Source organism: Candidatus Chloroploca mongolica (assembly GCF_004762035.2).
Classification (GTDB): domain Bacteria; phylum Chloroflexota; class Chloroflexia; order Chloroflexales; family Chloroflexaceae; genus Chloroploca; species Chloroploca mongolica.
Genome location: NZ_SIJK02000019.1, coordinates 10,612 through 68,282 on the forward strand (window position 1 = coordinate 10,612; position 57,671 = coordinate 68,282).

At 58.6% G+C, this 57,671-nt stretch carries 48 protein-coding genes (1 of these 48 running past the window's edge); 23 read left to right on the plus strand and 25 right to left on the minus strand.

Features of this window, described 5'->3' with window-relative positions:
• Positions 1-170 precede the first annotated feature (170 nt).
• Positions 171-2,063, plus strand: a complete 1,893-nt coding sequence (locus EYB53_RS11835) for a diguanylate cyclase (protein ID WP_205712640.1) — start codon at positions 171-173, stop codon at positions 2,061-2,063.
• 53 nt (positions 2,064-2,116) lie between these two features.
• On the opposite strand, the gene EYB53_RS11840 is transcribed toward EYB53_RS11835, so the two are convergent.
• The 3 genes from EYB53_RS11840 to EYB53_RS11850 form a co-directional block, all read right to left on the minus strand.
• A complete protein-coding gene (locus EYB53_RS11840) occupies positions 2,117-3,325 on the minus strand; it encodes a DNA cytosine methyltransferase (protein WP_205712641.1) in 1,209 nt (402 codons plus the stop codon).
• A 106-nt stretch (positions 3,326-3,431) separates the two neighbouring features.
• Positions 3,432-5,300, minus strand: coding sequence for a 2-succinyl-5-enolpyruvyl-6-hydroxy-3-cyclohexene-1-carboxylic-acid synthase (gene menD / locus EYB53_RS11845; protein WP_135478393.1), 1,869 nt, complete (start codon positions 5,298-5,300; stop codon positions 3,432-3,434).
• Positions 5,297-6,673: an isochorismate synthase gene (locus tag EYB53_RS11850; protein WP_254151038.1), complete on the minus strand. Its 1,377-nt coding sequence runs from the start codon at positions 6,671-6,673 to the stop codon at positions 5,297-5,299. Before EYB53_RS11850 ends, menD begins: the two co-directional genes overlap by 4 nt.
• A 179-nt stretch (positions 6,674-6,852) precedes the next feature.
• Between EYB53_RS11850 and EYB53_RS11855 the strand changes: the two genes are divergently transcribed.
• The gene (locus EYB53_RS11855; protein WP_167857364.1) at positions 6,853-7,050 is read left to right on the plus strand and encodes a hypothetical protein; all 198 of its coding nucleotides are present in this window, start codon (positions 6,853-6,855) and stop codon (positions 7,048-7,050) included.
• Here the strand turns inward: EYB53_RS11855 and EYB53_RS11860 are convergent.
• On the minus strand, positions 7,047-8,603 hold the full coding sequence (locus tag EYB53_RS11860) for a helix-turn-helix domain-containing protein (RefSeq protein ID WP_135478395.1): 1,557 nt from the start codon (positions 8,601-8,603) through the stop codon (positions 7,047-7,049). The genes EYB53_RS11855 and EYB53_RS11860 overlap by 4 nt on opposite strands.
• A 164-nt stretch (positions 8,604-8,767) precedes the next feature.
• Here EYB53_RS11860 and EYB53_RS11865 point away from each other — a divergent pair, with 164 nt between their 5' ends.
• From EYB53_RS11865 to EYB53_RS11875, 3 genes are read left to right on the plus strand one after another with little or no spacing between them, the layout of a single operon-like run.
• Positions 8,768-9,556, plus strand: coding sequence for a metal ABC transporter ATP-binding protein (locus EYB53_RS11865; RefSeq protein WP_135478396.1), 789 nt, complete (start codon positions 8,768-8,770; stop codon positions 9,554-9,556).
• Entirely contained in the window at positions 9,556-10,425 is an 870-nt protein-coding gene (locus EYB53_RS11870) for a metal ABC transporter permease (protein WP_135478397.1), read from the plus strand. Before EYB53_RS11865 ends, EYB53_RS11870 begins: the two co-directional genes overlap by 1 nt.
• A gap of 19 nt (positions 10,426-10,444) precedes the next feature.
• Positions 10,445-11,548: a metal ABC transporter permease gene (locus EYB53_RS11875; RefSeq protein ID WP_135478398.1), complete on the plus strand. Its 1,104-nt coding sequence runs from the start codon at positions 10,445-10,447 to the stop codon at positions 11,546-11,548.
• 200 nt (positions 11,549-11,748) lie between these two features.
• Here EYB53_RS11875 and EYB53_RS11880 read toward each other — a convergent pair whose 3' ends face one another.
• Positions 11,749-12,642, minus strand: coding sequence for a DUF8740 domain-containing protein (locus EYB53_RS11880; RefSeq protein WP_135478399.1), 894 nt, complete (start codon positions 12,640-12,642; stop codon positions 11,749-11,751).
• A 26-nt stretch (positions 12,643-12,668) separates the two neighbouring features.
• Positions 12,669-13,484 (minus strand): hypothetical protein, encoded by an 816-nt coding sequence (locus tag EYB53_RS11885; protein ID WP_135478400.1) that lies wholly within the window; start codon positions 13,482-13,484, stop codon positions 12,669-12,671.
• A 159-nt stretch (positions 13,485-13,643) separates the two neighbouring features.
• Between EYB53_RS11885 and EYB53_RS11890 the strand changes: the two genes are divergently transcribed.
• From EYB53_RS11890 to EYB53_RS11935, 10 genes are all read left to right on the plus strand, one after another.
• The gene (locus EYB53_RS11890; RefSeq protein WP_135478401.1) at positions 13,644-14,354 is read left to right on the plus strand and encodes a DnaD domain-containing protein; all 711 of its coding nucleotides are present in this window, start codon (positions 13,644-13,646) and stop codon (positions 14,352-14,354) included.
• The gene (locus tag EYB53_RS11895) at positions 14,338-15,135 is read left to right on the plus strand and encodes an ATP-binding protein (RefSeq protein ID WP_205712642.1); all 798 of its coding nucleotides are present in this window, start codon (positions 14,338-14,340) and stop codon (positions 15,133-15,135) included. Before EYB53_RS11890 ends, EYB53_RS11895 begins: the two co-directional genes overlap by 17 nt.
• A gap of 67 nt (positions 15,136-15,202) precedes the next feature.
• A complete protein-coding gene (argF, locus tag EYB53_RS11900) occupies positions 15,203-16,141 on the plus strand; it encodes an ornithine carbamoyltransferase (RefSeq protein WP_135478403.1) in 939 nt (312 codons plus the stop codon).
• 52 nt (positions 16,142-16,193) lie between these two features.
• Positions 16,194-19,487: a tetratricopeptide repeat protein gene (locus EYB53_RS11905; protein WP_135478404.1), complete on the plus strand. Its 3,294-nt coding sequence runs from the start codon at positions 16,194-16,196 to the stop codon at positions 19,485-19,487.
• Positions 19,488-19,622: 135 nt separating this feature from the next.
• Positions 19,623-20,441 (plus strand): diadenylate cyclase CdaA, encoded by an 819-nt coding sequence (cdaA, locus tag EYB53_RS11910; protein ID WP_135478405.1) that lies wholly within the window; start codon positions 19,623-19,625, stop codon positions 20,439-20,441.
• Between the two features lie 28 nt (positions 20,442-20,469).
• Positions 20,470-21,885: a CdaR family protein gene (locus EYB53_RS11915; protein ID WP_135478406.1), complete on the plus strand. Its 1,416-nt coding sequence runs from the start codon at positions 20,470-20,472 to the stop codon at positions 21,883-21,885.
• A gap of 194 nt (positions 21,886-22,079) precedes the next feature.
• The gene (locus tag EYB53_RS11920) at positions 22,080-23,474 is read left to right on the plus strand and encodes an FAD-dependent oxidoreductase (protein ID WP_135478407.1); all 1,395 of its coding nucleotides are present in this window, start codon (positions 22,080-22,082) and stop codon (positions 23,472-23,474) included.
• A 6-nt stretch (positions 23,475-23,480) separates the two neighbouring features.
• Positions 23,481-24,701 (plus strand): glycosyltransferase family 4 protein, encoded by a 1,221-nt coding sequence (locus EYB53_RS11925; protein ID WP_135478408.1) that lies wholly within the window; start codon positions 23,481-23,483, stop codon positions 24,699-24,701.
• Positions 24,701-25,681, plus strand: a complete 981-nt coding sequence (locus EYB53_RS11930; protein WP_135478465.1) for a hypothetical protein — start codon at positions 24,701-24,703, stop codon at positions 25,679-25,681. Before EYB53_RS11925 ends, EYB53_RS11930 begins: the two co-directional genes overlap by 1 nt.
• A gap of 148 nt (positions 25,682-25,829) precedes the next feature.
• Positions 25,830-26,315 (plus strand): DUF4332 domain-containing protein, encoded by a 486-nt coding sequence (locus EYB53_RS11935; protein ID WP_167857365.1) that lies wholly within the window; start codon positions 25,830-25,832, stop codon positions 26,313-26,315.
• A gap of 97 nt (positions 26,316-26,412) precedes the next feature.
• Here EYB53_RS11935 and hypE read toward each other — a convergent pair whose 3' ends face one another.
• The 15 genes from hypE to EYB53_RS12010 form a co-directional block, all read right to left on the minus strand.
• Positions 26,413-27,459 (minus strand): hydrogenase expression/formation protein HypE, encoded by a 1,047-nt coding sequence (gene hypE / locus EYB53_RS11940; protein WP_371879105.1) that lies wholly within the window; start codon positions 27,457-27,459, stop codon positions 26,413-26,415.
• Positions 27,460-27,464: 5 nt separating this feature from the next.
• A complete protein-coding gene (gene hypD / locus EYB53_RS11945; protein ID WP_135478410.1) occupies positions 27,465-28,553 on the minus strand; it encodes a hydrogenase formation protein HypD in 1,089 nt (362 codons plus the stop codon).
• A 3-nt stretch (positions 28,554-28,556) separates the two neighbouring features.
• Positions 28,557-28,814: a HypC/HybG/HupF family hydrogenase formation chaperone gene (locus EYB53_RS11950; protein ID WP_129673045.1), complete on the minus strand. Its 258-nt coding sequence runs from the start codon at positions 28,812-28,814 to the stop codon at positions 28,557-28,559.
• A 4-nt stretch (positions 28,815-28,818) separates the two neighbouring features.
• Positions 28,819-31,251, minus strand: a complete 2,433-nt coding sequence (hypF, locus tag EYB53_RS11955) for a carbamoyltransferase HypF (protein WP_254151039.1) — start codon at positions 31,249-31,251, stop codon at positions 28,819-28,821.
• A gap of 19 nt (positions 31,252-31,270) precedes the next feature.
• Positions 31,271-31,912: a hydrogenase nickel incorporation protein HypB gene (hypB, locus tag EYB53_RS11960; protein WP_135478412.1), complete on the minus strand. Its 642-nt coding sequence runs from the start codon at positions 31,910-31,912 to the stop codon at positions 31,271-31,273.
• Between the two features lie 73 nt (positions 31,913-31,985).
• A complete protein-coding gene (locus EYB53_RS11965) occupies positions 31,986-32,327 on the minus strand; it encodes a hydrogenase maturation nickel metallochaperone HypA/HybF (protein ID WP_135478413.1) in 342 nt (113 codons plus the stop codon).
• On the minus strand, positions 32,320-32,805 hold the full coding sequence (locus EYB53_RS11970; protein WP_135478414.1) for a HyaD/HybD family hydrogenase maturation endopeptidase: 486 nt from the start codon (positions 32,803-32,805) through the stop codon (positions 32,320-32,322). The genes EYB53_RS11965 and EYB53_RS11970 overlap by 8 nt, the downstream gene beginning before the upstream one ends.
• Positions 32,806-33,048: 243 nt before the next feature.
• Positions 33,049-35,550: a sensor domain-containing protein gene (locus tag EYB53_RS11975; RefSeq protein ID WP_167857366.1), complete on the minus strand. Its 2,502-nt coding sequence runs from the start codon at positions 35,548-35,550 to the stop codon at positions 33,049-33,051.
• A 146-nt stretch (positions 35,551-35,696) separates the two neighbouring features.
• The gene (gene kaiC / locus EYB53_RS11980) at positions 35,697-37,232 is read right to left on the minus strand and encodes a circadian clock protein KaiC (RefSeq protein WP_167857367.1); all 1,536 of its coding nucleotides are present in this window, start codon (positions 37,230-37,232) and stop codon (positions 35,697-35,699) included.
• A gap of 39 nt (positions 37,233-37,271) precedes the next feature.
• Entirely contained in the window at positions 37,272-37,532 is a 261-nt protein-coding gene (locus tag EYB53_RS11985) for a circadian clock KaiB family protein (RefSeq protein ID WP_503827064.1), read from the minus strand.
• Between the two features lie 86 nt (positions 37,533-37,618).
• Complete coding sequence (locus EYB53_RS11990) at positions 37,619-38,824, minus strand: PAS domain-containing protein (RefSeq protein ID WP_167857368.1); 1,206 nt, start codon at positions 38,822-38,824, stop codon at positions 37,619-37,621.
• A 110-nt stretch (positions 38,825-38,934) separates the two neighbouring features.
• Positions 38,935-40,086: an ABC transporter substrate-binding protein gene (locus EYB53_RS11995; RefSeq protein ID WP_135478418.1), complete on the minus strand. Its 1,152-nt coding sequence runs from the start codon at positions 40,084-40,086 to the stop codon at positions 38,935-38,937.
• Between the two features lie 177 nt (positions 40,087-40,263).
• Positions 40,264-41,139 (minus strand): ABC transporter permease, encoded by an 876-nt coding sequence (locus tag EYB53_RS12000; RefSeq protein ID WP_135478419.1) that lies wholly within the window; start codon positions 41,137-41,139, stop codon positions 40,264-40,266.
• Positions 41,136-42,011, minus strand: a complete 876-nt coding sequence (locus EYB53_RS12005) for an ABC transporter permease (protein ID WP_135478420.1) — start codon at positions 42,009-42,011, stop codon at positions 41,136-41,138. Before EYB53_RS12005 ends, EYB53_RS12000 begins: the two co-directional genes overlap by 4 nt.
• Positions 42,012-42,071: 60 nt before the next feature.
• Entirely contained in the window at positions 42,072-43,175 is a 1,104-nt protein-coding gene (locus EYB53_RS12010) for an ABC transporter ATP-binding protein (protein ID WP_135478421.1), read from the minus strand.
• 296 nt (positions 43,176-43,471) lie between these two features.
• Here EYB53_RS12010 and deoC point away from each other — a divergent pair, with 296 nt between their 5' ends.
• The 4 genes from deoC (at position 43,472) to EYB53_RS12030 (ending at position 47,854) form a co-directional block, all read left to right on the plus strand.
• Positions 43,472-44,221, plus strand: a complete 750-nt coding sequence (deoC, locus tag EYB53_RS12015; protein ID WP_135478422.1) for a deoxyribose-phosphate aldolase — start codon at positions 43,472-43,474, stop codon at positions 44,219-44,221.
• A gap of 70 nt (positions 44,222-44,291) precedes the next feature.
• The gene (gene sucD, locus EYB53_RS12020) at positions 44,292-45,182 is read left to right on the plus strand and encodes a succinate--CoA ligase subunit alpha (RefSeq protein ID WP_135478423.1); all 891 of its coding nucleotides are present in this window, start codon (positions 44,292-44,294) and stop codon (positions 45,180-45,182) included.
• 82 nt (positions 45,183-45,264) lie between these two features.
• Positions 45,265-46,899, plus strand: coding sequence for a GAF domain-containing sensor histidine kinase (locus EYB53_RS12025; RefSeq protein ID WP_135478424.1), 1,635 nt, complete (start codon positions 45,265-45,267; stop codon positions 46,897-46,899).
• A 235-nt stretch (positions 46,900-47,134) separates the two neighbouring features.
• Positions 47,135-47,854, plus strand: coding sequence for a Crp/Fnr family transcriptional regulator (locus EYB53_RS12030; RefSeq protein ID WP_135478425.1), 720 nt, complete (start codon positions 47,135-47,137; stop codon positions 47,852-47,854).
• Here the strand turns inward: EYB53_RS12030 and mfd are convergent.
• Positions 47,841-51,476, minus strand: a complete 3,636-nt coding sequence (mfd, locus tag EYB53_RS12035) for a transcription-repair coupling factor (RefSeq protein ID WP_135478426.1) — start codon at positions 51,474-51,476, stop codon at positions 47,841-47,843. The genes EYB53_RS12030 and mfd overlap by 14 nt on opposite strands.
• A 166-nt stretch (positions 51,477-51,642) precedes the next feature.
• On the opposite strand from mfd, the gene EYB53_RS12040 reads away from it, so the two are divergent.
• The 3 genes from EYB53_RS12040 to EYB53_RS12050 all read left to right on the plus strand — a co-directional run bounded on the left by EYB53_RS12040 (position 51,643) and on the right by EYB53_RS12050 (position 55,233).
• The gene (locus EYB53_RS12040) at positions 51,643-54,408 is read left to right on the plus strand and encodes a S8 family serine peptidase (RefSeq protein WP_135478427.1); all 2,766 of its coding nucleotides are present in this window, start codon (positions 51,643-51,645) and stop codon (positions 54,406-54,408) included.
• A 323-nt stretch (positions 54,409-54,731) separates the two neighbouring features.
• Positions 54,732-55,046, plus strand: a complete 315-nt coding sequence (locus EYB53_RS26965) for a hypothetical protein (protein WP_167857362.1) — start codon at positions 54,732-54,734, stop codon at positions 55,044-55,046.
• Positions 55,024-55,233 carry a hypothetical protein gene (locus tag EYB53_RS12050; RefSeq protein WP_205712648.1) on the plus strand — a complete coding sequence of 70 codons (210 nt, stop codon included), beginning with the start codon at positions 55,024-55,026 and terminating at the stop codon, positions 55,231-55,233. Before EYB53_RS26965 ends, EYB53_RS12050 begins: the two co-directional genes overlap by 23 nt.
• Positions 55,234-55,307: 74 nt before the next feature.
• Here EYB53_RS12050 and EYB53_RS12055 read toward each other — a convergent pair whose 3' ends face one another.
• The 3 genes from EYB53_RS12055 to EYB53_RS12065 all read right to left on the minus strand — a co-directional run bounded on the left by EYB53_RS12055 (position 55,308) and on the right by EYB53_RS12065 (position 57,455).
• The gene (locus EYB53_RS12055) at positions 55,308-56,051 is read right to left on the minus strand and encodes an expansin EXLX1 family cellulose-binding protein (protein WP_371879106.1); all 744 of its coding nucleotides are present in this window, start codon (positions 56,049-56,051) and stop codon (positions 55,308-55,310) included.
• A 16-nt stretch (positions 56,052-56,067) separates the two neighbouring features.
• Positions 56,068-56,811 carry a DNA/RNA nuclease SfsA gene (sfsA, locus tag EYB53_RS12060; protein ID WP_135478430.1) on the minus strand — a complete coding sequence of 248 codons (744 nt, stop codon included), beginning with the start codon at positions 56,809-56,811 and terminating at the stop codon, positions 56,068-56,070.
• Between the two features lie 161 nt (positions 56,812-56,972).
• Positions 56,973-57,455, minus strand: coding sequence for a hypothetical protein (locus EYB53_RS12065; protein ID WP_135478431.1), 483 nt, complete (start codon positions 57,453-57,455; stop codon positions 56,973-56,975).
• A 205-nt stretch (positions 57,456-57,660) separates the two neighbouring features.
• Here EYB53_RS12065 and EYB53_RS12070 point away from each other — a divergent pair, with 205 nt between their 5' ends.
• Positions 57,661-57,671 carry the start of a GAF domain-containing protein gene (locus EYB53_RS12070; RefSeq protein WP_135478432.1) on the plus strand. Its footprint extends 3,628 nt past the window's final position, so 11 of the gene's 3,639 nt are visible here — the first part of the coding sequence; it begins with the start codon at positions 57,661-57,663; its stop codon lies beyond the right edge, outside the window.

Below are 57,671 nucleotides of genomic sequence, written 5' to 3' on the forward strand. Positions count from 1 at the left end.
GTTGGCGGGTGCCCCGTTGTTGGCGGGTGCCCCGTTGTTGGCGGGTGCCCCGTTGTTGGCGGGTGCCCCGTTGAAAGTATTGCGTCGCTACGGCCATCGCCTACCAACGAATACCTGCTGGCGCGAGCGTTTATACCATTGGGGTAGCTTACCTCTATGAAGCCAAATCTATGAAAACTTTGCACCATTCACATCGTCGCGCATCACAGCAGCGTCCCTGGCTTATGTTCGTTGCGATGGGGCTTGTGAGCGTGATGGCCGTGGGGGTGCTGCTCTTCTGGCAACCTGGCGTCAACTCCACACGCGGTGAGCCAACCATTGCACCAGAGGTCGCAACGGTCAAGGTGGAACTTTCGCCAACCGAGCGCACCTATCTTGAATCACTGGGGCCAATCACTGTAGCCCCTGATCCAGACTGGATTCCGTACGAGTTTATTGATGAACAGGGCAAATTTGTTGGCATTGCGGCTGATATGTTTGACCTGCTGGCCGAGCGACTCGACATCGAGTTTGCCTATGTGATCGCCCGCGACTGGGATCAGGCGATTGAACTCTCGCAAGCCGGCGAGGTCTATCTCCTCCCTTTTCTCAACCAGACGCCCGCCCGCGAAGAATGGCTCATCTTTACCGAGCCACTGCTGGTTGACCCCAATGTCTTTATCACCCGCGAAGAACACTCCTTTATTTTTGATGCAACCCAGCTCAGCGATACCACGATTGTCTTGCCCAGCGGCACCTCGGTGGAAGAACGGGTACGGCGCGACTTTCCAAATCTGACGGTGGTCACCGTGCCGAGTGAGAACGAGGTCTTCCAGGCCGTCTCGAATCGTGAAGCCGATCTGACGCTCCGCTCATTGACGATTGCGGCCTATACGATCCGTAAAGAGGGGCTCTTCAATCTCAAGATCGCAGGGCAGGCACCTGACAGTTATGTCAACCGACTGCGCATCGGGGTACTGAAAGATGAGCGCATGCTGCGTGATATTCTGGACAAGGGCATTGCAACGATCACGCCCCGCGAACGCGAAGCAATCATCAATCGGCATGTCAACATCACGATTGTGCAACCCTTCGATTATAGCCTCTTGTTGCGCATAGCGGGTGTTCTGGCGGTACTGGCGGGAATCTGGTTTTACTGGAGCATGCGGCTCAGAACGATCAACGCCTCGCTCCGCGAGAGCGAGCGAAGCAAATCGCTCTTGATTGCCAACTTGCCGGGGGTGGCCTATCGCTGTCGCTTTGATCACGACTGGACAATGGAATTTGTCTCGGAGGGATGTTTCAAGCTGACGGGCTACCCGAGCGAAGCCCTGGTCAATAACCGGCTGGTTTCTTTCAATGATCTGATCAACCCCGAAGACCGTGAGCGGGTCTGGACGCGATGGGAAGAAGCAAGCCACCAGTGCGCGTCGGTGCAACTCGAGTATCGCCTCATCACTGCCGACCAGCGTGAAAAGTGGATCTTTGAGCAGGGGGCTTTTGTCTGCGACGCTACAGGCACGATCCAGACCATCGAAGGGCTTTTGATCGACATCACCGACCGCAAACAGGCGGAAGAAGAGGTCTACCGAGTTTCGATCCACGATGATCTGACCGGAATCTACAATCGCCGCTACATCTTTGAACGGCTCCAGAAGCTGATGAAGGAGTATGAGCGCAACTGCCGTGCTTTTGCCATTGCCCTGATTGATCTCGATTTTTTCAAAACGGTCAACGATACGTACGGACACCAAGGCGGCGATTATGTGCTTCAACAATTTGCGCAACTACTGAGCAGCAGTTGTCGGCCCTACGATCTCGTTGGTCGCTATGGTGGCGAAGAGTTCATCGTCATTGCACTGAATCTCGATCACGAAGCGATGGGATGCCTGATGAAGCGTGTGCGTGAACGGCTCGACGAGCAAGCGTTTGTCTTTGAAGGTCAGCGCATCACCGTCACCTTCAGTGCCGGAATCGCAGCAAGCAGCGAAACCGGGGTTGGCTTCAGCATCGAAACACTGATTAGCCAGGCCGACAGAAGACTCTACGACGCAAAAGAGTTAGGGCGCGACCGGATCATTTGAGTTCGTGAGCCTGGTACGACAGGGTTGTATAGTATAATCAGCCCAACGTATCTCTACACCCAAATATTGCGCTCAAATTGCTGCATCCAGAGCGCCTCGTTCGTATTGCGATAGCGTGAATAGTTGAATGAGGCAGGCTCCTGATACGGTTCACCTCGCAAGAGGCTGATCACCAGGTGCCCGATCGCCAACCCAAGACTGCTTGGCACAGCGTTGCCTATTTGCCGGTATTGCTCAAGCAGTGGGCCAGCAACCTGCCAATCGTCGGGGAATTCTTGCAGCCGTTTGTATTCTTCGATCGAGAGCGGTCGGTCTTCTTCAGGATGCGCAAGATCGGTTGCCGGCATCGCCGGATGCGTCACGAGGGTCGGGGCAGGCTTGTCCCATGCGATGCGCCGTAAAAATCCGGTTTTGCCACCGCCTGCAAAAAAGGCCTTGCCAAGCGCTTCGCGTTGCAAATCCTCAGGCAATGCACGCCAGTTTTGCCCTTCCTTGAGCATACGATAATAGATAAGACGTTTCTCAGGAAAATCAATATGATGGTGCTCAGCAAGATCCGCCGTCGCTTCACGAAATGTGCGCCAGGGGGGTAAGCCCATCGCATTGTTTTGCGCATGAGTCGGTTGTAGGTAGGGTGGCCGTTTGCCATCGCGACTACAGACGATGACAACCCGTTCTCGTATCTGCGGTGTGCCAAAATGAGCCGCATTGTACAGGGTAAATGCGTAGGCGTAGCCGGCTTTTTTGATCGTGTCTAGCACAAAGTAGAGCGCGCCGCCAGGCAGTTCATCCAGGGCTAAATCAGGATAGGCTGGCCCGCGCAAGGTGTGCGGTCGGTGCTTCATCGGGCTTGAAAGCAAACCACGAACATTCTCGATGATAAAGTATTTCGGCTTGAGTGTTAAGACTAGATCTACATAGGTAAGAAAAACATTGCCTCGCTGATCATGAAACCCGTTGCGTTTCCCGGCTGTGCTGAACGCTTGACAGGGTGGCCCGCCTACGATGAGATCGATGTCGTCACTGCCCGTCAAACCGGCAGCTTGCAGGATCTGCGCAGCCGAATAGCCCGTAATATCGCCAATCAGGGGAATGTCTGGCTTGTTCAGGCTAATCGTCTCACGACAATACCTGTCAATTTCACATGCTATTTTGATGTCAAATCCAGCCCGTTCAAGCCCAAGATCAAGCCCCATCGCGCCAGAAAAGAAGCTGAGCGCAACAGGCTTGTTGCTTTCGTCGATCTGCTCTGTTCCCTGCAATGCCTTGCCCCCTCGTCCAGTGCCAGCCAACCTGTTCGGGCATCAACGCAACGCCGACCTCGTCCAGATGCGCCAGATGTACTGCGCCCAATCTGCAATCTAAAATCTAAAACCCAACTTCTTCCAACGCCGCACTAACCTCCGGCCAAAGCACCCGGTGATCGGTGACGTTCTGGTTCCGGTCGGTGCGTACTTCGATCAGGTGCAGCCCTCGCCCGCTGATGCCAGCGCTCACGGCAGTATGAAAGCCCGCCCAATCTTCGGCAAGCGTGTATCGCGCACCGTAGATGTCGGCCAACGGGGCAAAGTTGAGCCCGTGCGGGGTGCCAAAGAGCAACTCGAAGCGGTCAGTCTCACTCGTCTGGGGCAGGAAGGAGAAGATGCCGCCCCCGTCGTTGTTGATCAGGATGATCGTCGCATCAAGTTGGTGCAGTTTCGCCGCCAGCAAGCCGTTGGCGTCGTGGTAGAGCGAGATGTCGCCCAGCACCAGCACGAGCGGCTTCGCGCCCGCCGCCGCCACACCAAGCGCCGTCGAGACCAGGCCGTCAATGCCGTTGGCCCCGCGGTTGCCCAGGATCGTGATCTCACGCTCGACAGCAGGAAAAAAGGTGTCGCAGTCGCGTACCGGCATCGAGTTGCCGACAAAGAGCGTCGCTCCATCCGGCAACAACTCGGCCAGCGCCGCAAAGATGCCAGGCTCGTTGAGGGCGGTGCGCTGCCGCAGCGCCTCCCCAAGCACACGCTGCGTCACGGCCTCGGCGCTGAGCCACGCCGCCGCCCAGGGCTTTGTCGCCGCCGCATCGGTCTCCTCGTGGCCCAGCAGATCAGTGAGCGCCTGGCAAAGCGTGACACTGTCGCACGCCAGATGCGTCGCCGCCAGGCTGGTCGGCTCACGCCAACCGGCCCCTTCATCAAGCACGATCTGGTGCGCCGTCGCGTGGCGCTGCAAAAATTGAAGCACCGGCTTGGCTGTGGGCATCGCGCCAAAACGCAGCACAAGCTCAGGCGCAGAACGCGCCGCAAAGGCCTCGTTACGCACAAACGCATCATACCCCGCCAGCACCATCGTCCGGTCGTGCGGCCCACACCGCACCCCCGAAAGCGGATCGGCCAGCACAGGATAGCCCAGACGCGCCGCCAGGCGTGTCACCACCGGCGCAAGCCCGGGCGCACACTCAGGGCCACAGAGGATCAAACCCCGCTCGGTCGTCGCCAACCGTGACGCCAGCGCCCTCAAGGTCGCCTCGTCAAGCTGACGCCCACCAATACGAGCCTGCACCGTAGCCCGCTGGGATGGCGCCTCAGCCGACCCAGCCGCATCTTCGGGGAAAAACCGGGGAGGCAAAAAGGCCGCCTGCGCAGGCACCAGGGGCGCCACAGAGCCCCCGGCTTGCCGCGCAAACAGATCCGCAAGCAGTTCCCGATCAGGCACTAGTGGCTCGCGAAATGGCAAATTCAGATGCACTGGCCCCGCCGGAGCAGCAAGGCTTGTCGCGATGCTCCGGGCGACGGTACTCTGCAGATACCGCAGCAACCCCGGGCTCGCATCAGGCGTCGGCAGATCAGTCGCCCAGCGTGTCCGCGAACCAAAGAGACGCACCTGATCGATCGTCTGCGGCGCACCATTATCACGCAGTTCGGGGGGACGATCGGCGGTCAACACGATCAACGGCACCCGGGCAAGATCAGCCTCGGCGACCGCCGGCAAAAAATTGGCCGCTGCCGTGCCCGACGTACAGAGCAGCGCCGCAGGCTGACCACGCTGACGGGCCAGGCCCAGCGCAAAAAAGCCCGCTGAACGCTCATCGAGGTGCATCCAGATCTGCGCCTGCGGATGGCGCGCCGCTGCCAGCGCCAGCGGCGTACTCCGCGACCCTGGGCAAATGACGATATCACGGACGCCGCCAGCGATCAACTCGTCAATCAACGTCCCCACCCAGAGGGTCAGGGCACGAATGTGGTCATGTGTTGTCATACGTTCCCTGCCCCCAGCGCCCCGAGCATTGCGCGCAACTTGATCACGGTCTCTTGCTCTTCGCGAGCGGGATCAGAATCGGCCACAATGCCCGCCCCGGCAAAGAGGCGGGCGGTATACTTGCCTACCAGCGCCGAGCGAATCGCTACCGCAAATTCACCCTGGCCGCGTGCATCAATCCAGCCAACCGGGGCGCCATACCAACCCCGGTCAAGCTGTTCACGTTCACGAATCCAGGCAAGGGCCGTTGTACGAGGCTGCCCACCCAGGGCCGGCGTCGGATGCAACCGCTCGACCAGATCGAGCACCCCCGCCTGATCGATAATCTGCCCGGTCAACGGTGTATAGAGGTGCTGCACATTGCGCACCCGCATCAGTGCTGGCTCATCTGGGGCGGTCACCTCAGTACAGACCGCTTCGAGGGCAGCGCGCAGCATCCGCGTCACCACCGCATGCTCACCACGATCCTTCGCACTCGCCAGCAATTCCTGCCCAAGCGCCGCGTCCTCTTCGGGGGTAGCACCGCGCCGGATCGAACCCGCCAGTGAACTGGCGAGCACCGTGCGTCCCTGCAGACTCACCAGGCGTTCGGGCGAAGCCCCCAGAAAGGTCTGACCACCACGGGCCACCGCAAAAATAAAGGTCTCGGGATAATCACGGCGCAGCGCAGCGAGCGTCGCGGCAGGATCAAAAGGATTCGCAGTATGGGCAAGCACCTCACGAGCGAGCACCACCTTTTCGAGCTTGCCAGCACGCAGATCGGCCACCGCATCGGCGACCATCGCCTGCCACGCACCCGCAGGCAACGCATCACGCAGTGTCACCGCCTCACCGATACGCGGTGCCTGCCAGGCACGCCCGAGCAGATCGCGCAAGCGCCGTACTGCCGAAAGGTGCAAGTTGATCGACGACGTCGAAGGCCCAACCAGACCATTCACCGTCAGGCTTGCCCGGTTGCCATCAGTGGCAAGGATCAAACGGGGCAGCAGCAACAACCCATCGGGATAGCCATCCCACCCGCCATCGCTCGGGCGCAGCGGATCAAACGCAAACCCTGCCGCCGCCATCGGCCCACTGAAAGGCAACGCAGGATCAGCATCAATCGCCGCCGTCGCCATCAGATCACGCCACGCCTCAGCCGCCTGCGCAAAACGGCCAGGCCCACTGGCGGCAAAACTCCAGGCGGAGCCCAACCCCGCCACCGCCAGACCATGCGACGGCACACTCCAGAAGAGACGATTATGGGTCACCCCAATGCCCCGGGCAAAAAGCGCCAGCGGATCGCGCACCTTGACCTCAGCCGTCACACTCACCAGCACCGGACGACCGAGGCGCCGCGCACGGCGCCGCGCAAGCTCAGCCTGCTCTTCCATGCTGGGCACCTTACGCAGCGCCGTTGTCGCAACACTCATCCCAAGCATAAGCACAACCACATTTCTGCACAACCGACAAAAAAAGGTAGCGATTGCTTGCTACCCTTCTTCATTATACCAAATTCCACCTTGCAGACGGACATTGCCATTCGAAACCTGCGGCCCCAAGAATCTGGCTTGTGCTGGCGAAAACGGCCAGCTTGACTGGCCGTTTTCGCCAGCACAAGCCAGGTTTTTTATGGCAACGCCCCTTCCATCTGACTCCATGCATTCTGAAAATCTTCGGCCACAAAGCGCACATCGCCGATGCGAAAACCTTTGCGCCTTTGCGCCTTTGCGTCAAACCAACCGCCTTCTTTGCAAAGTGTTGGTTCTAGCCCTCTTCGATGGTCGAGAGAACGCGGTGAGCACGCAGGGCCAGCCAGAGGGCAAAGTGTTCTTCGGCATTGTCGAGATCCATGCCACTGATATCTTTGATGCGTTCGAGGCGATAGAGCAGCGTATTGCGATGGACATGCAACGCCCCCGAGGTGGCACGCAGGTTCCCAAGGTGATTGAAATAGGCATCCAGGGTCTTGATCAGATCAGCCCCCTGGCGCTGGTCATAATCGGCAAGCCGAGAAAGTGTTTCGCGATAGAAGGTCCAGAGTTCAGGCGTTTCACGCAGGCGCACCAGCAAACGATAGACCCCGAGGTCAGAAAAAGCCAGAACGCGCCCGGGGCCAAAGAGTTGGCGCCCAAGCACCATCGCCTGTTCCGCCTCTTCGAGCGAGCGCCGCCACTCGGCAAGCGTCGCCACCGGCGTCCCCGAGGCCAACAAGACCTGCGGATAATCGATGAGCAAGCGCTCGCGCAACTGCTCAACCAGTTCACGAGGACGCGCATTGGCCGCAGTTGGCAGCATACAGAGCACACTGCTTTCACGGCGTGAGAGCGGAGCCGGAATGCCGCGCCGGGTCAACTCATTCTGGATTGTCCCGCTGAGCCGGGCAAGCGCTGACGGCCCAGCATCATCGATCTTCGCCAGCACGGCCATATGCGGCACCGTCAGGGTATAGCCAAGTTCCTGCCCGCGCTGTAGTGCGGCGGCGAGATCACCAGGTGGCCCGCTGAGGATATTCGAAACAAAATCGCCCCGGAGGCGATCTTCGGCGGCCTGGACGGCCTGTTCTTTCGCGAGTTCAAGGGCAAGGGCTGCCGCGCCACGCTGGGCCGCCTCACGATCCCAGGTGTCCAGCGCTGTCCCGGCCACCGCCAGATAGCCGGTGGGAAAATCACGCGGCCCGATCAATTCAACCCAGATCTGCTGATTGAGCATCGAGGCATCACCGGCCGCTGTGGGGCGCAACGCCTGCAAAGCGACCCGCGCCGAGCCACGGCCACGCTGGGCGCGCAACTCACCATTTGGCGCATAACACGCCACACTCTGACCAGTCCGTTCTGCCATGAGATCAAGCAAGCCCGGCAAGCCAGCCCCGGCAAGCGAGCGTTGCGTGAGCAGATCGTACAACTGAGCCCCGCGTCGCTCGAACTGCGCCTCGTAGTCACTCACCAGACGCGTGATCTCACGTTCAACCTCACGCAGATCGGCACCTTCAGGCAGTTGCAACAGCGGGAGGCGCGCCTCTTCAGCCGCCGTAATATCGTCGTTGGTAATCGTGCCCAGCGCCACCACACCAGCAACCGGAATCGGGGCCTGCCCAAGTCGACGCACCAGTACGGCCAGGCTCAAGCGGGTATCAAGCGTACGAATCGCATCAACCGCAAGTACCGCAAGTTCACCACCACGCAATTCAGCGAATGCAGGCAGTGTCGAACGCAACGTCGCCACCCAGGTGACCTGTCGTCCAAGACCGGCACTACCAGCGGAGATGGCAGTTCCCAGGGGAAGGGCGAGTCGTAGCACATCGCGTACAGTAACCGAGGGCATGGGTTTACTTCATCAAGCACTTATCACAATTAGCGGCTATTATACCACCGTAGCGATACAATGAAATTATTTATGAAGGTCTCGTGATTGACAAAAACCCTGATTTATGGTATTTTAGGTATAACTAAAATAAATTTCTGGCATGGCAAACTTGGAGGAATGAAATGCAGCCTGCGTTAGCAATTACTGATTTGACTGTTGCCTATCACGACAAACCCGTGCTCTGGGATGTCGATCTCGAGGTGCCTGCCAGTACCCTGATGGCGATTGTTGGTCCGAATGGCGCCGGCAAGACGACGCTGATCAAGGCCGCGCTCGGTCTCGTGCGCCCTGCCGCTGGTCAGACACTCTTTTATGGGCGGCCGTATCGCGAGCAACGTCGCCTGGTGGGATATGTTCCGCAGCGCGGCAGCGTGGATTGGGATTTCCCGACGAGTGTGCTCGATGTGGTGATGATGGGACGCTACGGCAGCCTGGGTTGGTTCCGTCGTCCGGGCAAGGCCGAACGCCAGCACGCGCTGGCCGCACTCGAGAAGGTGCGCATGGCCGATTTTGCCACCCGTCAGATCAGTCAACTCTCGGGCGGGCAACAGCAACGCGTCTTTCTTGCCCGTGCCCTCGTTCAGGATGCGCAAATCTATTTTATGGACGAGCCTTTCCAGGGGGTTGATGCAATCACCGAGCGCGCCATCATTGATCTACTGCGCGATCTGCGCGCCAACGGCAAGACGGTGATCGTCGTTCACCACGATCTCCAGACCGTGCCCGAGTATTTTGATCAGGTCTGTCTGATCAATGTGCGCCGCATCGCCAGCGGCCCGGTGGCCGAGGTCTTTACCGAAGCCAATCTGCGCACAACCTATGGCGGGCGCATTGCCTTCCTTGGGCACGCCGAAGATGACGAAGCTGCGCCGCACCGCGCCGAGGGTATGCTGAAGGGAGTGGCCGACTGATGGAACTCTTTGCTGATTATACGCTGCGCATGGTGGCCCTCGGGTCGGCTATGCTTGGCATTGTCAGCGGGGTACTCGGCTGCTTTGCGGTGCTACGTCGCCAGGCGCTGCTCGGCGATGCGATGTCCCATGCGGCCCTCCCCGGCATTGTGCTGGCCTTTATGCTGACTGGGCAACGCGATCCGCTTGTCTTGATGCTCGGGGCCGCAGGCTCCGCCTGGCTCGCCGCCCTCTTGTTGATGAGTGTGACCCGTACCACCCGCGTCAAAGAAGATAGTAGCCTCGCGTTGATCCTGGCCGTCTTTTTTGGAACTGGTCTCGTGCTGCTCTCGTGGCTACAACAGCGCCCCGATGCGGCGCAAGCCGGTTTGCGCAGTTTCCTCTTTGGGCAGGCCGCCGCGATGGTGGCCCGTGATGTTCAGGTGATGGTCGCCCTCGGGGTGCCAACCCTGGTGCTCGTTGCGCTCTTCTGGAAGCAGTTCAAAGTGCTCACCTTTGACCCTGAATATGCCGCTAGCCTTGGCTTGCCGGTGCGTGGCTTGAGCGTGCTGCTGACCTCGTTGATCATTGTCGCCATTGTGCTTGGTCTCCAGACCGTCGGGGTCGTACTGATGAGTGCGATGCTCGTCGCCCCAGCCGCCGCCGCCCGGCAGTGGACCGACCGCCTCGGCGTGATGATTGTGCTGGCGGGATGCTTTGGGGCAAGCGCAGGCGTCATTGGGGCACTGATCAGTGCCACCGCACGGGGGCTCGCCACCGGGCCAACCATTGTGCTCTGTCTCGGGGTGCTCACCCTGGTCTCGTTTCTTTTCGCACCCAACCGGGGGCTGATCTGGCGCTACACCCGCCAGGCCGTGCCCCAGGTTTAGAAGATAGAGAGGTGCCACGATGTCGTCAACGATGGAAGTGCAACTCATTGCAATCGTGGTCGCTGCTGCCTGTGCCTTGCCAGGGGTCTTCCTCGTCTTGCGCCGGATGGCGATGATGAGCGATGCGATCAGCCATACGGTCTTGCTTGGCATTGTGCTTGGCTATTTTGTGACCCGCGACCTCGCTTCGCCGTTGCTCTTTGTCGGTGCGGTCGCAACCGGGGTCTTGACGGTCAGTCTCGTTGAGATGTTGACCCGTACGAATCTGATCAAAGAAGATGCCGCCATTGGCCTCGTCTTTCCGGTGCTCTTCAGCATTGCGGTGATCCTGATTTCACGCTACGCGGGCAATGTGCATCTCGACACCGATGCGGTGCTGCTTGGTGAACTGGCGTTTGCGCCGTTTGATCGCATTACCTGGGGTTGGCTCGATCTTCCCCGGGCCTTGCTGATTGGCAGCATCACGCTCGTGCTCAACCTGGGGCTGATTGTGCTCTTTTACAAAGAGCTCAAGCTCGCAACGTTTGATGTAGGCCTCGCCGCAACGCTCGGTTTCAGCCCGGTGCTGGTGCATTACGGACTGATGACCGTCGTCTCCATTACGGCCGTCGGCGCTTTTGATGCAGTTGGTTCGATCCTTGTCGTTGCGCTGATGGTTGCCCCTCCTGCGGCGGCCTATCTCGTAACCGACCGCTTGTCACGCATGCTCGGCTTGAGTGTCGTCATTGCCGTGCTCAGTGCCGTGCTTGGCTACTGGTTTGCCCGCTGGTTCAATGTCTCGATTGCCGGTTCAATGGCAATGATGACCGGGGTTGCCTTTCTCCTAGCCTTCCTCTTTGCACCGGCCCGTGGCATTATGGCGCTTGGGGTACGGCGTTCGCGCCAGCGCTGGGAATTTGCCCAGCAGATGCTGACGCTCCACCTGCTCAACCACGAAGGTACCGCTGAAGCCGACGACGAGTGCAGCCGCAACCACCTGAGCCACCATCTTCGCTGGCAGCCACGCTTCGCCGCGACCGTGATTCGCCTCGCCGAACAGGGTGGCCTGATCCAGTGCAATGGCATGCGCCTGATGCTCACCGAGCAGGGGCGTCGCCTCGCCCAGGAGGCGAGTCTCCGCTAAGGGAGGGCAAGCTCTCTCTGAACACCCCCCCTTAGCTCCAATTCTTTTCAAATAAGCTCACGCGAAGACGCGAAGACGCGAAGGGTGAAGCTCACCTACGCAAAAACCTTTGCGCCTTTGCGTCAAAAGAGCCGCCTTATTTGCAAGGTATTGCCCTTAGCTCATCCGCAAGACAGCAAGCGTAGCATGCAAGCATGGCGCTATGGCGTAACGCCATACTCAACCTCGATATTGAGCAGATAAAGTTGCCCGGCAAAGGTTTCGCTATTGGCCGGATTGCCCCGGAGCAAGAAGAACGACCAGAGTGGTGTATCAGCGAGGTTGCTGTCGGTCAGGGTGAAACTCTGGCTGTAGATGCGGTACCACGACGGGCCACTCGGGAAGGTCAGCAAGCTATCGGCATCCCGCGTCCCTGGATTGGTCAGCCATTCGCCCGAGTTGGGCGTGTACGTATTGAGCTTGAGCCGCCAGTTGACCGCACCGGCCCCGTTGCCGCCCAGGGCAAAGAAGAGCCGCACCGTCACCGGCGACGTGCCGTCCCAATCCGCCGGACGCGCCAGGTAGAACCCGGCTTCGTCACTCACATTCGCCGCCCACCGCAACGCTAGGTCGTTGTCCATCACCAGATTGGTCGAGTCGAGATCGCGGATCAATGAGGCCGGGCTGATGCTCACCGTACGGGTCTGGCTACGAGCAGCAAGGCCCGCTTCGGCAAGCGTCGGGGTCACGATCTGACGGGGCGTCAGCACCGTGTAGGTAGTGCTGCCCTGCGGGCGTACCGCCACTTCAACATAGACCACTTGATCGCGTGCGGGCAGGCTCAGCGGGGTGGCAAAGCGTCCATCAACCACCGTCACATCAGGCACAGCGAGCGCTTCGCCGAGCGGTTGCCCATCAGTTGCGGCATCAAAGAGCGTGATCAAGAAATCGTACTGGCCCTGCGCAGAGGCGCCGCCATCCTCAAGATACCCCTCGTAGGTGATGCTCGCATGAGTCGTGGCCGATTCGACCGTGGCTGGCATCTGAAGCCACCCGACCCACACGACAACAATTGCAAAGCCGATGAGCGAAAGTAGCGCTAGACGGCGTACCATAGCAACAACTCCCTTCTCACGAAGCGTTAACGCCGAATGATCGGCAGATAGACAACGTACGACGGCGGATTGCGCAGGTAGGCAACCTCAACATTGAGCAGATAAAGTTGCCCCGCAAAGGTTTCGCTATTGGCCGGATTGCCCCGGAGCAAGAAGAACGACCAGAGCGGTTGGTCGGCGAGGTTGCTGTCGGACAGGGTGAAACTCTGGCTGTAGATGCGGTACCACGACGGGCCACTCGGGAAGGTCAGCAAGCTATCGGCATCCCGCGTCCCTGGATTGGTCAGCCATTCGCCCGAGTTGGGCGTGTACGTATTGAGCTTGAGCCGCCAGTTGACCGCACCGGCCCCGTTGCCGCCCAGGGCAAAGAAGAGCCGCACCGTCACCGGCGACGTGCCGTCCCAATCCGCCGGACGCGCCAGGTAGAACCCGGCTTCGTCACTCACATTCGCCGCCCACCGCAACGCCAGGTCGTTGTCCATCACCAGATTGGTCGAGTCGACATCACGAATAAACGCCGCCGGACTGACGCTGACACTGCGCGTAAGCACGCCCGTCTGCGCAACGATTGGCATACGACCCGTCGTAATCCTCGACCACCCGAGGCGAAGTGGGGGCGCAAAGCTCGCAGAGCGTGACCGCAGACCACCCTGGAGTTGGTACGTTCCACCACTCATCGAGGCTTGAGGGGGTGAATCGTTGTAAGCCGAAAAGGCGCGCCCGGGCTGCATAAGCCTGAATATACCAAGCACTATCGCCAAACCGATCAAAACCAGCCCGAAAAAGAATAACTGTTGAGGAGGGATCCCCATGCGCCGAAACAGCGGCTCTCGTTTTTCCATATGCGCACTCCTGAGGAACTGGCGCAAACCGATACGCACCGGGGCAAGGTGAGTATAGCATATCAGTCTGCGCTAGCATATTCAGCAATTGCCAACATTCCCGCGGGGTGGTACCATACCAGGACAGTCACGCTGTACCATCGCGACCCGAGGTGGCCTATGGCCTTTGCTGGTTTTTCGACCGATACGCTCATAAGCCTGCCGCCCGAACTCTTTAGCGAGGTTATTCCGAACATTACGCAGCCAAGCGAGCTCAAGGTAACGCTCCATATCTTCTATCGGCTGAGCCGACAGCGCGTCACCCCGCGGCGGATTAGTTGGGACGAACTCCACAGCGATGTGTTGCTGCGCCGTTCGCTGCGCAGTGTCAGCAAACTTCGTCCATTCGATGACTTGCTTAGCGAAGGATTGGGGGCTGCCGTGCGCCGGGGCACGCTGTTGCACCTAGCGCTACCGATTGAAGAGCGGGTACATAATTGGTATCTGGTGCATACCACGCTCAACCGCACGTGGGTTGAACGCTTGACCAGAGCACGCACGGTGCTCGCCCCGACAAGTGAATTGCCCGAACGCCCGTCGGTGATCGGGCTCTACGAGCAAAATATTGGCCTGGTCACCCCGATGCTGATTGATGAACTACGCGAAGCCGAAGAGCGTTACCCCCGTGAGTGGATCGAAGAAGCCATGCGCGAGGCGGTACGCTCGAATGCGCGCTCGTGGCGCTATATTCGTAAAGTGCTGGAGAGGTGGGCTGCCAATGGACGACAAGATGCGGCGAATCGCGCCGAACGACCTATCGATATCGAGAAATATACCAGCGGCGAGTTCGATGGACTCTTCCGCCGGGGCAGCGATGAATCCGATCTCTGATCAAGCCCCCGATGAGCCTGAAGAGGTCTGCCCTCGCTGCAAAGGGGCAGGCTATTATTTGCTTGATGTTCCCTTTGGGCATCCCGAGTTTGGGCAGTTGATTACCTGCCACTGTCGCGCCGCCGAAAAACAACAACTTCGCCGTCAGCGTTTGCTCGAAATAAGCAACCTCGGGCCGTTTAGCGGCAAGACGTTCGAAAACCTTGATGCTGGCGTGCCAGGCCTTGCGCGCGCCTATGCCCGCGCACGCAAGTTTGCCGAGCAACCCACAGGCTGGTTAATCTTTTTTGGTGGCTACGGCTGTGGCAAAACCCATCTCGCCGCGGCCATTGCGAATGAAATCCTGCGCAACCATTTTTTGACGATCCTCTTTACGGTGGTTCCCGATCTGCTTGACCATCTCCGCAGCACGTTTGGGCCAAGCTCAGAAATTGCCTACGACGAACGGGTCGAGCAAGTGCGCAATGCCGATGTCTTGATCCTTGATGACCTGGGCACCGAAAATGCAACCCCCTGGGCCCGCGAGAAGTTGTTCCAGATCTTCAATCACCGTTATAATTATGGCCTGCCAACCGTGATCACGAGCAACCGTGAGCCAAAGGAGATCGATCCGCGGATTTTTTCCCGGATGAGCGACCGTGAATTGTGTGATGAGATCATTATGATTGATGCCGGTGATTACCGGCGCCTCGCCCCAACGCAGCGCTTTGAACAGCGGAAACAGGATCACCTGCGCCGGATGGGGCGTACCCCTTCAGAACGTGGCCCGCGCAAGGCCTGAAGATGAACTGCCTGGTAATAGTCTGATGCTACAATTGAGGCATGTAGACGGGACGGAGTAACGTGTTATGCAGAACCATTTCTTGTCGGCGGCAGATTTGAGTCGTGATGAGGCCGAGACCTTGCTGGAACGAGCAACTCAACTCAAGGCTGAATGGCGTGCAGGTGCGAGCTCAGGGATGCACGCAACCTGGCCCCTGAAGGGCAAGACCCTCGCCCTGGTCTTTGAGAAGCCATCACTACGTACGCGCGTGGCGTTTGAAGCAGGGATGACCCAACTTGGCGGCAATGGCTCGTATCTGTCGGCGAATGATATTGATATGGGCGGGCGTGAGAGTGTGCCCGATGTGGCGCGGAACCTGAGTCGTTGGGTGCAGGCGATCGCCGCCCGGGTCTTCAAACACGGAACCGTCGAAACCCTCGCTCGCCACGCCGATGTCCCGGTGATCAACGCCCTCTCGGATCGCGAGCATCCCTGCCAGGCCCTCGCCGATCTGTTGACCTTGCGCGAGCGCTTCGGGCGTCTCCAGGGCTTGCAGTTGAGTTATCTCGGTGATGGCAATAATGTCTGCCATTCGCTGATGCTGCTCGGGGCAACCCTCGGGGTCAGTGTGCGCGTTGGGTGTCCGGTGGATTATCAACCTGACCCCGATATCCTCGCCCACGCCGAACGTCTCGCCGCCAACAACGAGGCAACGATTACGGTAACGGCCTCACCCGTTGAGGCGGTGGAAGGGTCCAATGCTATCTATACGGATGTCTGGGCTTCGATGGGCCAGGAACACGAAGTCGCCCGCCGCCGCCCGGTCTTTGCCCCATATCAAGTCAATGCGACCCTGATGGCATATGCCGATCCTGCCGCCATCTTTATGCACTGTCTGCCTGTCCACCGCGGCGAGGAAGTCAGTCCCGAGATTATTGATGGCCCCCAGTCGGTGGTCTTTGATCAGGCCGAGAACCGTCTGCATGTGCAAAAAGCCCTGATCCTGACGCTTCTTAAGTTGTGACATGGATCGCGCCACACGGCACGGTGCATGATGCAAAAGTGAATGATGACCTATGGCAGGAAATCGCGCAATCTTTGATCGGGCCATGGAGCAGAGTCGTGAAGCGGCACGCGTCAATAAATGGGACGAGGCGCTCAAGGCCATTATCCGGGCCCTGCAAGAGTTTCCCAACGATACCGACGCCCGGATCAGTGCGGCCGTGGCCCTCTTTCAAGCCAATAAACTCGACCGGGCCCTGCAACTCTTCGAGGATCTGCGTGCGGCGGATCGGCAAAATCCGTTCTTTCTCAGCTATATCGCCCGAGCTCAGGCCCGCCAGGGCCATGGCAAGGCCGTTGAGAGCTATCGCGAACTGGCCGAGTTGCACCTGACCCAGCAACATCCTATGCAGGCGATTGAGGCCCTCCGCGAATTGTTGCGGCTCAAACCAGATGCCTCTGCCCAACGAGCTCAACTCGCCCGCCTGTATGAAGAGGCTGGTGGCATCCGGGAAGCCGCAGCGGAACATCTGACGCTTGCACATGAACTCCTTGAGCAACAGCACTTAGATCTGGCTGCCGAAGCCGCCGAAACGGTCTTGCGCCTTGACCCGCAGAGCCGCGAGGCCCGCGATCTGATTGTGACGATCCGTGACGCAATGGCCCGTTCGGCCGGGCTTGAACCAAAGCCCAGCGCAGAACCAGGTGGTGCCCAGGCGTCACCACCCCCTGAAGCACGCCGTAGCCGCAGCGGGGTGACCGGCATCCTGCGTACCCAGCAGTTCTCGATCGAGAAACTTGTCGAGCAAGCCCAGAAAAAGCAGGAGGCAGGCGCAATCGATGAGGCGGCCAGGCTCTATGAAGAGGCCCTTGCCGCCGGGCTCTCGCGGGCCGATGTGCTCTATTCGCTAGGCCTGATCTATCAAGAACGGGGCGATCACCGCTTGGCAACCAATGTGCTGACGCGGGCCGCCGCCGATTCCGAATATGCGCTGTCCGCCCACTTTGCCCTTGGGCAGAGCTACAGCGAGCTCGGGCAGTTGCCGCAGGCGGCCCAGGAATTTGAACAGACGATCCAACTCGTGGATCTCGAGACAATCGGACGCAACGAGGCCGATGATCTGATCGAGATGTATCAGAACGCCGCGACAATCTATGAGCAGATCGGCGATCTGGCTCATGCAGCGGCACTCTACGACACACTGGCCGGGTTTCTCGAGAGCAAGCGCTGGGGTCGCGAACGTGCTGCCGAGTTCAAGCAACGCTCGAAAGCACTCACTGACCGCAATATGCTCGCCAAGTTGCGCTCGATCAACACTGGTCCGCTTACACCTCAAGGGGAACCCGAACCGGCCCAGGGTGACACCACCACCAGTTCAGAGGTGTGGGGCAAGATCCGCCCGATTACCGATTTCCTGCGCGGTGGCAAAACACCAACCACCGGTGCGCTGACCAACCGTGCCAGTACCCCAACCATTCCCGAGCCGATGATCGCGCTCGAAAGCCTGCCCATAGGGGATGCCCCTAATGTTACGCCCCTCACGCCCCTTGATACCAGTGGGCTCGACGCTGAAGCGGCAGGTTGGGTTGAGTTGAGTAGCAAGTATCTGGAACAGGGATTGATCGAAGCCGCCCTCGATGCCTGCCACGAGACGATCCGGGTCGCCATGGATTATCTGTCCATCCATCTGCGTATGGGTGAAATCTATGAACGCCAGGGGCGCCCCGAAGAAGCCCTGACCAAGTATCAGTTATTGATCGATACCTATGAGGTGCGCAAAGAGGCCCATAAGTCGATCGATGTTTACTATCGGATGCTTGACCTCGCACCCGATACGCTCAATGTGCGCCTGCGCCTCGCGGAAACGCTGCGCGACGCCGGGCGCATCGAAGAGGCCGTCAGCCAGTTTTTGCAGGTTGCCGGTACCTACTTCCGCCTCGGGCAGAGCAATAAGGCCCTGGAAGAATATCGGAGTTTGCTCCAACTTGCCCCCAAACACCGCGAAGTGCATGCCCACTATGGCCTGACCTTGCTGAAACTGGGACGCTACGAGGCTGCCCTTGATGCCTTCCGGCGTGCACTTGAACTGGGACAGGCTGATGATCCGGTCGCCGTCGCTCGCCTCAATGTCACCCTGGCCCTGATGGGCGAACATCCCGCTGCCGTGTGGGACTCGCTCGCAACGGTACTCGATCTGCTCAAGCAACATCCCGGTGAGTTTGGCGCAGTCCAGACCGAGTATCGCGGGATTCTGTTGAGCGCCGACCATGCGATCGTCCACTATATTCTTGCCGTGACGCAACAACAGTCCGGTCAACACACCTCAGCCCTGCTCGAACTCGAACAGGCCGAGGCCTTGCTCGCCGATGAACCCGTGATGATCTTGCCGCCCGGTCTGGTCTACCAGGCGGCCGCAAATAGCCATTTTGCCCTGGGCAATGCCGAGGCAGCCCTGGCGCAATTGCGCCAGGGGTTGGCAGTCAGCGATCAGCCGATGATCGATCCGGGCGTCAAGCATGCCTTTGCCGTACCCTTGAGCAAAGGCGATCTGATCCGCCGGATGGCTGAAGCTTATGCGGCGTCAGATGATATCGCCGGGGCCGAAAAGGCGCTGCTCGAAGCACGCCAACTGTTACCCTATGACCGCGCCATCTATACCAAACTCGCCGATGTCTACTTCCGCCAGGGCAAACTGCCCGAGGCCCTGGCCCAACTGGAAGATCTGGCGACGCATTATGAAGAACGCCAACAACTCGATCGTGCGATCGAAGTCCTTGAGTATGCCCTCAAACTGGCCCCCAATCATATCGCGATCCGTGGACGCGTTGCCCGCATCCAGTTGCGACGGGGCTATCTCGATAAAGGGGTCGATGGCCTCGTGCGCCTCGCCGAATTGCAACGTCGCGCCGGGCAACTCAAAGATGCCGTGATGTCACTGCAAGAAGCAGCACAGGTTCACTGGACACTCAGCAATCACGACAAGGCCCGCGAGGTCTATAACAAGATTGTCCAGATCGCCCCGACTGATGTCGAGGCCCGTCAGTGGCTCGCCCTGATGTATACGCTGATGCGCCGCCCCGAAGAGGCGGTTGCTGAAAAGAAGCAGATCTCCCGCATTTTTGCGCAGCAACAAGATTATGAAAATGCGATTGCTGAGTTGCATCAAATTATTGCCCTCGACCAGACTGATGTCGAGGCATACTATATGCTCGGCGATATGCTGATGCGCCGTGAAGAGTATGCCCAGGCGTTGCAACTCTATGCGCGCTTGATCAAGATGGAGGGCGTAGACCAGGCACGGGTCGAGGCGTTGATCAATGCCGCTAATCGGATGCTGCAACAACGCAAGCAGCAGGTGCGTTCATGATGATCGCAGCGCATGACAAACTGAGAATTGTCTGTAGCGTGGGTGAAGCTTGCCATTTCGGGGGTCAGTTGAGTTGACAGGGTTGCTGTGGCACGTTACCCTAATAATACTGGTAGAGACTTCAGGTAAGACGCTATGGACTTCTCTCGTCTGTGGGCGCGGCTTAATCCACTCACCTCGCCCTATGCCATTCTTGATATTCTGATCGTCGCCATGCTGATCTTCTGGCTGCTCGGGATCATTCGTGGTACTCGGGCGGTGCAGTTGTTGCGCGGGGTCGGGATTCTGCTGACCCTCGCTTTGATTGTCGGTACCGTCACGCGGGATCAACTCCAGACGCTGGCATGGCTCTTGAATACGATTATCGCCCCGGCCCTGATCGTTGGTGTCCCGATCCTCTTTCAACCCGAGCTCCGCCGTGCCCTCGAAAGCCTGGGGCGTTCGAGTGAGTTCCTGAGCCGCCCGCTCACTGGAATCAATCGCTCCGAGATCCTCGATACGATCGGTACCATCGCTCGTACGGCGCAACAACTCTCGCAACAGGGGGTGGGGGCGTTGATTGTGATTGAACGGTCAACTCAGTTGCAAGAGTATGCCGATCGCGGGGTCATTATCGACTCGCGGGTCTCGCTGCCCCTCTTGATGAATATCTTCTATCCCAATTCGCCCCTTCACGATATGGCCGTCATTGTGCGCGGCAATCGCATTCTCGCCGCGAATGTGGTCTTGCCACTGAGTGAGGATATTACTGGCCCGCGACGCTATGGCACACGCCACCGCGCCGCCAAGGGCATCAGTGAACAGTCTGATGCCCTCGCCATCGTTGTCTCAGAAGAGACCGGGGCGATTTCACTTGTCCAGGACGGACGGATGGCAAGCTATTTGACAGAAGCCCGTTTACGCACAATGCTGGCTGGTCTGTTGCGCGTGGCTCAGGATGAGGCAGCTCCATGAAGACTAGCAATCGGCAGGCAATGCGCTTATGACACCGGTGCGCACTACGTTGATGCGTCTCGCTCTGGCCCTCGGTTTGAGTTTGGCGCTCTGGGCTTTTGTCTCGTTTAGCGAAAACCCGGAAGAACGAGTCACCTTTCCCGAAGTTCAATTACAGGCCATTGGCCTCGGTGATGAACTGGTGCTTGTCGATAGCAACAGTCTACCGACTCAGCTCTTGCCTCTGGTTCAGATTACTCTCAGTACCGACCGCCAACAATTGGCGAACCTCCGCCCGGTGGATGTCCGAGCGGTACTTGATCTCACCGGCCTTGGGCCTGGTGAACATCTCGTGCCGGTCAATGTGCAACCCACCCGCAGCAATGTCTCGTTTCGCACCGTTGCGGATGGCGTCGAACCTTCGGTCGTGCCGATCCGCCTTGAACAGATCAGTAGCCGTACGGTGCCGATCCGGGTTGATTTGCTGGGCAGCCTGCCCTTTAGTTTTGAGCGGGGCGAGCCAAAAATCAGCTTCGGTGGGGAGCCAATCACGACCGTCCAGGCAATTGGCCCGCTCAGCCGCATTGAACGGGTCGAAGAGGCGCGAACCGTCGCCAATATTGCCCAGTTGCGGGCGACCTATCTGGGGCCGCTGACCCTAACCGCCGTTGATCGCGGGGGGGTTGCAATTGATGGTGTGCGCCTTGATCCCGGGAACGTTACCGTCGAGATCCCGATCAATCCGGTCGTCGGCCTCAAACTCGTGCCGGTGGTGCCAACCATCGTGGGCCAACCCGCGCCCGGCTATGCGGTGCGCAATGTGACCATCTCACCACCTTTGATCACGCTGGCCGGCAGTTCGGGGCCACTCGATGCGATTGATGTGTTGGAAACCCAGCCAATGAGTATTGAGGGGGCCAGCCAGACGGTGGTCTCTATTGTTGCACTGATCTTCCCCGATGGTACCTCTGCCCGCGAGGGTGAACCGGAACAGGTGCAGGTCACCGTTCAGATCGCGCCGATCGAGCGGCCTTTCCAGGTCGAACTCCCTGTGCAGGTGACCACCACTGGCCTCGGGCCGGGCCTAAACGCGAGCCTCAATCCGACTGTCGTGACAGTACAGGTTTCGGGGAGCAACGCCGCGCTGGCAGATCTCGCCAATCGTCCCCTTGCCGCAACCGTCGATCTGAGTGGGCTAGAGGCAGGCAGCTATGTCCTTGAGGTGAGCCTCAACCTCTCGCCGGGGATTACCCTCAATGGCGCGGTTCCTACCGTACAGGTCACGCTACGACCTCAGGTGATCCCGCCAACCGCAACGGTACCGGTACCAACACCTGGCGATACAGCCACTCCTGTGCCTGAACCTGGACAAACCCCCACTCCATCTGACCTCAATCCTCCCGGTCAAGAACCAACGGTGTCACCCGAACCAGTACCAACCACCGAGTCAACACCAACGCCATAAGTAGTCTGTGAGCACGTACGCGCATAGCACATTTTGCTTAAACCTTCGGTGTATGGTATCATCTCGCAAAGACACCCCAAAGAACAAGAGCAAGCCTATATACGTTTTGCATGAATGCGTCCGTAGGGGTGATCTACCTCGCTTTTCTGTCTTACGACTCCACCGGTCGAATGGCCTGCCGAAGGAGCCTTACCGTGAGTGTACAACTCGGAACTGTGGAACGTCCGCTTCGGGTCGCGATTGTCGGTGCCGGTCCTGCTGGTTTTTATGCCGCAGAAGCGCTGCTTAAGCAGAAAGAGCTCGTCTGCCAGATTGATTTTATCAATCGCCTGCCGACCCCGTATGGCCTGGTGCGCGAGGGGGTTGCACCTGATCATCAGTCGATCAAGGCCGTGACCCGCATCTATGACAAACTCGCTGCGTTGCCCAATGTGCGCTATTTTGGGAATGTCATGTTTGGCCGCGATCTCTCCCATCAGGATCTGAAGAATCATTACGATCAGATCATCTACGCGGTTGGGGCTCAGTCTGACCGCAAGATGGGCGTGCCCGGCGAGGAGTTTCTCGGTAGTTTACCCGCGACGATCTTTGTTGGTTGGTATAACGGCCATCCCGATTATAGCGATCGCCATTTTGATCTGAGCCACGAGCGGGTGGTGGTGGTGGGCAATGGCAATGTTGCCATGGATGTGACCCGGATTCTGGCCAGCAATCCCGATGAACTCGCCAAGACCGACATGGCCGATTATGCGATTGGCGTGCTGCGCAAAAGCCAGGTGCGTGAAGTCGTCGTGCTTGGTCGACGTGGTCCCGCTCAGGCTGCCTTTACTAATCCTGAGTTGAAGGAGTTTGGTGAATTGGCGGATGTTGATGTGATTGTCGATCCCGCTGACCTCGAACTCGATCCGCTCAGTGAGCAGAGTCTGGCCGAAGATAAGACCGCCACCAAAAATGTTGCTATGCTGCGTGCCTATGCTGCTCGTGGCGCAACAGGCGCACCAAAACGCATTGTGATGCGCTTCCTCGCCTCACCCGTCGAGGTTCTCGGCGAAGATGGCAAGGTGGTCGGGGTCAAAATTGAACGCAATAAGCTGGTGCAGGCCGCCGATGGTACGCAGCGGCCTCGGGGCACCGGTGAGTATGAGACGCTCGCTTGTGGCATGATCCTGCGCTCGGTAGGCTATCGTGGCGTCAGGTTGCCCGGGGTGCCTTTTGATGAAATGAGCGGTACAATCCCCAATGTCGCCGGGCGCGTGGTGCGCACGCGCAGCGATGAGGTTGTCCCTGGTGAATATGTGGTCGGTTGGGCCAAACGTGGGCCTTCGGGCATCATCGGGACGAATAAGCCCGATGCCGCCGCGACGGTGGCCATGATGATCGAGGATTTGCCAACGCTCACCCCGGCACCCGGTGATGGTGCCGTCGAGAAGATCCTCGAAAGCCACGGTGTGCATTATATTACGTATGCCGATTGGAAGATCCTTGATGCTCACGAGGCGAGTCGCGGCGTTGACCAGAGCCGCCCTCGCGTCAAAGAGACCAATGTGGATCGTATGATGGCGGTTATTCAGGAAGGCCGCAAGGGTTAGTCAAACGTGCGTATTGCGATGCTCGCCCCATTCGGGGTGCGCCCCAAAGGAACCTTGCTGGCGCGGATGTTGCCACTCGCACGCGCACTCGTGCGGCGTGGACACGTGGTTACGCTTGTCGCACCACCCGTGCATAATCCCGAAGATGCCGGGACACGGGTGGTGCTTGATGGTGTAACGGTTATCCATACACCCCTGCCAACGTCGCCTGGTGCCGTCACGATTCTTGAACAGAGTGCCTCGTTGTTGCGGATCGCGCTTGATAGCCATCCGCACCTGTTGCACCTCTGTAAACCCAAGGGCTATAGCGGTCTCGCGGCCCTCGCTTCCCGTGCGCTCTCACCCCGGGTGCCCCTGGTGGTCGATAGCGATGACTGGGAAGGCTGGGGGGGTTGGAATGAACTGCTGCCCTATCCTTCGAGCGCTCGCTGGCTCTTTGCCTGGCAAGAACGCGATTTGCCCCGCCGCGCCGCAGCCGTGACGGTCGCGAGCCGTACCCTCGAAAGCCTCGTCTGGTCGATGGGGGTGCCGCCCGAGCGTGTCTTCTATTTGCCCAATGGCATTGAGCCCGCTCTCTTTGATCATGATGAGGCAGACGAGTGGCACGACCACCTGCCCCTCTTTCCCCTTGATGAACCAGACTTGTTGCCTGCCTATCAACCCTACCCCACTCTGCTGCTCTATACGCGCTTCTGGGAAATCGATCTGCACGAACTGGTGGCAGCCCTGGTGACGATCTATACCGCACGGCCTGGCGTACGCTTGATTGTGATTGGGCGGGGCGAGAACGGGGAAGAACAGGAATTGCTCGCCTGGGCTAACCGCGCTGGCTTTGCCTCGATGCTTGACTATCGCGGCTGGCTCGATCCCGCCCTCATCCCTGAGGTGATTGCCGAGGCCGCCATTGCGCTTGTGCCAACACGTGATACGCTGATCAATCGGGCGCGCTGCTCGGCCAAGTTGCTTGAACTGATGGGCTTTGGCCTCGCGGTCGTCGCTAGTGATGTCGGTGAGGCCCGCAATATGCTGATCCACGAGACGAGTGGCTTACTGGTGCCGCCTGGCAATCCTGCTGCCCTCGCCGCAGCAACGCTACGCCTGATCGATGACGAGATCCTGCGCATGCGCCTTGCCGATAATGCGCAGATCGCGGCAACCGAGTATAGCTGGGATCGCCTCGTGCTGATCGCTGAACAGGCCTATGCTGTCGCAATGCGAGATCTGTGATGTTCGACTGGCTCTTTGGCTCACGTAAACAGGATCAACGCCACGACCAGGGCGTGCTCCAGGGCACACCAGCAACCGTGGAACCAATCACGCTGCGGGTCAGCCTGATCACCCACGCGCCAATCCTCGAAGCCCGCGGCGGGCAACGCCTCTATGAGCATTTTAAGTGGCCCAATCCCCTTGCGCTTGCGCAACAGTACGCCGCTGATCTGCGCACGGTCTCAGGTGGCATCGCACGCTACGACATTGTCGAACATCAGGTCGTTGATGGCTATCCCGTCAAACGTGATGGGTTTGTCTATGACGATGCAACCTACCTCCGCTGTATGGCTCACCAGCAGAGCTTTCATCAGCCCGATGCGGTTGACTATGAGCGCCTGATCGCGACGTTCGATCTCAAGCGCAAAGTGCTCAGTGGTGCCATTGACGAAGTCTGGCTGATGGGCTTTCCCTATGCTGGCTATTACGAAAGCCAGATGGTCGGGGCCGGGGCGATCTGGTGCAACTCGCCGCCGCTGGCGTCACCCGATCTCTGCCCACGACGCTTCATCATTATGGGCTTCAATTATGAACGCGGTGTTGACTGCATGCTCGAAAATTTCGGCCATCGGGTCGAGTCGATCATGAGCCACGTCTACCGTAACCATCAGGGCGAACGCAACCTCTGGGAGCGCTATATTCGTCACGAAGTGCGCCACCCTGGACGCGCCGAGTGTGGCAATGTTCATTTTGCCCCCAATAGCACCCGTGATTACGAGTGGGGCAATGCTCGCCCGGTGCTGTCGCGTGCCGATACCTGGTACAACTTCCCTGACCTCAGTGGCGCACCACGGATGATGAATGCGCAAGACTGGGGCAACGGCGATATGCGCTTGCATCATCTCTGGTGGCTCGATCATCTACCCCGTGTCGCCGGTGCGACCGATGGGGTGCAACATAACTGGTGGTGGTATGTGTTGTGCCCTGATCGGGCGTTCTAAGCGGGTCGGCGGCCCGCTTAGAACGCCCGATCAGGGCGAGTCTGGGGAGCCTGCGGCCCTGAACTCAATCTCTTCAACGAGTCGCCATGAAGTTGGTATAATAGATCAGTGTGACGTGACGTATGGCAAAACATTAGGAGGTTCTTGCATGTCGGATAAGAAGATCAGTGAGGGCGAGGCAGTCAAGACAGATGGGGCCGTGAGCTTTATGACGAAGCTTGGTTCGATTGCGAGCCTCGATCCTGAGCTGGTCAAGAAATTGAATAGCCTCGATATCATGACCAATGTCGCTCTGCTCGAACGCGGTGCGCAACCCGAGGGCCGCGATGAGATCGCGGCGACTGCGGGCATTGATCAGGTTCAACTGCTCAAAGCGCTCTATTTGATGGATCTCGAACGGGTAAATGGCGTGTCGTGGACCAATGCGACGCTGCTCACTGCCGCAGGCGTCACGACGGTGCCTGATCTGGCCTTCCGCAATGCCGATGATCTGTTGCCCCAGTTGAAACAGGCCAATACAGAACTGGGCTTGCTTAAACGCTCGCCCACACCCAAGGTGGTCAAAGGCTGGATCGAACACGCACGTGAGTTGCCTCAGGTGCTCTTCTTTGGCGGGAACGCCGAAGTATATTAGGGCCAGTTTGACGCAAAGACGCAAAGGGTTTTGAGCTAGCTGCATGCGCAGCTTTGCGCCTTTGCGCCTTTGCGTCAAATCATCCTACGAATGACGCTCAACAGATGCGTGGCAATTGTTCGCCGCTCAACATATCAACACTGCGCATGCCGCCGATCCGCGAACGCATCACGACGCTGCCTGGATGCTCGCTCGTCACCTGGCCAATCATGGCCGCCTGCACTCCCAGCGGGTGCCGACGCATGGCTTCGAGGGCCAGGGTGGCGTAATCTGCCGCAACAATCACCAGGCATTTGCCTTCGTTGGCGACATAGAGCGGATCAAGCCCGAGGATTTCACAGGCACCACGCACCGCTTCATCAAGGGGAAGCTTCTTCTCTTCAAGCAGGATGCCAACCCGCGCCGCCTGCGCGATCTCGTTGAGCGCCGAGGCGACGCCGCCTCGCGTTGGGTCGCGCAAGACATGCACTGCCGACCCAGCCACTGCGAGCAGATCGGCGACCAGGGTGTGCAGGGGGGCCGAGTCGCTCTCGAGCGCGGTCTCGAATGCGAGACCTTCGCGTACCGACATAATCGCAATGCCGTGATTGGCAAGCGGGCCACTGATGATCACAACATCGCCTGGCTCGGCGCGTTGCGGGTCGATCTGGATGCCCTGCGGGATCAGGCCGAGGCCCGTCGTGTTGAGGAAGATGCCGTCGCCCTTGCCCCGATCAACCACCTTGGTATCGCCAGTCACAATCGGCACCCCAACGGCACCCGCCGCATCACGAATGCTTTGTACCACCCGCCACAGCGTCTCCATCGGCAGGCCCTCTTCAATGATCATCCCGACCGAAAGGGCGAGCGGCTGCGCTCCACACATCGCAAGGTCGTTCACCGTGCCATGCACCGCCAGTGAGCCGATGTCGCCGCCAGGAAAGAAGAGCGGACTGATCACATACGAGTCGGTCGAAAAGGCGACTCGCGCACCACCTACCTCCAACTGCGCCCCGTCATGCAAGCGATCCAGGCTCGGATTGGTCAACGCAGGCTGAATCAGTTGCTCGATCAGCATCTGCGTCAACCGCCCGCCGCCGCCATGCCCCATCGTCACGGTTGGATACTGGCTGAGCGGAATTGGACAGACTGCTTCAAATGCCACGCTTGTTACTCCACACTTGCATAGTGAAAATAGGCCGCACACGCCCCTTCCGACGAGACCATCGGTGCGCCGAGCGGGTGCTCGGGGGTGCAGGTTGTGCCAAACGCACTGCAATCACACGGGCGCGCATGACCCTGCATAATCTTGCCAGCAATGCAGAGTGGTGACTCGACCGCTTCAATCGCCTGCACGTTGAAGCGCACTTCGGCATCATAGCCCGCAAAAGCAGGCCGCAGACCGAGGCCGCTCTGCGGAATCATGCCAATGCCCCGCCACTGCCGTGAGCGCACTTCAAAAACCTCGGCCATCAAGCGTTGGGCATGGCGATTGCCTTCGGGCGTCACCGCCCGCGCATACTGGTTCTCGACGCCCCAGATGCCCTTTTCCAGCATCGCAACCGTCATATAGATGCCCTGCAGCAGATCAAGCGGCTCGAAGCCGGTGACGACAAGCGGGACGCGATAGCGCTCGGCGAGCGGCAGATACTCGTGATAGCCCATCACCGCGCAGACGTGACCCGCCGCAAGAAAGCCCTGCACACGATTGCTCGGCGCACCAAGGATCGCCTCCATCGCCGGGGGCACCAATACATGCGCCGAGAGGATCGAGAAGTTGGGCAGGCCCAGCCGGTGAGCCATGTGAACCGCCATTGCATTGGCCGGTGCCGTCGTCTCAAACCCGACCGCAAAAAAGACGACCTGGCGATCAGGATGCTGTTGCGCAAGCTTGACCGCATCGAGCGGCGAATAGACAATGCGGACATCGCCGCCAGCAGCTTTGACACTGAGCAGGTCACGCGCTGACCCAGGCACCCGGAGCATATCGCCAAACGAGGTAAAGATCACCTCGGGGCGCGCCGCAATCGCCAACGCCCGATCGATCAACTCGAGCGGGGTCACACAAACTGGGCAACCAGGACCGTGGACAAGCTCAATTGACGACGGCAACAACCGATCAATACCCGCCTTGACCAGCGTATGCGTCTGACCACCGCAGATCTCCATCAGCGTCCACGGGCGCGTCACCAGACGGGTAAGCGCCTCGAGCAACTGCTGCGCCTCGGCTTCACCGCGATATTCATCAACAAAACGCATGGCTTACTCCGGTTGTTTGAGGGCCAACTCATCAAGTTCATTCATCTCGCGCAGATACTCAAAAACCCTGGCGGCCTCTTCTTCATCAACAATGCTCAGGGCAAACCCGACATGCACGATCACATACTGGCCCACCTGCACCTCGGGCGTATAGGCGAGACAAACCGACTTGACGATCCCGCCAAAATTCACGCGGCCCATCACAATGCCATCGCGTTCTGGTTCAACGGCAATCACTTTGCCAGGTACACCAAGACACATACGCCTACTCCATTCCAGGGACAAAGGTATACGACCGTGCGATCCGAACAACTTCGGTCAGCGTATAGCCTTCGATGCGTGCGGCAGCAGCAGCCAGTTGCCCCAGGCTGATCCCGCCATCATTCGGTGGCACCTGGCGATGCAAAAGTGTCCGCATCCCACAGGCACCCAGCACGGCAACGGCACGCTCGGCCAAAAGACGGTTTTGGAAACAGCCCCCACTCAGCACAATCACCGGCGGATTAATCATCCGCGCAACGGCCACCATGCTCGACACCATCGCATTGTGGAAGCGCGCACTGATCCGTTCAATCGCGACGCCACGCCGCAGATCCGCCAGCAGCGCAATCAACGTGGGCCGCCAATCGAGGGAAGAACCAACCAGCATAAACGGGTAACTCACGGTTTCATAGGGATCGGCGACATACTCAAGCATCATCGCCGCCTCACCTTCAAACGTCACCTTCTGGCAGAGACCGAGCAACGACGCCACCCCATCAAAGAGTCGTCCCGCACTACTAGTTGGCACACACTGCGCGCCCGTCTGGAACATCCGCGAGAAGACCACCCGCTCGTGAGCGGTAAAAGTTTGCAACGGGGCAAGATCGTCCCACTCCATCGCCTGAACTCCATCAATCGCATAGAGCAGCGCCAATGCCGTGCGCCGTGGTTCGCGGATCGCGGCATCGCCCCCAGGCAACAGAAAGGGCCGCAGATGCGCCACACGCTGCGAGTAGGCCACATTGCCATAGAGGAACTCGCCGCCCCAGATCGTGCCATCTAACCCGTAGCCAGTCCCGTCCCAGATGATCCCCAGCGCCAACCCCTCTACCTGATGCTCGGTCATACACGAGGCCAGGTGCGCATGGTGATGCTGGACGCTCAGCACTTGAGCGCTCTCTGGCAACACTCCATCGCCCCTACGCTGCACAAACGTGGTCGTAAAGTAGTCAGGATGGAGATCGTGGACGATTGCCGTCGGCGTGGCGGCATAGAGGCGCATCAGATCGGCGACCACCTGCCCAAAGACCGTGCGTGCTTCAGGGGTTGCGAGATCACCGAGATGCTGACTCAGCAGCACCTGTCGTCCAACACTCAGCGCGATGGTATTCTTGAGTTGTGCCCCCAGTGCGAGGATCGATGGGGCCGGGTGCTGAAGGATAACCGGCGCTGGCGCATAGCCGCGCGCACGGCGCAAGAGGCGCGGCTCGCCACCAAGAAGCATCGCAACACTATCATCAGCCGGGCGGACAAGCGGGCGATTGTGAACAAGCAGCCAATCGGCAATGCCAGTCAGGCGTTGCAACGCTTCGTATTCATCAATCGCAATTGGTTCGTCGGTCAGGTTGCCACTCGTCGCCACGACTGGTGCCTCGAGCGCATCAAGCAACAGATGATGGAGTGGCGTCGTGGGCAACATCAGACCGAGGTACGGATTGCCTGGGGCAATCCCTGGCGCAACCCCGGCCTCGTCACGCCGTCGCAGCAGCACAATCGGCGCTTCCGGCGAGGTCAGCAGATCCGCCGCTTCCTGGGGCACCAGACACAACGTCTCGGCCATCGCCAGATCGCGCACCATCAATGCCAGCGGCTTGGTCGGGCGCTGTTTGCGCGCCCGCAGACGCGCCACGGCTTGTTCGTTGCGCGCATCACAGATCAGTTGAAACCCGCCGAGCCCCTTGACTCCGACAATCTGGCCCGCCAGGATCGCCGCGATCGCCCCGCGCAGGGCGGCGTCACCCTCAGCCAGCACGGTCGCGCTTGTTGGCATACAGGCGCCATTGTGACGATCTGGCGCAGAGGGCGCAGATTCTGCACCCCCTTCGCCATCAGGCATCCGCCAGAGGGCAAGCTGTGGCCCACAGACATGACAGGCATTTGGCTGCGCATGGAAACGCCGGTTCGCCGGATCTTCATACTCAGCACGGCAGGCCGGGCAGAGTTCAAACGACCGCATGGTTGTAGACGGGCGATCATAGGGCAACTGCTCGATAATGCTAAAGCGCGGGCCGCACTGGGTGCAATTGGTCAAGGGATAACGGTAGCGGCGATTGGCGGGATCGCGCACCTCGGAGCGACACTGCGGGCAGGTCGCCAGATCCGGCAAGACCTGCACCGAAAGCAAGCCCTCGGCATCACTCTCGCGGATCTGAAACCCGTGAAAACCGACTGGCTCAAGCCAATCAACTGACGCAGCAAGAATACGGGCGACCCGGGGATGCTCGTTGAGGATGCGCGTATGAAAAGTCTCAAGCGACGCACGCCGACCCTCAACCTCGATCACTACCCCATCAGGCCCATTGAACACCCACCCCGTGAGCTTCGCCTCTAACGCACAGCGATACACGAAAGGCCGGAAGCCAACCCCCTGCACCGCCCCGTGGATGGCGAGACGGAGCCGGATCAGCCGTTCCTCACCGTGAGCTTCATTGCTCAAGCTTGCTCTCTCCATAGCTCTAGACCCGACTCACAAGCCAATCGATCCACTGCGCAAGGCCCGCGCCAGTACGACACGAAATCGCGAAGATCGGAGCATCGGGATTCACCATCTGCACGCCACAGCGAAAGAACTCAAGATCAAAGTCAAAGACGGGGCAGAGATCGGCTTTATTCAACAGTACCACATCCGCAGCCGCAAACATGCCCGGATACTTATACGGCTTATCGTGGCCCTCAGGCGCACTGGCAACCACCACATTGGCATGGGTGCCCAGCTTGAAATTGGCCGGACAGACCAGATTGCCCACATTTTCCACCATCAAAAGCCGCAGACTGGAGAGATCGAGATGGGGCAGCGCCGTGCGGATCATTGGTGCATCGAGATGACAGCCGCCGCCGGTATTGATCTGCACCACCGGCAAACCTCGTGCCGCGATTGTCTCGGCATCAAGCGACGAAGCCAGATCGCCCTCAATCACCCCAAGGCCCACGCCGACAGGCAGACGTTCCGCCGTTGCCAGGATCAAAGCAGTTTTGCCGGCCCCCGGCGAAGCCATCACATTCACCGCAAAGAGACCTGCCGCATCAAAGGCAGCGCGATTCTCGGTGGCGACGGCATCATTGTCACTCAAAATCGCCTGAACAACATTCACCTTCATTGGCGTACCTCCTGTTGTTGCTCAACTGTAGCCGATAATCCAGGTGACAAGATTGTGACTTGGCAACACTGCGTTACGATTCTTCGACTTCGATGCTCGCGAGGTAAAACTCGGTGCCACCGCTGACACGCAGTTGTGATGAGCCACAGACAGGACAGGCGAACGGCAAGGGTGGATCAACCGGCGTGACGACCTGGCAGGCGAGACAGGTTGCCTGGGCGGAAACCCGGCGGAAGCGAAGCAGCGCCCCTGCGGCGGGTGTATCACGGCTCATAATCTCAAAATAGAACTGCACCGAGTCATCAACAAAACTACTCAGGCTCCCAACGACCAGATCAATCGCGAGGATACGTCGGTCATCAGCCGCCTGAAGCGCTACACGCAAAATATGCTCGGTCACTGACAATTCATGCATCGCGATCCTGCCTGGCAAGGCCCCATCCCTGCAACTCGGCGGCCACTGCGTCGAGCAGCGCGGGCAAACGAGCGGCAACCGTTGCACTCAACTCGGTACCAAGCTCAAGCCGTTCAGGCACCATGCCCCAGAGCACCCAGCGCGACGGCATCGGGCCTACGAGGCTACCCAGGGCGAGCAATTCGGCGAGACCAACGTGATGCAGCGAGAGTTGACGAGCCATGCCAGCCGTGATGGCCTCGCCTTCAAGTCGCACCAGGCTCCCAGGCGGATCATCAGTCACCACGGCATCGACCATCAAGAGATTCGCCACCCCGACAAGCTGCGGCAACAGGTGCAACCCAAGCGTCTCGCCGTCAAAGACCACCACGTCGGGCAGTGTACCATACCAGCGCTGCAACTGCTGGCATGCGCGGCTGCCGAGACCATCATCAGACATCATCGGATTGCCAAGCCCCAGAATAAGCGTGTGTTGCATCGGCAGACCGTCCTCAGGAGTGTGTGAAGTAAGTTTTCTGACATGCGTGCAGCCATGTCATGCTGAGTACCAAGTGGCCCACGGGCCAGTGATGCTGTGAGCAACCAGGGTGTTGCCCAGGCCCGCCCTTGTCACCCCGAACGAACGTGAGGGGTCTTCCATGACGATCAGTGCAGATTCCTCACTGCGCCTACGGCTCCGTTCGGAATGACCGTGGAGCCGTTGCGTCAAGCAACCTATCGCTCAAAGCGCTGCCATCCCGGTACGCAAGACCTCGGCAAATTGTTCAGGAGGGATTGGTTTGCTGAAAAGATAGCCCTGGAAGAAATCGCAGCCCATGTCGTGCAAAAACTCATACTGCGTCGTGGTTTCGACCCCTTCGGCAACAACCTGCATACTCAAATGATGTGCAAGGGTAATGATTGCATTGACAATTCCGCGCTCACTGCTATCGTTTTCAAATCCGATTTTACTCACAAATGAACGATCAATCTTAAGGACACTGATCGGCAAGCGTTGCAGATAGGCCAGTGACGAAAAGCCCGTGCCAAAATCATCAATCGCCAGACTCAACCCGAGGCTACAGAGGCTACTCAACTGACGGGTCACCGCTTCAACATTGCCCATCAACATACTCTCGGTCAACTCAATCTCGATCCGCTCCGCCTCGACCTTTGTTTCGGCAAGGATCTGGGTCAAGGTGGGAATGAAATCCTGCTGCGAGAATTGCAACGCCGACACATTGACCGCAATGCGCACGGCAGGCAGGCCCGCTGCATCCCACACCCGGATCTGGCGACAAAGCTCACGGAGACACCACTCACCAATTGGCACAATCAAGCCAATCTCTTCGGCAAGGGGAATAAACCGTGTGGGAGGAATCTGGCCCAGATCAGGATGCTGCCAGCGCAACAACGACTCAGCGCCAATCACATGGCGTTCGCGATCCACCTTGGCCTGATAATGCAAGCTCAACTCACCCCGTTCGATGGCTCGACGCAAATGCGTTTCAAGCTGTAGGCGAGCGAGCGCAGCGGTGTTGACCGTCGCATCAAAAAACTGAAAACTATTGCGGAGGGTGCTTTTGGCGCGATACATCGCTGCTTCGGCACTACGTTGCAGCGCATCAGCATCTTCGCCATCGTGCGGATAGAGGCTAGCCCCAATGCTCGCACTGACAAAGAGTTCCTGCTGACTAATCACAAACGGCGTGCGCAGGGCATCGTGAAGACGGCGAGCGACGCGAGTCACCTGCGGTGCGCCGCTGACATCGGGCAAGACGAGCATAAACTCATCACCACCACGACGTGCCAGCGTATCGGTTGTCCGCACACAGCCCTCAAAGCGGCGTGCCAACTGGATCAAGAGGGTGTCGCCGACGGTATGGCCGAGCGTATCATTGATCTGCTTGAAGCGATCAAGATCGAGCATCATCACCGCCATCAAATTCCCCGAACGGCGGGCAATTTCAAGGGCCAGATGCAAACGATCCTCAAAGAGCAGGCGATTGGGAAGACCGGTGAGCGGATCATGATACGATTGATACGCAAGCTGACGGGTATGCTCGTGCTGCTCAATCGCAATTGCCAGCAACTGTCCGACAAGTTCCATAAAGACCAGATCATCGGCATTCGGTGCGATCGCCACACGACGACAACAGATCAACTGAGCCACCACACCGAGCGCCCCGGCCCGCACTGGCGCGCGCCAGACCATCACCATATGCCGAGCCGACAGCAAAGGGCAGAGTGTCGGCCAAGGGACCTCGGCGCCCGCCATATCAATGGCCTGAATAGCCAGTGCATTACCATTAGCATCATTGGCAGACAGCGCATACCCCTTGGCCCAGCGATCAAGGATCGCGAGTTCATCGGGGAGGAGCATCTCGCTGGGGAGCGAGCGAAACACATCGGCGTCAGGCACTAGCAACGCAACATAGATGCTATCAGGATGCCTATTCTGGGTCATCAACAAAATACGTGCGACCACCGCCTCGAGGCTACGCTGACGGGCAATCAACTCGAGGGTTTGGCGGCTATCGATCTCGAGATCGTCGCGCTGATGCTTTCTGGTTGTCTCATCGTGGGTCACAATCGCACAGATCTTATGGCCCTCACGACATGCAAGCACATTCATGGCAAACCAGCGCGGTCCCTGATCCATCATCAGCGCATATTCGCTCTGGTAATGGGATCGCTGACCCGCCAGCACGGCACGTAGCCCCTCCAGAATCGTCGGGGAAGGCGGCTCACTTGCTGCTATCAGGCGTTTGGCCAGACGCAGATAATTGGTTCCAATCTTGCCATACTCTGGGGGAAAGTTATGGATAGCAAGAAAGCCCTGCCATGCATGATTGGCCGCAATAATCACACCCTCGGTATTGATCATCACGACCCCGGCGGCCATACTATCAAGCGCCTGATGGAACAGTTGCTGCGACTCGATCAGCAACTGTTCGCTGCGGCGCTCGAAGGTCACATCAATCATACTCACGAGATAGGCTGGTTCACCATACCAGGCAATTTCAGTCATCTCGAGGTTGATGAACGCAACGCTCTGATCGGGGCGAACGATCGTCAGATCACCGATCTGCGCATTCACCAACGGAAAGCCAAACTCGTGCCCAAGCAGATTCATCGCCGAACGCCCAAAGAGCGCTTCAGTTGCCGCATTCACCAGACGGATCACACCTTCTGTATCAACGACAGCGAGCGCATCAAGGCTCTCAGCAACCAGAACTTGCACCGCATCTTCCGTAGCCAGAGGAGAAGACGTTGATCGAGGCGTACCATCAGAATGAGTGCGGGAATGTTGCGGATCAAACGTCATACCACCTCACTGCGCCATTGACGTGCCAATGGCATAGCAGGGCAAGTCATACAAATACCAGGTCAACCTTCAGGCAGCAACGGATTCTCTTCATCACGGAAGAGCGCACTAAGACGCTCGATTTCGCTTGGGGCAACATGGGTAAACTGACCAGAGAGAATACCAGAAATATTCCGGAACGGTCGCCCAATATGCATCCCAGTACCATCAATCGAAAACTCACGAATATCTTTATCGTGCGCCGAGCCGCGCATCTTCAGGACCGTCAAACCACGGCGCATCTCACCAAAGAGCTCGACATAGCGCAGCAGAATGATCGAGTCAGTGATCGTCGAGATATGCGCCTCGGTAATCGACGTCCCACCAAGCAAGGTCGGGGTCGTCGACGTATAGAGCCCGGCCATCTCTTGATGTTTAATAAACGAGGTCAGGCCAATCACGAACTCACGAAAGCCCTTGATCGTCGAAACGCGTTCAAGAGCCGAGAGGCTATCAATCGCCACGCGCTGGGGGCGAAAACGCAGGATTTCATCCTGAATCGAAATCAACTGATCCTCAAGGCCGGTCACCTCAGGGTAGTTACAAACCACCCGCAGGAGGCCATCCTGTTCCATCTGCTCAAAATCAACGCCCCAGCCAATCGCATTACGCGCCAACTGATCGCGGCTCTCTTCAAAAGCAAAGAGCAACGAACGTTCACCGCGCAGGGCTCCCGAGGCCATAAAGGTCGTTGACATGAGGGTCTTACCGGTTCCGGTCGCCCCACTGACCAGAATAATCGAGTCACGGAAGAAGCCGCCCCCACACATCCGATCGAGTTCGGGGGAACCCGAGCTAATCCGCACATTCGACGAGCGCTGTTTCAACTCAATCGCCGAGAGCGGGATCACCACGATACCCTGCCCAGGGATCACGGTAAAGGGGAAGCCACCTTTTTGATGTGAAGTACCGCGGAACTTGAGGATCTCGACGGTACGACGGCGCTTTTCTTCTTCCAACAGATTGCGCAGGATAACCACATCATCAGTCACAAACTCTTCGACCCCATAGCGCCCGATATCACCAAACTCATGGGTTCGCTCAGCCGTAATGACCGCCGTGAGGCCCATACTCTTGAGTGAGGTCACAATGCGAAACAACTCATTGCGCACCACACGGGTATCGGCCAAACGATTAAAGATTGCCCCGAGGCTATCCATCGAAACGCGGGTTGCCCCCACGCGGCGCACCGCGTGCTCGATGCGAGCCAGCAGGGCACTGAGGTCATAGGCCCCCATAATCATCAACTCATCATCAGCCTGCGGCGAGGCATCGACAAACGCCCAACGGCCCTGTTCCTCCCACTCGGCAATATTCCAACCAAAGCCAAGCATATTACGGCGCAGCGCCGCCGGCGACTCTTCGAAGGTCACGAAGACGCCGGCCTCGCCGAGCTGCACGCCAGCAGCCAGAAACTGCGAAGCAAAGACCGTCTTGGCACTCCCCGCCGTACCCGACACAAGCGTGGTTCGGCCACGCGGCAACCCACCATTTGCGATATGATCAAAGCCAGGGATACCCGTTGGCAACCGCTCAATCACTGACACATCTGTAGCCAAGGTGCTTCTCCACTCTGGGCGTGAGCAAGGCCCGCAACCCTACAAACCATCATGGGGCAAATTCAAAGCAGCTAACAATTCTTCAGGAGGCACACCAAGGTCGCCGATAATACGTCGCGGCGGATCAGGAAACTCCTTGATCAAAGTTGGCGTTGCAAGAATTTTCCGTGCCTCAGCCTGCTGAGGATCGGCCAATACATCAATAATCACCAGATCGCACTCGTATCTAGCCAGTTCACGCTCACAGAGGCGACGCAGGGTTGCAATCGCACGTTCGGCACGCGGAGAGCGTCCAGCCACATACAGATGAAGAACTATTTTGCTGGGGGCAGGGCCATTCATGACACCTCACAGCGCAGCGTAAAAGTCTGATGCCTGCTCATTGGTTACCGTTGCTCCGACACGGGCGACCCCGGCTCATTTAACAAGGTCATCAGGCGCGCCCGATAGTATGACGCCAGATGACCCATCAACTCAAGAACAAGGAGACGCCCTTCTTCCAGATATGCCTGCTGCTTCACTTGCGGGGCATTGGCGCTCGCAGCACGAACACTGGCGAGATGCACCTCGATGACATCACGTGCGGTTGCATCGTGGTTACCTAGATATTCACCAAGCTCACGGGGATCAAGTTCAATCGCATAATCAGGCTGAGCACGATGTCTAAGCGACTCTTCGAGCAACTGTTTGTAAAATTTCAAAGCCTGCCGAAAGACATCAGGCAACCGTTGCCGCAAGACCCCTCCGGCCAATGGTCGTTTATTCTGCGGGCGTTCCCGTGACCGAACATCAAGATCGCGCAATTCGCGTTCAAACTCACTCAGACGAGCACGCAACATCCGTGCTTCAGCCGCCGCTTCACTGAGCCGCCGATGTTCGGTGACATTCGTATGCGAAACGACGAGCCCTGGGCGGGTTCCCCGCAGGGGCACCACCCGTAAGACAAACCAGCGTTCTTCGTGGGGGGCATGACAAGGATATTCTAACTCAAAAGACGCGAGGCGTCCTTCGAGCACCGCCCGCATCCCATCGAGCGTGATCACCCCTTCTTCTGAGTCAAGCCCCATGGCGTGCTGACAGACGGTAAAATAGTTGACGCCGACACCAGTATACCGCAATTCGGGATCGCCGTTGGCACGGGCAAAATCACACCACGACTCGTTCACGGCGATGATCATGCCATTGGCATCAAGCACCGCCAGGTGAACCGTCAACGAGTTCAAGATCGCCCAGTTAAAGGCTTCGGCATCACGTAATGCCTGTTGAGCGCGACGGTGTTCAGTGATATCACGCAACGAAATCAACTGCGCCGGCGTGCCATCCCACTCGGTATCAACCACCCGCATTTCGGCAACCTGACTGGCCCCGTCAGGATGCAAGAGGTCAATTTCGGCCCGTTCACCGCGCAAAACCGGAAAACCAAAGATCTGTCCGACCAGATCATCGACCCGCCGCCCGAGGATTCCGGCGGCCGCCGGATTCAAAAAACGCACCCGTCCATCACTGTCTACGACAATGATGCCATCGGCATTGGCCGCAACAATTTCACGCAGCTGAAAGTCGTCGGTTGGATAGCGCAGACTATCATCCATGGAAGACCGACTTACCTCAATCCTTTGCCGAGGCGGCGCATGTGCCGCCTCGGACTCCATTGTTATATGATCACAGGTTACAGGCTTGCTGTCAAGCCCTGCGCCTACGATTATTGCCCTTTGACCCGCGTCCACAATTCAGTAAAGACAACCGTGTCTTCATTACGCTCGATCCATTCGAGCCGTTCCAGCATTGCATCATCGGGGGCAAAGCCAGCGGCATAGAGATCCCGGACTTCCTGGGAAAGCAGGGGGATCGCCGCTTCATTCGGGGTGAGGTAGCCAACATAATCGGCATTGGCTGCTGCTACATCAGGTCGCAAGAGGAAGTTGATAAAGACATGCGCGGTATAGGCGTTGGGCGACTCACGCAAAATAACCAGATTATCCATCCAGATCGCCCCACCCTCATCAGGAATGACAAATTCTATGTTCGCATTGCCAGAAAATTCGTCACCAAGACCAGTCCGCGCCTGCATGGCCGCGCCGCTCCAGGCATGCGCCAGGATGAACTCTTCGGATGAAAGCCGTCGGTTGACATCCGAGCTATTGTACGAGGCAAGGAACGGCTTCTGGGCAATCAGGATCGCCTCAACTTGCTGCAAAATGGCTGGATCAGTCGCATTGATCGATGCGCCCAGGTATTTGAGCACGGCCCCTGGGGTTTCACGTTCGTCATCGAGCATGCTAAAGCGCCCCCGGAAAGCAGGCAGTTGGGCGGAATCAAAGAGCACCGACCAACTTGTAATGCCCTCGGGGAAAAAGGTACGATTGTAGGCAATGCCAGTCAACCCATACAAATAGGGAAGCGAAATAGCATTGTCAGGGTCAAAATATTTATTGAGTAACCCAGGATCAAGATACTGCATATTCGGCACAAGCGCTTGATCAAGTGGTGCCACCAGATCATCAAGCGCCATAATCTGCACTGCATAGTCGGATGGGGCAACAACATCATAGCCCGAATTGCCCGCCCGGATCTTGGCAATCATATCTTCGTTTGAGTCAAAGATATCAACAATCACCCGTACCCCATACTCCTCTTCGAACTGGGTCAAGATCTCAGGATTGATATAGTCACTCCAGTTGTAGAAATAGAGTTCACGGGACAACCGGGCACGGTCAACACCATCATCAGGTATGGCAGCCTCGCCGCCCGAAGCATCTGTCGTCGGTTCACTCCCCGTCGGAGTTCCCGCACCACACGCCACCAACCAGGGCAACACCAACACCAGCACCAACCAGAAGAATCTTTGTCGCATTGTTGGGCTTCTCCTTACACGTCTTCTACCTATGGCACAGCTATCCGTCGCACGCTTGGCGCCTTTGACAAGATTTCAGAAAGAGCCTTTGAGCGTGACATCCGGTAGTGCCGACTTCAGTCGGCTTCCGGCGCAGCCGACTGAAGTCGGCACTACGAACGTTCGTTCACACACTCCTTACCGCCGGCGCTGGACCAACTGTGATAAGACAACCAGCGTAATCGAAAAGGCCAGCATCAGCGTCGAAATCGCATTGATCTCGGGCGTGACGGCACGGCGAACTTTATTATAGACCTCAACGGGCAAGAGGGAGGTGCCAGGCCCCGAGAGGAAGAGGCTGATGATGAAATTGTCAAGCGAGAGGGTAAACGCAAGCAACGCCCCACCCAGAATGCCCGGCAGGATCATCGGGAAGGTGATCCGCCAGAAGGTTTGCCAGCTGTTCGCCCCGAGATCGCGGGCGGCTTCCTCCAGACGACGATCGAAATGTTTCAGACTCGCCCGCACCACAATCGTGACAAAACTGATACTAAACGCAATATGGCCGATGATCACGGTCACGAGACTCCGCCGCACCACTTCCCCCGTCACGACACGAATGAACTCGAGGGCGAGGGACGAAAAGGCGAGCAACGAGACGGCCATCGCGATTTCGGGGATCACCACGGGCAAGTAGATCACCGCATCAACGCCGGTACGCCCGCGAAAACGGTGGCGTTCCATCGCGAGGGCGAGCAGGGTGCCAAGGATCGTCGAGACAACGGTCGAGACAAAAGCGACATAGAGGGTGTTGCCTGCGGCCCCCATCAGGCGATCATTGGCAAACATGCGCACATACCACTCGAGCGTAAAGCCCGTCCAGCGCACACCAAACTCGTCACGGGTAAACGAAAAGACGACGAGCACCAGGATCGGCCCATAGAGAAAGAGATACATCAGGAACGCATGCAAGGTCAAAGTCAGGCGACCCCAGGTCAAGGCACCCCTGTTCAAACGCGGCCACCAGGAACCTGCCCGCTGCGCACGCTGGTTCTGCGGTTGCGCCTCGATCATCGATCTTCCTCCGTTGTCGAGCGAAAATAGAGCAAAATGAAGCCCAGCAGCACAACCATCATCACCGTTGACATAGCCGAACCCAGCGGCCAGTTGGGCGGATTCGAGCGCAAGAAGAGGCGTTGGATCAGATTGCCGATATAATCAACCTTGGCCCCGCCAAGCAATTCACTCACCACAAATTGACCAACCGTGGGAATAAAGACCAGCACAGCCCCTGCGGCCACCCCCGGCATCGTCATGGGCAGCATGATATGCCAGAAGGCGCGCCACTTGCTCGCCCCGAGATCCGCCCCGGCCTCCATCAGGGTAAAATCAAAGCGATCCAGGGCCGCATAGATCGGCAGCACCATAAAAGGCAACTCACCATAGACCAAGCCAAGCAACGTCGCCCCTTCGGTGTTGAGCAAAAAGAGGGTCGGCAGGCCCAGGGTCCCGAGAGTCGTATTGATCAAGCCATTATTCGCCAGGATAATCTGCCAGGCATAAATCCGGACGAGAAAATTGGTCCAGAAGGGAATCAATACTAGGATCAAGAGCACCAGGCGCGCCCGAGGCGGTTGCTTGACAATAAAGAGGGCCAGAGGATAGCCAAGCAAGAGGGCAAAAAGTGTGGTCAGCACACTGATCCAGAGCGAACGCACATACGCATTGACATAGCTTGCCTGGGTAAAGAGATCAACATAGTTTTGCAGAGTTGGCTGCCAGACAAGGTTGCCGCGGGGCCCATTGGTAAGAAAGCTATAGACCAGAATCACCAACAGGGGCAAGAGAAAAAAGACGAGCAGCCAGAACATCCCCGGCGCAAGCAGGGCCATCAGACGGCGCTGCTCACGGCGCTGCTGCTCACGTTCAAATGACGATAATGCCATGTGCTTCCTCCGAGTCGCTGTCGGGACATCCAGGGCACGGTCGCGCTCAAACGCTCCCCGCTATTCAGTCAAGACGAGAGCATTGGCTGGTGGGCAGACAAGCACCGCTGCCTCACCGGGTTGCCAGTACGCATTGCGATCAAGGGTACTCAGGGTATTCTGTTCCCAGACATCAAGGGTGCGGCCTTCATTGAGGCGCACCGTAATGCGTGTATCCGAGCCAATATACGTGATCATTTCGACATGGACGGGCATCGTAAAGGCATCGTCGGGTCGTGCGTGGCTGGGCAAAACGAGGCGCGCCTTTTCAGGGCGCAACGAGAGCGTCGCAGCCTCGCCAAGGTTGACCGGACGGGGCGTATACCCACGCAATTGCAGACCATCGGGGGTCTGAATCGTCGCATACTCGTCACTCTGTTCAACCACCTTGCCCTCGATAAAGTTGGTCTCGCCAATGAAATCAGCGACAAACTTGCATGTGGGGCGCTCATAGATCTCGGTCGGCGTACCAACCTGCAAGACCTTGCCCTGATTCATCACGGCAATGCGATCCGACATCGTCAGGGCTTCTTCCTGGTCGTGGGTGACAAAAATAAACGTAATGCCCACGCGGTGTTGCAAACTTTTTAGTTCAAGTTGCATCTCTTTGCGCAACTTCTGGTCGAGGGCACCGAGCGGCTCATCAAGCAAAAGCACCTCGGGCTGATTGACGAGCGCCCGTGCCAGGGCAACCCGCTGCTGCTGACCGCCGGACATCTGGCGAGGGTAGCGCTCGGCGAAGCCCGCGAGGCGCACCATGTCGAGCGCAGCCTGCACCCGCGCCCCCAATTCAGCCCTGGGCACCCGCTTCATCTTCAAGCCAAAGGCAACATTCTGGGCCACCGTCATATGCGGAAAGAGCGCATATGACTGAAAGACCGTATTGACCGGGCGATGATGGGGCGGCACCGTTGCCATAGGCCGGCCATGGATCATAAGTTCGCCGCCCGACGGATACTCGAACCCGGCAATCATCCGCAAGGTTGTCGTCTTGCCACAACCACTTGGCCCGAGCAACGAAAAAAACTCACCATCGTGGATCTGCAAGGTGACATGATCGACCGCCGCGACCTCACCAAAACGCTTGACCACATTCGCAAGCTCGATCGCATATCCTTTGTGCAATGCCTTCTCCTACGCAGAGTCAACCGAGCGCATGGTACGTTTGCACCCACGCCAGCCATCATTGCCTGGATTTCCCATACGGTAAGGTTTAGGGGTTTGTCTTGGTTTAGTGTACCACATTTTAACCTTGCCTCATCACTGCCAGAGGCGAGCAAGGTGTGTTACAATAGGCGGTACTCTTTCTGCACCCATACGCTCATCACATCCCGAAAGAAGGCGCTCGCTCTCTGTGTGGACGGCCCCATACCTGACCAGGCACAGCAACGTGGGGTTGCTCCCGGCTACGAGGAAGTTCGATGGAAGCACTGATCACTCAGGTTACACAGCAACTCGCTGCCATACCCGATCTCCCCTCAGGTGCGCCACTTGCGCGCCCTACACTTGACCCGTCAACAACACCAATTGCCCACCTGATTGACCATACCATTGTCAAACCCGAGGCGGTCACGGCTCAGATCGAGCAACTCTGTCGTGAGGCGGCTGAACATCATTTTGCCAGTGTCTGCATCAGTCCCATTTTTGTCCCGCTCTGTGCGCAACTACTTGCCAACACACCCGTTGCCATTTGTACCGTGGTGGGCTTTCCTTCGGGGGCCAGCACGACTGCCTGTAAAGTGTTTGAGACGCAAGAAGCATTGGATCACGGGGCTCGCGAGATTGATATGGTGCTTGCCATCGGGAGGCTCAAAGCTGGTGAATGGCGTGAAACAGCCCACGATCTGCACGCCGTGATTCAAGCAAGCCACGCCGCCGGGGCACTCGTCAAAGTCATCATTGAAACCGCCCTGCTGACCGAGACCGAAAAGGTAGCGGCGTGTCTCCTGGCCGTGCGTACCGGGGCCGATTTTGTCAAAACCAGTACAGGTTTTGCCGGTGGCGGGGCCACGGTCGCCGATATTCGCCTGATGCGGCAGGTGGTTGGGCCGCATATCGGGGTAAAAGCTTCGGGTGGCATCCGCACCCTCGCCACGGCCCAGGCCCTCATCGAGGCCGGCGCGGATCGCATTGGCACCAGTGCCGGTGTGGCAATTGTGGCCGAAGCCTAGGATCGCACTCTCCTACGACAACCCAAGGTTCTGAGCGGTACCGTTCAAGTGTAGAGTCATGGAGGAGACTTTGAGCATTCTGATCAACAAAGATACGCGCCTACTCGTGCAGGGGATCACCGGGAAAGAAGGGGCCTTCCATACGCGGTCGATGCTTGATTATGGCACCAACGTGGTCGCCGGGGTCGTGCCCGGTCGTGGTGGGCAGTCGGCCATTGAAGATCGCGTTCCTGTCTTTAATACGGTCAAAGAGGCTGTGCAGGCGACAGGGGCCAATACCTCGGTGATCTATGTGCCCGCAGCCTTTGCCCCCGATGCCATTCGCGAGTCGGCTGCGGCTGGCATCCCGCTGATTGTCTGCATTACCGAGGGCGTGCCAGCCCTCGATATGGTCGCAACCTATGCCTTTGTCGAAGAGTGTGGTGTGCGCCTCGTTGGGCCCAACTGCCCTGGTCTGCTGAGCCCCGGTCAGGCCAAGGTCGGCATTATTCCTGGCAATATCGCGATACCCGGGCCGGTTGGCGTCGTCAGCAAATCAGGTACGCTTACGTACGAAGCCGTTGATGCTCTGACGCGCCTTGGCATTGGCCAGACGACCATCATCGGGATCGGTGGCGATCCAATTATCGGCACGAATTTCATTGATGTGCTGACGATGTTCCAGGAAGATCCTGAAACTGAAGCCATCGTGTTGCTCGGTGAGATCGGTGGCGATGCCGAGATCCAGGCCGCCAATTTTATTAAAGCCCACGTGACCAAACCTGTTGTCAGTTTCATCGCCGGTCAGACGGCCCCCGAAGGCAAACGCATGGGCCACGCCGGGGCCATTATTAGCGGCGGTGAGGGAACGGCCCAGGAGAAGATCAAAGCGCTTGAAGCCGTCGGCGTCACTGTTGCCCGCCAACCCACCGATATCGCTCAGTTGATCAAAGAGGCAATGGACGCACGTGCCGTGAGTTAAGCATCGTCACCCTGCCAGCCAAGCTGGCAGGGTGACGACGTTGATGGTCCTCTGATGCAAAACCCCGCCGGGAGGCTCGCCCATGTCACCAATTGCCCTCAACCAGCGCCATCTTGAAACCTTGAGCCAGTTGCTGATTGCTGGCGGCCATCAAGGTGTCTCTGAGTTGCTTGCTTCGTCGCTTGAACGGCTCATCGCCTTCTGGCCAGCACAGGCCGGCGCATTGCTGTATGCCAATCCGTATGGCGATCTCCTCAAGCTTGAGCACGGCCCACTGAATGACGAGGCGCGGACGCTGATCGATCAGGCACGCCACGGCTTTGGGCGCCGCGAAGAGGGAAGTGAGCCGATCGTGGGCAGTTATTCCCTCGATGATGGGCATGATCTAATCGAGTTGCCGCTGCGCAGCGGCGGGCAAGGGGTTGGCCTGTTGCATCTAGTGGTTGATCAGCAATCGGCACTCGATAGCGCGACCGGTGGTTCTTCCCTCGACGAAGAATTGCTCGTGCTGCTCGTGCGTGCCATTGGCGGTGAGGCCGATAAGATTGCGATGTTGCGCCGCGCCGAGCGTGACCTGCGCGAGTTGAATCTGCTCTACGAAATTGGACAGTCACTCGCCGTGAATCTCGACCTCAATAGCCTGTTGAATGACATCAAACTCCGCGCCCCCAAAGTGGTCGGGGCCGAGCGCTGTTCGATCTTTATGCTTGATGAAGAGCGCAATGAACTGGTGCTCGATCTGCCAGGTGAAGCAAAGCAGTACCGGATGCCTGCCGATAAAGGCATCGTCGGCTGGGTAACCACCCACGGGGTTGGACAGGTTGTGAATGACGTTGAGCAGGATACCCGTTGGTATGATGCGATTGGGCGCGAAGCTGAGTTCATTACCCGTTCGATCCTCTGTGTGCCGATGCGCCTCAAAGACCGCACCATTGGGGCAATGCAACTGCTCAATACGATTGATGGCCGCCCCTTTACCGACCAGGATATGCAACTCTTGACCACGCTCGCCGCCCAGGCCGCTATCGCGATTGAAAATGCCCGCCTCTACCAGAGTCTCAAGCAAGAGCATGAACGCATCCTGACCAAAGAAGCCGATGTGCGCCACGCGATTGCCCGTGATCTCCACGATGGCCCGACGCAAAGCATTGCCGCCATTGCAATGAATATCGAGTTTATCAAAAAGCTCTTCAAGGCGATGCCCGAGCGCCTCCCCGATGAACTCGATACGCTGGCGGAACTGGTCAATAAGACGACCCACGATATTCGGACGCTGCTCTTTGAGTTGCGGCCCCTTGGCCTTGAAACGCAAGGCCTCGTCAAGACCCTTGAACAATATGTTGAGCGCTGGCGCGATCCCTCTGGCGCCGAGACCCGCCTGCGCCTCGAAGCACCGTCCAATATGCCACGGCTGCCTGCCGAACGTGAAGCGGCTGCCTTCATTATTATTCAAGAAGCGACCACCAATGCCCGCAAACACGCCCATAGCGACATTATTACGATCTATTTGTACATGGAAGAAGACACGTTTGTTGCCAGTGTCCGTGACCGTGGGCGTGGGTTCAATGTTGCGTCCGTCGAAAACAGCTACAATATCCGCGGGAGTCTCGGTCTGCTCAATATGAAAGAACGAGCACGCCTGATCGGGGCCGACCTCCGCATTCGTTCCGAATTGACCAGAGGGACGACGGTTGAATTGCGGATTCCGCTCTCGTGACGGCTCTCAGCCAGTGCGTTTTCTCCGCCTTCTCATCTAGCCGCAATACCTTGCAAAGAAGGCGGTTGTTTTGACGCAAAGGCGCAAAGGCGCAACGTTTTTCGCGTACGTGAGCGAACCCTTCGCGCCTTCGCGTGAGGTTCTTTGAAAAGGATTGCCTCTAGCCGATGGGTACCTGGCAAGCTGCGGACAAGCGCATGCCACGAACGAGGTGGACATAGTGCAAGGAGCACGGATGAACGAGGTGTTGCCCGATAAACTGAGCTACCTTCGTGATATCGATATTTTTCGCGATCTTGCGCCTGATGAGGTCGAATTGCTCGGCAAACGTGCACCGATGCAACAGGTAGCCAGTGGCACCGTCTTTTTCTCACCAGAAGAGGCCCCTGAGGTGCTTTTTATCCTCAAAGAGGGCCGCGTACGCCTCTATCGCCTCTCGGCTGATGGCAAAGCCCTGACAACGGCCGTGCTTGACGCAGGGACGATTTTTGGCGAAATGGCTCTGCTTGGGCAGCGCCTTCACCAGAGTTATGCCGAGGCCATGGGGCCGTGTTTGCTCTGTTTGATGAGCCGCGAAGATGTTAAAAGCATGCTGCTGAGTGATCCACGCATCGCCGCCCGCATTGCCGAGATCCTGGGCCAACGGTTGATCACGGCCGAACAGCGTCTCTCGGATTTTGCGTTCAAGAGCCTGCCCCAGCGTATAGCCGGGTTGCTGCTCGAACTCGCTCGCCCCCCCAAACCACGGTTCTTTCGCCAGGTCGGCGGCCCACCCGAGGTACGTTTTACCCACGAAGCCCTCGGTGAAATGAGCGGCACATATCGCGAGACGGCCACAAAAATTTTGAACGAATTCCGCTCAATGGGTTTAATCGAACTCAAACGTGGGTGTGTCATCCTCCTTGATGAGGAAGGGTTACGTGAACTGAGTGAGCGGGCCCCTACCCCGCCATGACCTCCAGCACACCCATGATCTTGTCGCTCCAGTCGTTATTGAGGCGGCGCCGGTCGAGGCGAACAAATTGAGGGCCAATTTTGACGCCGGGGTCGCGGCCATAGCGCCGCCGGAGGCGTTCGCGAGCCGTTGGTTCAAGGATCGGGAGGCGGATAATGAATTCGTCGCCACTGGTGATCACTGAGCTCACCCCGGCCTGCAACGCCAGGGCTTTGATCTGCAGCCAGGTGAGCAGATGCAAGGCCGGACGCGGGGGCTCACCAAAACGATCCTGCAACTCGGTGCGCAGTTCTTTGACATCGGCAAGCGTTTGCGCCGCGACCATGCGCTGATAGACGCCCAGGCGTACCTGGTCGTCGGCGATGTAGTCGGTAGGAAGATACGCGGTCAGCGGCAAATCAAGGGTGACAAGCGGCGCAACGAGGATCTTCTCGCTGATGACGAGTTTGCTGACGGCATCAGCCATCCGCGCCCGGTCACGTTCAGCAGAGGCGGCTGGTGTGTCGGGTTGGTCAGGCGCAAGCGGCGGCTGGGGCTGATCAACGCTCGCCTTGAGTTGTTTGACCGCCTGTTCGAGCAGCCGCGAATAGAGGTCAAAGCCGACGGCGGCAATGTGTCCGCTCTGTTCGGCGCCAAGGAGATTGCCCGCCCCCCGGATTTCGAGGTCACGCATGGCGACCCGAAAGCCCGCCCCGAGTTCGTTCGCCTCCTGGATTGCTTCGAGCCGCGCCTGCGCCTCGGCGGTCATCGGTTTGTCCTGTTTGTAGAGCAAGTAGGCATAGGCACGATTGGCACTGCGCCCGACCCGCCCGCGCAACTGGTAGAGCTGGGCTAACCCGTAGTTGGTCGCATCGTCAATAATGATCGTGTTGGCATTCGGCACATCCAGCCCGCTCTCGATAATCGTGGTACAAACAAGCACGTCATGGCGGCCTTCGAAAAAATCGAGCATCACCCGCTCGAGTTCACGCTCTTGCAGTTGCCCGTGTCCCACCCCGATCCGCACCTCGGGCACAAGATAGCGGATCCGGTTGGCCACATGGTAGATGCTATGCACCCGATTATGCACAAAATAGATCTGTCCTTCACGCTCTACTTCACGTAAAATCGCCTCGCGAATCAGCGCTTCATCGTATGGCAAGACATAGGTCTTGATCGGCACCCGTTCTTCGGGTGGCGTATCAATCACACTCAGATCGCGGATGCCTGCCATCGCCATATGGAGTGTGCGCGGAATCGGGGTCGCCGTAAGGGTCAGCACATCAACCTGGGCGCGCAACTGTTTGAGGCGCTCTTTGTGCCGCACGCCAAAGCGCTGTTCTTCATCAACCACCACCAAGCCGAGATCTTTGAAAGAGACATCTTTGGAGAGCAGGCGGTGCGTGCCAATGACAACATCGACCTGACCACGCGCGAGGGCCTGAACAATTTGATCCTGGGCTTTGGGCGAACGAAAGCGCGAGAGCATCTCGACCATGACAGGAAAGGCCGCCATCCGGCGCGTGAAGGTATCAAAGTGCTGCTGGGCAAGCACCGTCGTCGGCACCAGCACAGCGACCTGCTTGCCGTCCTGGATCGCCTTGAACGCCGCACGCAGCGCAACCTCGGTCTTGCCAAAACCAACATCGCCGCAGATCAAGCGATCCATCGGCACCGACTGCTCCATATCGGCTTTGACATCGCTAATTGCCTGCAACTGGTCATCAGTCTCAAGAAAGGGAAACGCGGCCTCGAGCTCGTGTTGCCATTCGTTATCGGGGCTAAAGTGGTGCCCCTGGCTCAGGCGGCGTTTGGCATAGAGGTTGAGCAGATCCTGGGCAAGATCCTGGACAGCAGCACGAGCCTTGCGCTTCGCCCGCTCCCAATCCTGCGTCCCGAGGCGGGTGAGGGTTGGTGTGCCATCGCCGGCCCCGACATAACGGGTCACGCGATCCACCTGGTCAACCGGCACATAGATCTTGTCGCCTGCGGCATAGCGCAGCACCAGATATTCACGCTCGATCTCACCGACGGTACGCCTGATCAAGCCATCATAGAGAGCAATACCGTGCTCGATGTGTACCACATAATCGCCGGTCTTCAGCCCGCGCACAAAAGCGGCCCGCTCATCGACACCACGCAGCGACTTGCGCCGCTCGCTCAACGGGCGCCGCTGCCGTACGCCAAAGATCTCGGCATCGGTATAGAGCGTCAGATTCACCTCGTTGAGCCGCCAGCCGGCCTCAAGTGCGCCGTGGATCACCTGAAACCCCGAAGACGGCAAGCGTTCTTCGACCAGTTCATACAACCGGGCCGCCTGTCCCGTCACGGCAACCACGCGCTCACCGCGTTGCAACCTGGCGACAAGATCATCAACCAGACGGCGGAACTGGCCCCCAAAGAGCTCGGCAGGCTGAAAGAGCGGCGGGGCAAGGGAAGGTGTTACCGAACCAGGCGCATCCGCATCATTATTGCTCAGATCGACCAGCGTCAGGCCGGGCCAGGTCGGCGGGATGCTCACAGCCGCCGGCAGCGCCTCGCCCGGCTCATCGGGCAAGGCAAGCTCGGCAGGAAAGAGCTCGTGCCAGAGCAGATAGGGGCGCGGAAAGGCGCTCGGCAATTCAGCGGCCTCTAGCAGTCGGGCACGCTGATTTTCGGCATGTTCATGGAGATCAAGCGCGTGGCGGCGGAGAAACTGTGCTTCAGAAAAGAGCACCGCGCTGCCTACGGGCAGATGAGCCAGCAACGACCCCGACACTTCATGCTCAAACTGACGAAAAAAGGGCGCAAAAAACGCCCGTCCCTCAAAGCGGTCGCCATGCTCCAACCGCTCAAGGGCGGCTTCCCACTCAAGCCGGGACTCTCGGCGCAACTGATCAAGCGTCAGCGCCCTGATCCGGGTCAGGGCCTCATCGCGCCGCCAGAGCGGGATCTCGTGGGGAGGACCAAGGAGCACACTGGTAACCCGGGCGGTACTGCGCTGAGTTGCGACTTCAAAACGACGGAGATTATCAATTTCATCGCCAAAGAACTCGATCCGCAACGGATATTCATCAGCGGGAGGCCAGACATCCACCAGATCGCCGCGGCGTGTCACCTCGCCCGGCTCTTCGACCGTCGGCGCGTGGCGATAGCCAAGACGGATCAGGCGATGAAGCAGTTCATCCTGATTGATCTGTTGACCACGCTGCAGGGCAAGCATCGCCCGTGCCAACTCAGTCGGGGTAAGGGTTGGCTGAAGCAGCGCCTTGACCGGGGCCACGATTACCAATGGCGCGGTCGGCTGCGACGCATCAAAGGCCGCCAGGCGCTGGATCACACGCAGGCGCCCAGCAATCACCGGGGCACCGGGCGACATATGTTCATAGGGCAACGCATCGCTTGCCGGATAGAGGAGCACCGCCTCGGGGCCAAGCCATTGACGAAGATCTTCGGCGGCACGCAAGGCCAGGTCGGCACTCGACAGCAGATACAACAAAGGAGCGCGCTGCACGCATGCGAGCGCCGCAACAATGGGAGTACGCCCGGCGGACGGTAACGGGGCAACCCGCACCTGCGCAGGACGATCTTGCAAGCACGTAGCCAGTCCCTCAAATGAGGGCAAACCCACCAACTCGCGCCTGAGCTCAGCAAGACTCACCATAGAAAATGACCGCATCCTGTTCAGAACAATGCGGTCAGTATAGCACATTGATCTCTATATAATAACCATTAGCCAGAGCACCGAACATGCTTGAGGTTATTGCCATTCTATGCGATACTATCGCGAGAGAAAGCAACAACGTGCGCCAGCATAGAAATCCACCCCTATGAAACACACCCTCCACCGGATCATCCTCGTGCTCTTTGTTTTGGGTATCGCCCTCGTTGCCTCAACAACCACGGTGCCAGCGGCATCAACGGTATCGGACAGTGGTACGTCAAACCCGCTCACCGACCGGGTCATCGTGCGGGTGCGCGACGAGGCCGGGGTGCAGGCCCAGCTTGCCGCCGATCCCACGACCTTCGCTGATGCCTTGGGCACACGCGTGCAGGCGAGCCTGACCTATGTGCGGCCCTTCGATGCCACCACCCACATCTTGGCGGTGACCGGGGTCACGACACAGGCCAGTTTCGATCGCCTGCTCCAACGCCTTGCCCAGGATGCACAGGTCGAAGCAGTCGCCCCTGACACACGGATCTTTGCGCAGATCGAGCCACAGGATCCGGGATATCAACGGTATGGCTGGTCATTCAAACCAGTGACCCCTGACAATTACGGGGCTAACCTGCCACCCGCGTGGACAGTCACGACCGGTAGTCCCAATATTGTGATTGGCATTATTGACACGGGCATCCTGCTCAACCACGAAGATCTGGCAGGGCGCCAGATCTCAGGCAATCCTGGCTATGATGTGATTGACGATACTGCTGTCGCAGGCGACGGCACTGGACGTGATGCCGATCCGAGTGATCCGGGTGACTATGTGACCGAAGCCGAGGCAGCCTCGGGGCCACTCGAAGGCTGTGATGTGGTCAATAGTAGCTGGCACGGCTCGCATGTTGCGGGAACCATCGGAGCCCAGGCCAACAATGATCGTGGCCCCGCCGGGGTCAACTGGGTCTCGCCGATGCTGCATGTGCGCACGCTCGGCAAGTGCGGCGGCTATATCTCTGATGTCCTTGATGGACTCTTGTGGGCCGCCGGCGAACCCGTCGTCGGCCTCCCGTTGAACCCCAACCCAGTTCAGGTGGCCAATATGAGTCTGGGTGGCGGCGGAACGTGCAGCAGCTTTATCCAGGACATTATTAATCGGGTGGTGCAGCGCGGCGTCGTGGTTGTCGTCGCGGCAGGCAACCAAAATAGAAACGTCAGCGAGACGATTCCCGCCAATTGCAACGGGGTCATCAGCGTCGCCGCTACGGCCCAGTCAGGCGACCGGGCAAGTTATAGCAATTATGGCAATCTGATCACGCTGGCAGCACCCGGGGGCGACCGAAACTATGACAATGCGATCTACTCGACGATCAACAGTGGTCTGCGCGGCCCCGAAGCCGATGCGTACGGTTTTTACCAGGGCACGAGTATGGCGGCCCCGCACGTCGCGGGCATTGTCAGCCTGATGCTCTCGCTCAACCCGTTGTTGACCCCTGCCGAGGTGAGGGCGATCCTTGAAGCAACCGTCACGCCCTTTCCCGCTGGCAGCACATGTATCGGGAAGTGCGGGGCAGGCATCATCAATGCTGGTCAGGCCGTCGAAGCGGTCGCCCGCCAGGTGCGACGGGTCAGTTTTACCACCGAACAGAGTAGTACCCGTGAAGGCTCAAGCGTGACCGTGACGCTCAGGCTCAACCTGCCTGCCGCCGAACCGGTCATCATTCCGCTGACCATCGGAGGCGAGGCACAGCCTGACGATTACACCCTGAACCCACCACAGGCACTCTTCCCGGCGGGCGCGACCGAAACACAGATTGTGGTCGCGGCACGCACTGACACCCTCCAGGAACCTTCCGAGACGCTGATCCTAGGCTTGCAAAGCACCGCACAGGCAACCCCGAGTGCGCCGATGCAGCATACGGTAACGATTGAAGATGTGCCGGTAGAGCCAGCGATCACCGTGACACCTGCGAGTCTTGCCTTTGGAGATCACCAGGTTGATACGACGAGCGCCTTGCAACGGATCGAGATCCAGAATAGCGGCAGTGCCACCCTCGTTTTGCAGAGCCTCGAGGTGAGCGGGGCGTTTCAACGGGAAGGCGGCGATTGCCCCGAGCTCTTCCCAGCCGATCTGGCCGAGGGTTCGAGTTGCAGTGTTGACCTGGTCTTCAGCCCGACGCGGATCGGGCTCCACACGGGGCGTCTTACCGTGAGCAGTAACGCCACGGATCGCCCCACATCCATCGCATTGAGCGGGCGCGGTGCTGTTCCAGCGCTGGGCTACACGCCGACGTGGGTACATATTGGGGAGGCTTTTGTGCCGCAACTGGTGACGATCACCAACCCTGGACGGGCACCGCTGGTCATCAACAGCCTGACGATCAGCGACACCTTCGCCCGTCTTGATGGGAGTTGTGCGACAACCTGGCCGGCCACGCTTGCTCCAGGCGCACACTGTACCCTCCAGATCACGCCCGTTGTGACCAGTGCAACCAGTTATAGCGGCACGCTAAGCATCGCCAGTAACGTGCCAGGTGGCCCGTATGTGATCGATCTCAGTGGTGGCGAGCTGATCAGCCCGACACACACAGCGCTCATCAGCACAACGGCGCTCAGCATCACCGACACAATGGTGACGATGGAAGCCACATTGCAACGCACCGCGGCCATCACCGAAGCGTTGAGCGTCGCCTACCGGGTCACTGGTGAACGACCTGACGGCCAGGGCAACCTTGTGCTGGCACGAGCAATGGTCACGTTTGCGCCCGAGGCAACCGAGGCAACCCTACGGCTCACCTTCGACCGTTTCAGCCTCTATGGGGTACGCACCTTGCTGCTGGAACTTGGCGAACCAGCGCTGGAAAGAGATGCCGGTACACGCGCCCAGCTTGCGCTGCCGCTCGAGGAGGCCTTTGTTTTCTTGCCGTTGATTAGGTAGGGGCTAGCATCAATACCTTGCAAAGAAGGCGGTTGTTTTGACGCAAAGGCGCAAAGGCGCAACGTTTTTCGCGTCGGTGAGCGAACCCTTCGCGCCTTCGCGTGAGCTTCTTTGAACTGGCACCCTTTTCAGCCAGCCTCTGAGCTCCGCGAAGCATCTCGGGCGTTGGGACGCCCGAGATGCTTCGCGGAGCCCAGCATGGCAAAGGTCGCGTGGGACGCCGAACGACGCCCAGGCTACCCCGCTGGCGCGGCCCGTTGAAAGACCAGCCGAAGACCTCCAGGCATGGTATACTTGACCAACACACGACCAGGAGGAAGCCCATGCCACGGCGATTCAATGTTGCCGGGCCGTGCAAGCCCGAACTGCACTACATGCTGCCCGCGGCGGCGCGCGTCCCGCTGGCACGCCGCCTGGTGGCCGATTTCAACTACTTCGTCATTCACGCCCCGCGTCAGACCGGCAAGACCACCTCGATGATCGCGCTGGCCCAGGAGTTGACCGCATCACCGCGTCGTCAACGGCAACGGATTGCTCGACCGCGAGTACGCCATCGGCACACGGCGCATGGACCTCTGCCTGCGCTACGGCGGCCCGCAACCCGTCACGATGGGCATGGAACTCAAGGTCTGGCGTGACGGCGAGGCCGACCCACGCGACGAAGGGCTGGCCCAACTCGACCCGTACCTAGCCGGGCTGGGCCTCGAACGCGGCTGGCTGGTCATCTTCGACCGCCGCAGCGGCCAACCACCCATCGCCCAGCGCACCACGGTGCAGGCGGCCACCTCGCCGCAGGGACGCACGATCGCCGTCATCCGGGCATAAGTAGCGTGTAACATAACTTGAAGAGATTATGGTAGAGGGATAACACAGGTAGGTGGAACTAACCTTGCCCTCCTTCATGGTACCCGAGGAAACTGGGCGTGCCCATTTGTCTCGCGATCTTCGATCAGCGGAATGCCGCTATCTTCGAGCGTATAGCCGTAGCGATCAGTGACCCGCAGCGTATACGGCCCCGGCCCCATATTGAAGCCAACAAAATAGTTGTAATCCTGGCGCAATAGCGGCTGCCACTGCCCCTGCGCATCACGATAGGCCAGACTCACAATAGGATTGCGATGATGGCGCACCTGGATCACCGTCCACCACTGATTGCTACCGGGCTTGATATGGTAGGCAAGCGGACGGTCGAGTTCAGGACTCACCACATGCCAGGTAATTGGCACAAGGCCTTTTTCAAGCGGGGCAATGCGGGCAAAGGCTTCACGACTCAGATCGAGGTGCCCACTAGTACAGATGGCATCGGGGCACTTATCAACAATGCGCACGATCACGCTGCCCAATTCACCCGTCACTTCGACATACGCGCCACAGTAGATTGCAGCGGGGCCACCAGCCGGGTCAGCATTGCCATAATCCTCATGACTAATCGCGGCCACCATCAAATCTTGGGGTGACGGCCCAAACATGCAATTGCCATCGCCAGTCGCATCGTAGTAGGTCGCACGCCCGGTACGCAGGTCAGCAGGGAGACTGGCAGGTTGGATGAGGAGCGGCAGGTAGGCCCGAAAGGGAGGCTGAGCCAGCAGGGGCACCACGAGCAGCCCGCACAACCCAAGCAGCCCGCACAGCCCAAGCAGCACACAACACCTGCGCATCTCAAGCCTGCCAGGTTGCCTGAGGAATGGCCTGGGGGGAGGTAAAAACCGGCACAGGCGCACCGAGGGTCAAACCTTCCGGGGTAAGGGGAGCGAGATAGGCATAGATCTCCACGCCTGACGTGATGGCCGTACGCAGGGTACGGGCAAAGGCTGGATCGACCTCATCATCGGGAACCAGCGCTTCGGCGGCGTGGCGCTGAATAATAAAGAGCGCAGCGCAGCGCTGACCACTCCGCGCAATCTGCGCGAGCGCTTCGAACTGCACGCGACCACGTTCGGTGGGTACATCAGGAAACCGAGCGAGCCCGCTGCTCACCCTAGTCACCGATTTCACCTCAAGCAAACAGGTATGGAGACCCTCACCGAGGCGAAAATCAAAGCGATGCGCACCAATGGTGACATCGCGTTGCATCCGTAGATAGCGCACAAACTGCGGGAAAGACCCGGCAGCGAGCCCGGCAACCACCAGGCGATGGGGCAACTGGGTGTCAAGTGACACCACCTCATCGCCATGGTAGACACCGACCACCTGAAAGGACGTCTTGCGACCAACTTCGTCGCGAGGTGCCAGCAGCAAGCGAACCCCAGGGTTAAGGAGATCGATCAGCCGTCCACGATCAGCCATATGAGCACGGATCGTACGCCCATTGAGACGTACCTCAACGATGAACTGATTTGGTCGACTTACAAACGTCGCCTCAGTAATCGGCCCGGTCGTCGTCAGTGGAACACGGACAGGCATAGCAACCTCGCACCGTTGATGTCATTGCCGCCACGTCAACGCCGGTCGTCGTCAGTGGAACACGGACAGGCATAGCAACCCCAGGTAAAAGGGGACGGGCCGCAACCCAGACAGCGGCGGCACGCCAATTCCGTGTGGATTATAACACAATCAACCGATGACTACCGGGTTTTGCGTTTGCGCTCACGACGTGCGTCACGGCGGCCAGTCGTCGCAACCGGGCGCGGTTCAGCAGGAGCGGCACCCACCCCACCCGAGAGCGCACGGGACGAGCCCGTCTTGCCGGGCTTGACCCCAGCCAGCCGGGCTTCGCGGATCAGGTTAGGCAACACATTGCGCACATAATAAACGACATAGCCTGCGGCACCAAGTTGGATCAGAAACAGAAGCCATGACCAGATCCGCATATTCATCGTCGGAACATTAAGGAGCCGCAGCACCACCAGGAGCGTCCCAAGCCCACCCAGCACCATCAACCCGAGGCCCAACCGGTGAAGAAAAGTCTGACGAACGGGATGCCGTTCGATATACATAAAGCGCAAATAGGCACCGGCCCCAACGCCTAGCAATTGTCCGAGAAAAAAGAGCCAGCCAAGCGTACCAAACTCAGGAGCTGCCGTTGTAAAATAGTTGATAAACCCCATAATGCCTCCGCGCAAACAACCCTCAGAAAAGGGACTGAGCGATTATAGCAGTGACGCTTAGTCACGTCAATGTGATTCTGTAAGATGCCATCGCTCTAGCGCCACTCTCATCAAAGATAGACAGAAAGGCAAAAGATGGTTAAAATAGATCTAGCATCTACGCCAACACTCTGCAAGATCCTGGGTTGCAGCAGCAAGGGATACCATGACCTTGTC

Coding starts and splice junctions, on each gene's coding strand:
- EYB53_RS11875 (WP_135478398.1), top strand. CDS start 10,445: ATGTCGTCAACGATGGAAGTGCAACTCATTGCAATCGTGGTCGCTGCT.
- EYB53_RS11970 (WP_135478414.1), bottom strand. CDS start 32,805: ATGCAACACACGCTTATTCTGGGGCTTGGCAATCCGATGATGTCTGAT.
- EYB53_RS12050 (WP_205712648.1), top strand. CDS start 55,024: ATGGAACTCAAGGTCTGGCGTGACGGCGAGGCCGACCCACGCGACGAA.
- hypD (WP_135478410.1), bottom strand. CDS start 28,553: ATGCGTTTTGTTGATGAATATCGCGGTGAAGCCGAGGCGCAGCAGTTG.
- EYB53_RS11990 (WP_167857368.1), bottom strand. CDS start 38,824: ATGGATGATAGTCTGCGCTATCCAACCGACGACTTTCAGCTGCGTGAA.
- argF (WP_135478403.1), top strand. CDS start 15,203: ATGCAGAACCATTTCTTGTCGGCGGCAGATTTGAGTCGTGATGAGGCC.
- EYB53_RS11905 (WP_135478404.1), top strand. CDS start 16,194: ATGGCAGGAAATCGCGCAATCTTTGATCGGGCCATGGAGCAGAGTCGT.
- EYB53_RS11850 (WP_254151038.1), bottom strand. CDS start 6,673: ATGGAAGAGCAGGCTGAGCTTGCGCGGCGCCGTGCGCGGCGCCTCGGT.
- EYB53_RS12040 (WP_135478427.1), top strand. CDS start 51,643: ATGAAACACACCCTCCACCGGATCATCCTCGTGCTCTTTGTTTTGGGT.
- mfd (WP_135478426.1), bottom strand. CDS start 51,476: ATGGTGAGTCTTGCTGAGCTCAGGCGCGAGTTGGTGGGTTTGCCCTCA.
- EYB53_RS11995 (WP_135478418.1), bottom strand. CDS start 40,086: ATGCGACAAAGATTCTTCTGGTTGGTGCTGGTGTTGGTGTTGCCCTGG.
- EYB53_RS12025 (WP_135478424.1), top strand. CDS start 45,265: ATGTCACCAATTGCCCTCAACCAGCGCCATCTTGAAACCTTGAGCCAG.
- EYB53_RS11935 (WP_167857365.1), top strand. CDS start 25,830: ATGTCGGATAAGAAGATCAGTGAGGGCGAGGCAGTCAAGACAGATGGG.
- EYB53_RS11835 (WP_205712640.1), top strand. CDS start 171: ATGAAAACTTTGCACCATTCACATCGTCGCGCATCACAGCAGCGTCCC.
- EYB53_RS11890 (WP_135478401.1), top strand. CDS start 13,644: ATGGCCTTTGCTGGTTTTTCGACCGATACGCTCATAAGCCTGCCGCCC.
- EYB53_RS11865 (WP_135478396.1), top strand. CDS start 8,768: ATGCAGCCTGCGTTAGCAATTACTGATTTGACTGTTGCCTATCACGAC.
- sfsA (WP_135478430.1), bottom strand. CDS start 56,811: ATGCCTGTCCGTGTTCCACTGACGACGACCGGGCCGATTACTGAGGCG.
- EYB53_RS12030 (WP_135478425.1), top strand. CDS start 47,135: ATGAACGAGGTGTTGCCCGATAAACTGAGCTACCTTCGTGATATCGAT.
- EYB53_RS12065 (WP_135478431.1), bottom strand. CDS start 57,455: ATGGGGTTTATCAACTATTTTACAACGGCAGCTCCTGAGTTTGGTACG.
- EYB53_RS11950 (WP_129673045.1), bottom strand. CDS start 28,814: ATGTGTCTTGGTGTACCTGGCAAAGTGATTGCCGTTGAACCAGAACGC.
- menD (WP_135478393.1), bottom strand. CDS start 5,300: ATGACAACACATGACCACATTCGTGCCCTGACCCTCTGGGTGGGGACG.
- EYB53_RS26965 (WP_167857362.1), top strand. CDS start 54,732: ATGCCACGGCGATTCAATGTTGCCGGGCCGTGCAAGCCCGAACTGCAC.
- EYB53_RS11880 (WP_135478399.1), bottom strand. CDS start 12,642: ATGGTACGCCGTCTAGCGCTACTTTCGCTCATCGGCTTTGCAATTGTT.
- EYB53_RS11885 (WP_135478400.1), bottom strand. CDS start 13,484: ATGGAAAAACGAGAGCCGCTGTTTCGGCGCATGGGGATCCCTCCTCAA.
- EYB53_RS11860 (WP_135478395.1), bottom strand. CDS start 8,603: ATGCCCTCGGTTACTGTACGCGATGTGCTACGACTCGCCCTTCCCCTG.
- EYB53_RS11895 (WP_205712642.1), top strand. CDS start 14,338: ATGAATCCGATCTCTGATCAAGCCCCCGATGAGCCTGAAGAGGTCTGC.
- EYB53_RS11870 (WP_135478397.1), top strand. CDS start 9,556: ATGGAACTCTTTGCTGATTATACGCTGCGCATGGTGGCCCTCGGGTCG.
- EYB53_RS12000 (WP_135478419.1), bottom strand. CDS start 41,139: ATGATCGAGGCGCAACCGCAGAACCAGCGTGCGCAGCGGGCAGGTTCC.
- hypB (WP_135478412.1), bottom strand. CDS start 31,912: ATGAAGGTGAATGTTGTTCAGGCGATTTTGAGTGACAATGATGCCGTC.
- EYB53_RS11965 (WP_135478413.1), bottom strand. CDS start 32,327: ATGCATGAATTGTCAGTGACCGAGCATATTTTGCGTGTAGCGCTTCAG.
- EYB53_RS11930 (WP_135478465.1), top strand. CDS start 24,701: ATGTTCGACTGGCTCTTTGGCTCACGTAAACAGGATCAACGCCACGAC.
- EYB53_RS12005 (WP_135478420.1), bottom strand. CDS start 42,011: ATGGCATTATCGTCATTTGAACGTGAGCAGCAGCGCCGTGAGCAGCGC.
- cdaA (WP_135478405.1), top strand. CDS start 19,623: ATGGACTTCTCTCGTCTGTGGGCGCGGCTTAATCCACTCACCTCGCCC.
- deoC (WP_135478422.1), top strand. CDS start 43,472: ATGGAAGCACTGATCACTCAGGTTACACAGCAACTCGCTGCCATACCC.
- EYB53_RS11915 (WP_135478406.1), top strand. CDS start 20,470: ATGACACCGGTGCGCACTACGTTGATGCGTCTCGCTCTGGCCCTCGGT.